Below are 57,671 nucleotides of genomic sequence, written 5' to 3' on the forward strand. Positions count from 1 at the left end.
ACTTACCATTTACAGCTGCGTGAGTTTTTGCTGCTAGAATTAAATTCTGAGAAGCTCTTGGACCAGCACCCCAATCAATATATTCCTTAACAATCGCTGGTGCGGCTTCCGACTTTGGTCTTGTCTTACCTACTAAGGCCACGGCATATTCAATAACATTATCTGCTACAGGTATACGACGTACTAATTGTTGAAAATCTATTATTTCTTGAGCATTGAACAATGCATTAATTTGCGCTTTGTGATTACTAGTAGTTGCCTTCACCACATTTACCTCTTCTTCAAAAGAAGGGTATTCTAAATTAATAGCAAACATAAATCGATCCAGTTGTGCCTCTGGCAATGGATAAGTACCTTCTTGTTCTATAGGGTTTTGTGTTGCTAGCACAAAATAAGGTGCGTCTAATTTATAATTATGACCTGCGACAGTAACCGTTTTTTCTTGCATGGCTTCTAGTAAAGCTGCTTGTGTTTTAGGTGGTGTACGGTTAATCTCATCTGCAAGGATGATATTAGAAAATATAGGACCTTTAATAAATTTAAAGGTTCTACTTTCATCTAGTATTTCACTACCTAGGATGTCACTAGGCATTAAATCTGGTGTAAACTGTATACGCTTAAATTGCAAACCTAGTGCTTGTGAAATGGTGTTTACCATTAAAGTCTTTGCTAGACCTGGAACACCTACTAATAAAGCATGCCCACCGGCAAAAATAGAAATAAGAATTTGGTCTATGACTTCATCTTGTCCTATAATAATTTTTGCAATTTCTTTTTTGAGCTCTTGGTGTTTCTTTACCAAATTATCGATAGCAGTTACATCTGACATGTGATCTGTTTATTATTTATTCCATTCATTTTCAAAATCACAACCTTTAAACTCTGCGCCAATCTTAATATAAGTGTCTTTGAGTTTTTCTGATTGCCATTTCCTAATTGCTTTTACTTGTTTATCTCTTAAAGCAATATCTTTAATTTTAAGATAATCTAAAGCATAGTCTGCTTTGTGATCTTTTATCTTATTGATGACATAAATAATTTTAAATGTCTCACGACCTATCTGATCTTTTTCATCTATAATACCACTTATATCTCCTTTTTCAAGAAAAATAATCTGTCTAGTTAAATCTTCAGAAAGTCTGGTAAGATCTAATCGTGCTTCACCAGTATTGGGATTAATTAATTTCCCACCATTCTTTGCGGTTTCTTTTTCATCACTAATTTCTCGTGCGGCTTGATCAAAAGTAATTTCTTTTAAAATTATTCTATCTCTCATCTCATCGAGTTTCTGTTTTGCCTCATTAACCTGAGCAACAGAAATATATGGATATAATAGTATATGACGTACATCTCTTACTTGTCCCTTTACCTTCTCTACTTTTAAAATATGCCAACCAAAAACAGTTTCAAATGGTTCACTGACTTCTCCTTCCGTTAATGAAAAGGCTGCTTCTTTAAACTCTTTTACAAATTGATCTCCTCTTTTCAAAGAAATAATCCCACCTTGACGCTCTGTTGCTACGTCTTCAGAGAACAATGCAGCTTTTGCTGCAAAACTAGCTCCGTTTTCAAGCACATCAGTACGGTAATCGTTTAGTTTATCTACCACATCTTTAACAGCATCATCACTAGGTTTAGGTTTTACTACTATTTGAGCAATTTCAACTTCAGTATTAAATAATGGACGTTCTTCTTCTGGTAGATTAAAGAAAAATGCTCTTACCTCTTCTGGCGTAATTTCCACCTCTTCAGTAATACGCTGTTGCATACGTTGCGCTAGTTTCATATCTCTAGTGATACGATTTAATGCAGACCTTAATTCTGGCATGCTACTTTTTTGATATTTCTTCAACACGGCATCTTCACTTCCTAGAATACCTTTAAAATATGCAATACGTTGATCAGTCTCTGCCTCTACTTCTTGATCACTGACCGTGATACTATCTTGTACTGCATGATGAGCAAACATTTTTTCACGCAATATACTCTCAATCAATTGACAGTCTGACAATTCACCTAAGTCTTGATCTCCTTGAATTTCTAGAAGTTGTTTTTTAATATCTGAATTAAGGATAACATAATCACCTACAACACCAGACACTCCATCAATAAGCTCTCTTACTTGTACCACAGGTACTGGTTTTACCGAGTCTATTTTTCTCATAGCCAACAGCACTTCTTCTTTTACCTGCTCATCAGACATTTGAATTGTATCTGTTTGTGCTATAGAAGCTTTCGCGAAAGCGAGACCTAAAATAACCAGAAGGTATTTATGACTTAATTTGAAATTTCTTACTCTTGATAGCATCATCTAATAAATCTTTTTCTAATTTTTTAATGTAATTAAGTTTGCGCCTATTGAGCAACACTTGTTTTATTGTAGGTTTTACGTAAGATAATGGTGCATTATCACCGCGACGCAGTACATTATTGAATCGCACCAAATATACGCCAACGCTATCTTCTAATTTCCAATATTTGTTATCTTTTATGTAACGCTCTTCATTTGAAGGCGTGATTGTAGTGACTCTATTAAAAACAATATTTTTCTGAACCCAGATACTATCATTTAAAAAATGACTTTTGAATCCCAAGGATAGACTATCTAACTTTTTAAACGCATCAATCGAGCCTTTATTGAATAATTTATCGACCATATCAACATCTGTGTACAATGGATCTAATTGTATATAACGGAATTGCACTAAATCCTCGTTAAGTTTAAAATCCTTTTGATGTTGTTTAAAATAATTTTCTATGGCTGCAAGTTTAATAACCGTATCTAAATTTTGCTTGGTGAGCTCTTGCTTATAAGCTTGTGAATAAAGTTCAAAGCGATATTTTTCAATAAGCTTATCTAGTTGTTCTTGCTGCGATAGGGAAATGTTTTTGCGAGCATTTTGCATTAACAATCGCTCAGTTGCCCAGTTATTGATATAACTAGAGACTATGATGGTACTATCTTCTTTGGTATATTGTTCTGGTAATAGATTTTCAATATCTTCTTGAGAGAGATAAGCATCACCGGCTATAACTACAGCATCAACAGGTTGTGCTTGCTGAAAATACTCACAAGAGCTAAGTAGCAATAAAAAAGCTATGTAATACAATAGTTTATGCATCTTTTGCAATCGCTTTTTTGACTTTTTTAAAGGTCTTTTTATTGACCTTAATAGTTCTACCATTTCTAAGGGATGACATCCAATCTTTTTCTAATTGTTGCTGGTAATCATTAATTACTGCACCACGAGCCTCATCAAGTGTTTTTTGAGAAGGTTCTAAAACCTCCTTTACAAGAATTACTTTATAGAATCCTGTTTTCTCATCATAATAAATGGATGAAACACCTTCTTTAACTTCAAAATTGTCTGGAATACGATTATAAGTTTCTTCAACAATCCCATTAGACATCATTACCTTAGTACGTCCATCGATATTGAATTGTTTTTTAATCTCTTCTCTAGAGGTACCGTTTTTTAATAATCGCTGCACTTCTTGAGCTACTTCTTCTGTAGTATTTTGTGTTAAAACAATATCTAACCTACGTTTCCATTGATACTTACTTTTATGTAAGTCATAATAAGCCTGTTGACCTGTAGAATCTTCTTTTGCCTTATTCCAAATTTTAGTTTCTAGTAAATCAAAAAGTAATAGACCTTCTTTATACTCATCATAAATAAAGGCAAAGTCTTTATTTTCATTTTCTAAATTTTTATCATAATAAGCTGCAATAGATTTATCGATAAAATCATAATAGAACTTTTGAACCTTTTCTTCTTTACTACTATAATTTGTAAAATCCTTTTTCTGACGGCTCATAACGTCTTTGTAGAAATCTGCATAGGTGATTTCTTCATCTTTAATAGTAAATATTTTCAAATCTGCCATCTTGAGAGCAGGATCATATTGCCAGCTATTACTTAAAATAGAATCTGAAATAACTTCATTTAATTTTTCAAGAACCTTCTCTGATCTTTCTACATGATACTTTTCTCTAAGACTTTTATTGAATGAGTCTGTAATCTTGCGAGCTCTAGGTGATTTTCTAATTTTCTCTTTTAGTGATGGTGCAAGATCCTCATAACTACCTACTGGATGTTTTTCTATAAGCTTAACAATATGCCATCCAAATTTTGATTTAAAAGGTGCAGAGTATTCACCTTTTTCTTTTAAACCAAAGGCGATATCCTCAAAAGTAGTGGCATTTAATCCTCCTGTTCCAAAACGATCTAATTTACCACCACGCGATGCAGAGTTCATGTCGTCTGAAAACTCTCTTGCAAGTTCTTCAAATCTACCCGTTTCTTGCAACTGTTTATAAACATCATTGATACGTTTTTCGGCGGTTTTTTCTTCAGCATCTCTAGCGTCAAAAGTCATGATGTGTGCAACGGTAACCTCACCTCTTGCTGGTCTATCTTCAAAAACCTTAACTATATGATATCCAAAGTCTGTTCTGAAAATTTCAGAATGCTTCCCTACCTCAGTGTCAAAAGCAGCATTTTCAAAAGGATAAACCATTCTAAAAACACTAAACCAGCCTAATTTCCCTTCATTACCAGCGCTCGGACCTTCGCTTTTAGTACGTGCCAGTTTAGAAAAATCTGCTCCATTATCTAATTCATTTTTAATTGCGTTTATTTTATTCCACGCTTTTAATGTATCCTGTGGCGCATCGCCTGGCCCAACTTTAACTAATATGTGACTGGCCTTTACTTCTCTTTTTTTACGATCATAAGCTTCTCTTATCAAGGATTCTGTTACATCTGTGTCAGTTAAGTAGGCTTGTGCAAGACTTTGTCTATAATTATTAAGCTCTTTTTTATAAGACTCTTTAAGATCCAGATTCATTTCATAAGCCTGCAATAACTTTAACCTGTAGTCTATATAAAGGTCTAAGTAATTATCGATATCTTTTTGAGAATCATCTTGTACAATGTCTAGATTTTTGAGATAAACTCTCATAAAAGTCCCAGCATCATAGGAATTACCGTCTATAGTAAGTAATGTTTTATCTTCAAGTTCTTGAGCGACCGCTATCGAACTTATAAAAAGTAATAGTATCGTAAAAAAACGTTTTGTAGAAATCATATTTATTCTCTTTCAAGGCTAGCAAAAATAACCATATTTTAACCCTATACAAAACGCTTCTCTTTTCAACCTAGTATATTGATTTCACTTCTATTTTAACTAGGTATTTTAAAGCAGTTATCTAGTTAGTTTTTCAATACTGCCTCGACATAATTCTTATGATTGAATGCACCCATCAAGTGACGATACCACAACCAATAGAAAAGGTTATGGAGCTTTTTAAAAATCAAGATTATTTTAAAGAGTGGCAAAAAGGATTAATAAGTTTTAAAAACCTTACACCTGACATAGGTCAATCAGGCAGTAAGCGCAGTATGAAAATTAAAGCTGCTGGTACTACTATAACAATGATTGAGGAAATAACAGCAATCGACTTACCGCATTTATGGGAAGCTACTTATAGGACTAACGGTGTCCTCAATAAGCAAAGTAATCGTTTTCAAGAAAAGTTGATTAAAAAAGGTGATCAAACACAAAAGGTAACGGTTTGGGACAGTACTGCTACATTTACTTTTACAGGCATGATGCGTATTATTGCAAAAGGGCGACCTCAAATTTTTACTAGTCAAACACACCAGCACATGGAAGATTTTAAGACCTTTGCAAGCACAATGTAAATCCATGGGAAGACAACTTAAACTGATTTGGGACTTTAAAGGTCCAGACGCACAGCGCACCGCACAACATCACGTTATTCATCTAGATGAGTTTATCGTGAGAGATAAAATTGCTTCTTTAGGCACTGGAGTAGAAAAAATCAATGAAAATCACTTTATAGCTTTTATGGGTATTGAAGAAGCTGCGATGCCACCAGTACGTGATGCGCTTAAACCACATCGTGGGCAGTTGTGGATGAGTTAATTACGCTTTCGCGAAAGCGTATTCAGTAAGACAATCAATACTTAATAATTAATCTAGCTGCTATTCTACTTTACATATGACTATTTATTGCTTAATTTTAAGTACTAAATTACAGCCATGGAATCGAATCATTTAAACTGGAATAAAAACGAGTTTCAGACGTATTTACTACTTTACTGTGCAAGTGCAGATCTTTCTCAAGGTGCAGAAGAATTACATTTCATAAAAGAGCACGTAGAGAAATCAGATTTTAGAACAATTCATAAAGTATTCAACAACGATACTGATTACCAAAGTCTTAAAAGGGTACAAGAGTATGTAAATCATCACAACTTATCTAGTAAAGAACTTACTGACACTTTTAAAGAAGTGAAAACTCTTTTTAAAATTGATGGTGAATATGACTCCATGGAAAAGCATTTATTAAATATGCTTAAATCTTTACTAGAATAATGAGCTTTAGTCTTTTTGAAAAAATTCTAGATCCATCACAAATTGTAAGTGGTCAGGAGCTAGAATCTCGCTATCATCATATATGGCACATGGATGAACCATTGAAAGCTATCTGCCTTTTAATGCCTGCTAGTACTGATGAAGTAAGTAGTATTATGAAGATTTGTTATGAGCACAATTTACCTGTTGTCGTACACGGTGGATTAACTAATCTTGTAGGTAGTACAGAAACGTATGGGAACGAGGTTGTCATTTCAACAGAGCGCTTAAATTCTATTGAAGAGATTGATGGCTCAAGCAGGACAATGACCGTACAGTCTGGAGTTATTTTAGAACATATTCATGAAGCTGCTGCAAATACTGACTTATTATTCCCTCTTAACTTTGGCGCTCGTGGTAGCGCGCAAATAGGCGGCATTATATCTACAAATGCAGGTGGACTGAGAGTTCTTAAATATGGTATGGCCAGACAACTGATTCTAGGCCTAGAGGCCGTGATGGCAGATGGGACCATCATATCATCAATGAAAAAGATCATTAAAGACAACAGCGCCTATGATGTGAAGCAACTTTTTATAGGTTCTGAAGGTACTTTAGGGATTGTGACAAAAGCTATTTTAAAATTAGAAGAAGCGCCTAAAAGTAGAAATGCTGCTTATATTGGGTTTAACAACTATGAAAATGTAGTCGCATTTCTAAAATACATGGACAGTAATCTCGCTGGAAAACTGAGTGGTTTTGAACTTATATGGCGCAATAGTTATGAACAGATGACTAGCGTTAGTCATGCTGTTAGACCACCATTACCTTATGATTACAATTATTACGTACTTATTGAAGCTCTAGGTAGTCATCCACAAAATGATCATGCAGAATTTCAAACATTGCTTGAAAATGCTATTGAGCAAGAACGAATATTAGATGCTGTAATGGCTCAATCACCTAGCGATATTGAGTGGTTTTTTAGAATTAGAGAGGACGTAAATAATCTCGTGGACTTTATGAAACACGATCAGCACTTTGACATTAGCTTGCCTATACCGTTCATAGGTGATTATATCGCTGATCGTTATCAATCACTTGCTCAAATAGATGGTGTGGAGCAGATATATGCATTTGGCCACGTTGCCGATGGCAATATTCATTTCATGATAGGCAAGAGTAATCTAAATGACGATTTAAAAAAGAAAATTGACCATTGTATTTATGACGGATTAAAAGCGATAGGAGGATCTGTAAGCGCAGAACATGGTATCGGCACTCATAAAAAAGACTATCTCAATCTATGCCGTACACCAGAAGAAATAGTTTTAATGAAGGCTTTGAAGTTAACTATGGATCCTAAAGGATTATTAAATCCTGGTAAAATTTTCTAATCGAGGTAGTTTTGTGTAACGCTTTCATTATTTTCTATATAACAGAATCGCGCTAATATATAGAGTCCAAATAAATAGCTACCTCGCTCTATAAAATAGAATCGTATTGGAAATAATTCATAATAGTAAGCTACCATCGCGGCAAAATCTGCAAATACAAAAGCAAAAGTAGCATACATCAAATAAGCAGAATTAAAGGTACTTCTCGTAGCATTTGAAAAACCTACTAATAAACAAGTAGTCATACCAGCGATTCCTGTAAGTAATAATAGAAGATACTCAACATCTGTACTTATCATTTCTTCAAAATTATTTACGTTATAAAAATGAAAAGCGATGTGCGTAAAAAATATGAATAGGAAAGAAGCATATTCATAACGTTTTATTTGATCCCATTGAATACTTTTCAATACCCATGAAACTATAATACCATAGACTAAGATACTAGCCGCTAGAAATAGGTATTTTCCAAAATCAAAATCATAATAATAAAATCCTATACTAGATAATACCTGTAAGATGTATATGATGTATAACCATTTACTATAATGACCTATCGCTACAATAAAATATAGGAAAACCGCAAGTGTAGACAGTATTCTAGCCAGCCTAATATATTCAATATCACCTACAGCAATAACCACGATGTTAAAAACTATAAATAAAGAACTCAAAACTAACATTTGAGTTCTAATCGTTAAACTTTTAAACCATTTAAACAGGAACATACACTTACAATTTAGCGATTAACAACTTAATGAAGGTATTCTGTGCTAAACAACACAGTACTAGTAACTATAAATATCGGAAATATTTTAGTATTCCTAATTTGGTCGTCATAAAGCGCGATTAATTAATGATTATTATAAATACTATCTAATTAAAGAGAAATGCCCTTTATACATTTTACCATTTTCCCGTTTCACAATAAACCAATAATCACTTGATGGCAATGGGACGCCATTATAGGTTCCATCCCAACCTATCCCATCAGCACTAATTTGCTTGAGAAGCTTACCATATCTATCATAGATATAGATTTCATTATTAGGTTCAAAACGACTATTTATTATCTGCCAGTAGTCGTGAAACCCATCACCATTAGGTGTAAAATACCTAGGATGATATAACATAACTACATTTTGACTAACCGTAGAACAACCAGTAACATCACGCGTATATATTGTATATTCATCAATGGCTAATTGACTAAATACATTTGAGTTTTGATAATTAACGCCATCAATAGAGTACTCAAAACTGCCGACACCACTTACTTCAACGATAATAGAATTATCATTTAACGTCCAATCTTCAACAATAACATCCGTAATCTGTACATCAGTGGCAATAACGTCAAAGGCATAATTAGTATCACATCTAGTTACACCTTGAATACTAGAAACCGTCACACTATAAGAACCTGGTGTATCTATAACAATTCCTGACGAAGTTGCTCCGGTGGACCATAGATAATTATCGAATCCGCTACCAGCATCAACAGTTAGTTGTTGGTCATCACAAAGAAAATATTCTGGCTGTAACAATAACTGAGGACTTTCTAATAATTGAAGATGGAATGTAGTGGTATCAAAACAATCTTCACTACCTACAACACTCACACGCGCAATTACAAGTTGATTTAATGAAGTATTGGTATAATTTATAGGATTAGTAATGGGCACATCTGCAATTAAATCTGCTGTGGATTCAAAATAATCCACTCTTAACCCGTTAGGTCCTTGACCATTTAGTATACTAGCATTTTGACTAGTAAGATCAAAAGTCTCAACTCCATTTGCATCCGTATCGCATTGTATTAAGTCGTTTACTGAATTTGCTATAGGTGTATTATAAATTGTAATCACCCGATTTTCTATAAATAGCTGACCTGTTACAGCCTCTACAACACTTAAACTGACATTGTAATCACCTGCAATAGCATAACTATGGATAGGATTCTCTATGGCAGAAGTAGAACCATCACCAAAATCCCAAGAAATTGAAGAGTATGCTTGAGACAAATTAGCTGTAAACTGTGATGCGTCACCCACACAAACATTTTCTACAATAAAGCCAATGTCAAAATAGGACTGTACAAATGGCGGCAATCCTAATCGGGATATTTTATTATTTAAGGTTACTCCATTTGAAGAATAATTTGCAAGAGAACCTAATTCGTCTGGATTATTAATCACACCTAGTCTATCATATCCGTCTTGTGCGACATATATTTTACCGTCCTGCGCTAGTTGAAGGGAATTATTAGATCCTGTAACGGTATTTGAGGATTGAGAACCCAAAAACACTTTTGAATTATCAACATCTACAGCATTATAATTAATCAAATCAAATTGATAAACACCTTCAAAAGTTTCTGTGATATATAAGAATCTACTACGTGGACTGAACTCTACACCATAAATTTTAGAAGAATTTGTTCCCATATTGGTACCAAATGAGTTGATTTGAAAAGCATTGCTAAGCATTCCTGTTGTAGCGTCAAAATCTAAAAGTTCTAAAATCTCTGATTCATTATAAACAACAGCTACCTTGGTCCCATCAGGCGATGCCTTCATTTGACCTATGGTGTCAGCAAGAACAGTTACATTATTACCTACCGCACTAATAATAGGGTTAATATTAATACCATTGATATCAACTAGATAAGAAGTAAACTCATTAGAACCATATTTATGAGCAATTACCCACACATCTGTACCGTTTGAATGACTTACCGCTGTAATTTTTTCAGTTGTAGGATCATGTAACAAAATATTCTTATCGGTAGTAATTTCTCCTAATCCATTATCTAGTGACATATCTACAACACTGTATCTGAGGCCACCTGACGCAGCAAGTGATTGAAGAGTGAAAATATAATATAGATTTTGATTCCCAGGATGCGGCACAATTAGACCAGATTGAGTGCTCGATGAATTACCTTGTAATTGGGAACCATTAGGCATTACTAGATGATCCCTATTATAAACACTTCTTCCATCGGTATAGAATCTAAGATTACCTTGAGAATCGGAGATAGCAGCGCAACCTTCGGCAGTATTTAAATTGCCGTTAACTAGAGCTACAGGCATGCCGCTATTAAAAGTTAATCCAGCGCTTTCTCCAAAATACCAATTACTAGCTTCACCTTGACCATTTAAAAAATTAAAGGTTAAAAATAGTACGATTAAATAAATGTAAGGTAATCTCAAGTTTAAGATGCTTTAGACATGCAATTTAATTGGTAAATCGCTTTCGCGAAAGCGAAACATCAAAAACCTAAACATAAAAAAGGTTACTCCTAGAAGTAACCTTTTTGAAAAGAATAATTGGCTATAGTATTACTCTTTAGACAATTTAATATTTTGCACGCCATCTCCAGAAGAGATTTTTGCAATATACATTCCTTGTGAAAGGCTAGTTGCATCAAGATTTATAGATGTTGCACTACCTTCTTTTTGAGTTAATACTAATTTACCGGTAAGATCATAAATATTTACCGTATCGATAATTGTATTTGCTGACTGTATAGTCCAACTACTTTGAGCAGGATTAGGGTAAGCATTGAATACATTAAGTTTAAAAGAGTCAGAGCTAAGTGTTTGTTGAGAGAAATAGATATTATCAACATAAATAAAATCAGACTGTAAATTACTTGACGCATCTATCTTCCATTGAAAGAAGTTTGCTTTTGAGAAACCTCCAGTACCACCAGTGCTTCTAGGAGCTGTGTTTTCAAAGAAAGAAAGTGGGATTTCAACATGAGTCCAAGCTTCTGACACAATAGCTTCTTGTGGTGCAGCTCCACCGATTTCATACCAATACTCAACGACAGCACCGTTATTATCAATCATATAAAATCTAATCTCTGTTGACATGTTGTCTGCCCAATAATCAAATTGTAAGAAGTTGTAGGCGCTTATATCAACAACACTATTTTTACCTTCTCCATAACCAGCAGCGGCTAGATTAAATTTAAAAGTATTATTAACACCAGAAGTTCCTAAATCTACAATATTAGATTGACCAAAATTATAATCGCGTGTCCAAAAGTTAGTATATCCACCTGTATCTGTAAAAACAGATAGAACCTCAGCTGCTGGAGCTGTAGGGTCTGGAGCTGCTGTTGCAGGTATAGGATCAACTGGAATCATAGCTCCATTAGGTCCTGTTATATCATCAATATAATATGTACCGGTAGCTGTATTACCAGGAGTTGAGTCTGTAAAGATTACAATAGTAGGATACTCATTACCTAAACCAGCTCCAAAATCAATACTTACAGTTTGCCAACCCATCATATTAGTTGTAAACGTTAACTCAGTTGCTCCCGAAGTTCCACCTTCAAATTTCAAAAGGTGCGTTCTTAAGGTTGCATCTGGCGCCCATATTCTCATGGTAATAATGTTTGTTGCATCATTAGAAAGATCTACATAGGTATCTAAACCCATAGCTGCACCATCAAAATCTACACCTGCACCAATCATTTCAAGCACTTGATTAGTTGCATCTGTAGGATCTACAATTACGCTTGCTGCGGTTCCATTAAAAGCTCCAAAGTTATCATCCTCTGGTACTTCAAAGTCTAATGGTAATGACTGTGAAAATCCTGCTATTGAAAACAAGAAAAGCAATAAAGTAATTTTTTTCATTTGATTGTTATTTAAAGTTTAATTTGAGTAATTAAATCTATAACAATAACGATATAGTTAATCATATTACACCCATACAATAAATCATCACTACGTAATCTACGTTCAAAACAAATTATAAAAACATAATTAAATCGTTTACAGCTATTTACATAAGCAATAACGATTTCGAAAATCCATTATTTACTCTTCAAAACACAAAATGTTGTGGTAATGTTGAGTAAAACGGGACATAAATAAACTCTTAAAAACTCACTATTATTAATAATTAATTGAATATCCTCGTACTAGTACAATCATTAACTTTTACCTAAAATAAATAATACTAATATTGAAAGCCCTAACAATATGGTTCTTATCGTAGGTTTTAAGAATATCACTAATATTTGTTCATCAAACATTTAGTATATATGTTCTATTAAAAAAAAATGGCTCCCTAGGGGAACCATTTAACAACATAAATAATTATCTAACTACTGATAAACTCTTATGTAATCTACTTCCATAGTACTTTCGACGAACGAAGGGTCTATTACACCACCAAAATCACCGCCCATGGCTATATTCATAATAAAGAAAAAATCTTTATTAAAGGGCAAAGTTGCATCGTTTGCAACTTGATGGAATTGTTGATCATCAACAAAAAACTTTATGTCTGTAGCGGTCCATTCAAGCTTGTACACATGAAAATCTGTTGAAACTCCAGACACCATCAAGTTACCACCATCTGCATTACCTGCAAAGGCACCAGGATGATGAACAGTACCATAAATGACATCTTGATTATTCCCTACGTGTTCCATAATATCCATTTCACCGGCGGCTGGCCAAGTATTGGTTTGATAATCTGAACCTAGAGTCCATATTGCTGGCCAAGTACCACCTCCAGTAGGTAATTTTGCCCTAACCTCTACCGTACCATAGGTAAAGTCATATAGCCCTTCAGACTTTATTCTCGCAGATGTAAAATTAGAACCATTAAAATTTTCTGCTTTTGCTGTAATTTTTAAAACACCATTTTCAACTTTTACGTTATCTACTCTATCTGTATAAGTTTGCGACTCGTTATTTCCCCATCCATTGGTTCCAGTACCAAAATCATAAGTCCAGTTTGCTGGATCTGGAGCACCATCAACGTCAAATTCATCTGACCAAACTAAAGAACCTGTAGTTCCACCACTAGCTGCATTAGGATCATCTGTCGAGAAGATATGGTACCAGGCGAGGTCACCATTCATAATGGAACGCACAACTAATCGATTCTCAGAAATTTCAAGAATATCATATAAAGAAGAGTTTATATAATAACTCATAAATCCATCACCGCTAAATTGCATTGCAGTGCCACGCTTTTCATCGTCTGGCACAATTGAATCAGACGGTAGAAAAGTAACATTTTTAATACCTGAGGTATCGTAAGCATAACAGTAATCGAATCCATTAGAACCTCCGGCTACACCTTCAAACGAACCATTAAAATAAGTATCTCCACCGTTCAATAATTCATAAGTGACGTTATCTCCATTTTGAGTAAAGATTAACTGATCCATATAAAGACACATACTTTCTGGAGCGCCATTCTTCTCAAATGGCGTAGCACTATAAAATGCTGGGAAATTATTTTCTCCAGGATTTGCTGCATTTGGATCATTAGGACCTACTCCTAAATGCCCAGGTTCTGCAGCTGCCCAATACCATGTTTTAGATAAACCATCACCACCAGTTAAGAAGGTTTTAGCTTCTGCATCGTTAAAAGCACTAAACACATCTACTAAGACAACTTTGGAAGTTGAAACTCCGCCTGTGCCTGTTGCTATTACAGTAACACTATAAGTATTTACTCCAGGTTCTACAAACTGATGTGTAATTGTACCATCATAGGCAGATCCTGTACGCATATCTCCAAAATCATAAGTAAAGTTAATAGCATTATCTGCTGTTGCTGTAAAGTCTACTTTACCACTACCGTCACCATCAGGATTCATCGCATCCTGACCTTGTACGATAAAACTAACTTCAAGATTAGTGGGTGCTGTAATATCTCCAAATTGTAAATCATCTTCCTGACATGATAAAACTAACAGACTTAGAAAGGCTAAAAAATATATTTTATTAATAAGTTTCATAATGCTTTTATTAATTTGTTAATTCAATTTCGTCAAAATAGTAATCCGTTCCAGTTCCAGCGGTTCCAAAATCGAAGAAGACTACTATTTTTTGATAATCATTTGAGCTGTTTATTCCAGTGAAATCAAAAGTCAATTCCTCCCAGCCATTTGCTACCGTATTAGTAACGTCAACCTCTACATTGATATTAGAATCTGCAGAATTCTCTAATTTCATTTTCACAACAATACCTGATTGAGGAGACCAAGTCTTTAATTTGATTTTTTGTAAACTAGTAAAATCAATAGGAGCATCTAATTCAATAAACGAACCTGCCCAGACCTGTGAGCCTGAAGATTTATTAAGGTTTGCTACCATAGCTGTTGTGTTTGCTCCAGTTGCATCTGGATTTGCTATTACTGACGTGGCTGCTCCACCAAAGTCAGTGAAACTGTAATTAAGTGTAGCGTCTTCAAAAGTTACTGGTAATTCTAAAGCTGCCATTCCATCAGTCAAAGCTATATCATCAAAATAGTAATCAGTCCCAGCACCAGCGTTACCAAAATCAAAAAACACAACTACGCGTTGATAATTATTTGCATTATTAACTCCTGTAAAATCGAATGTAAGCTCTTCCCATGCATTTGCAACCGTATTGACCACATCTACTTCTACGTTAATATTAGGATCTGCTAAATTTTCCAATTTCATTTTTACAGTGATACCTGATTGTGGCGACCATGTTTTTATACTGATCATTTGCATCAATGAAAAATCAATAGGGTTATCCAATTCAATAAATGATCCTGCCCACACTTGTGATCCATTTGATTTATTTAGGTTCCCTACCGTAGCAGAAGTGTTTAATCCTGAAATATCCGGATTAGACACTAATAAAGTATTTGCTCCACCAAAATTATCAAAGTTGTAAGTTAGAAGCGTAGACTCAAAATCTAATGGTAGCTCTAAAGCTATAGGACTTTGATCTGTTAATTCAATGTTATCAAAATAGAATGTATCTGAGTTACCGGCATTACCGAAATCATAAAATACAATGACTTTTTGGTACTGTTGAGTAAGGTCAGCAGCAGAGAAATCAAAAATCAAAGTCTCCCATGAACTAGTGGCAGCAGTAGGCACATCTAATTCTGTACTAATATTAGAATCTAAAGCATTTTCTAACTTCATTTTCACAATAGCTCCTGCAGGTAGTGGAGACCAAGAATCTAATTTTATTTTTTGAAAAGTAGTAAAATCTATGGCTTCATCTAATTCAATAACAGTTCCAGCAAAAACTTGTGCTCCGGCTGTCTTTGTAGTTTCGGCAACAAAAGCGCTATTATTACCTGCGAGGTCTGGATTAGCAACTTTCGCGGAAGCAGCACCTCCAAAATCAATAAAATTATATGCAAGTGTCGCAGATTCAAAATCGATAGGTAGTAAAAATGGATCAATTATAGAAACAGCTTCAGTCCCCATAGTTGTAGCAGCACCACCACTAAATGCAGTAACCGTTACCACATAATCACCTATTGAATTGTATACATATCCTGTCTCACCGTCTGTAGCAAGGTTTTGTGCAGGTAATGTTGCATCTTCGCCAAAAGTCACTTCAAACATGGTTGCAAAATCTGCTGTTGCCGAAACTACTATTCCGAAACTAGAATTAGGGTCATCAACTATGCTAATAACAAGATTTTCTGGCGCTCTAAAAGAAACCAATAAATCTTTCGTAATTTCAGATATTTTACCATTTATTGAAGTAGCTACCAGTCGAATTGGATAATTACCTTCTGAATAAATGCGCTCTGCACTTTCACCTGGAAGTAATTCTATAGACTCTTCAGTATCATCGCCATAATACAATTCGAAAGAAGCAGCACCTGAAGCAGATGGTGTTAGCGTCACCATCCCACTATTATCTTGTAGAATATTAAACGTTATGTCCAGTTCTTGAGGTGCAGCTAAGTTTTGAACTTGTTCTGTAAGGTCGTCTTCTGTACAGCTAACTATTGCCATGATAGCTAATAGTAAAACACTTAAAAAATAGAATGTCTTTTTCATGTTGATATGATTAATAATTAGGGTTTTGGTCCCATCGATTACCTGATAGTATGATTTCATCTATAGGAATAGGAAATACTTCATTCTTGCCAGTTGTAAAGCCATTAATTTCAGTTGCTGCTCTACCAGTACGTACTAAATCAAAAAAATGATGACCTTCACCAACTAGCTCTACTCTACGCTCATGGTAAATAGCATCCGTCAATGCTGCACCAGTTGCTGTAACTAAAGGCATCATAGCACGCATTCTAACTTCATTTAGGTAATCTCTGGCAATATCATCACCTAGATTACCACGATTATATGCCTCGGCAGCCATAAGATACACATCTGCAAACCTAATAGCTCTATAATTGTTAGGGTTAGTAAGGTTTTGATCTCCTGTATTTAAATCACCTTGCCTTGCTATATATTTTCTGTTATAATATCCTGTATGTTCAAATCCAGTATTAAAAGTAGCACCGTTTGCAGCAGACCAAACATTAATATCTAGTAAAGCGACTGGTAGTCTAAGATCATTAGGCTCAAACTCATCATAAACATCTTGAGTAGGTAAGTTAAAGCTAAAACCTGAGTCAAATACAGGACCTGTGTAATTACGTATACCGTTAAAACCAACAGCAACATTACCTTCACTACACTGTAGACAACCAAATCCTGCTCCTTCTACATCTGTATATTGCACTTCAAAAACAGATTCAATGTTGTTCTCATTATCGTTTTCAAAAATCGTGTCGTAGTCATCTACAAGATCATATGGCCCCATAGTGATTACATCGTCTAGGACGCTAGCGGCATCTCCAAATTTATTTTGATACAAATAAACCTTACCTAGTAATGCTTGAGCAGCACCTTTAGTCACTCTACCAGTTTCAGTTGTGGTATAATTTAGGTTATCTGCTGCAAAAATAAGATCCAATTCTATTTGAGTGTATACGTCTGCTTTGGGAGTTCTATTAATTTCAAATTGATCTCCAAATAATATTCTTTTATCTACAACTAACGGTACATCACCAAAGAACTTCACTAATTCAAAATAATAATATGCTCTAAGGAATCTGGTTTCAGCTAACACTTGCTGCTTTTCTGGAAAGTCAATTTTATCTTGAAATTCCATTATATAATTAGCTCGATTAACACCAGAGTACATCCATCCCCAAATATCTTTAAGTTGATCATTTACAGGTGTGTGCGTCATATCATCGATTTGCTGTATTCCAATAACGTCTGTCGCGCTTTCTCCACCAGCGACGGTATTATTAGAAGCTATCTCGCCCAGCATCACATTCATGTAGGTACTTTGTAATAAATCATAAGCACCTATTAAAGCACTTTGATAATCTTCTGGAGTATTGAAAAAGTCTTCAGAGTTTGCATCTCTACTAGCTACATCTACATAGTCATCTGTACAGCTGTTGACTACAACGGCAACACTCAAAATAAGAAATAGGTTTATTATTTTTTTCATAATGATGAGATTAAAATTTAAGATTAACACCTGCTAAAAAAGTACGTGGCACTGGATAGAAGCCATAATCGATTCCTCCACCTATAGGAGCTCCATCTGATGCAGATGGATCAAATCCTCGATATTTAGTAAGCGTGAATAGATTATTAACGGAGACATAAAATCTCATGTCTTTAATTCTAAGTGTATCAAGTGTAGCGTCTGTAATAGTATAGCCAACTTGCATATTTTGAGCTCTTAAAAAAGAACCATCTTCTACATAAAAATCAGAAAAAACTTGATTTGAAGTAGCTCCAGTTGTAACTCTAGGTGTAGAGTTACTAGTACCAGGACCCGTCCAACGATCTAGATAGTTTGTTGTAAGATTTGTCAAGTTTTGATTACGTTCATAATTACGTACTACATCATTACCTATAGAAGCATATAGATAAGTTTGCACATCCCAATTCTTATAATTTACAGATAAATTTAAACCCATAGTAACGTCTGGTATAGGATTTCCTAAATCTGTTCTATCCTCTAAATTAATAACACCGTCTTCGTTAATATCTACATACCTAATGTCTCCAGGTTGAGCAATTGCTCCTAACGCTAGTTGAGAAGGATGTGATGCTACTTCATTAGCGTCTTGAAAAATACCATCAGTACGATAACCATAGAAATATCCAATAGGCTTACCAACTTCCATTCTAGATGGCGCTGGTTGCCCTACTCCGAAAGAACCACCTTCTAAAAACCCTACAGAATTATTAACTTTAAGAACTTCGTTTTTCAATGTTGCAAAATTGTAACTTGCAGTGAATGAAAGATTATCATTAATTTTATCTTTATAACTAATCGCAAACTCTAATCCTTTATTTTCAATATCTCCACCATTAATAACAGGTGCGCTTGACCCAGGAGCTGTAACGCCTAAGGTACCAGAAACTACTGGAACCAATAGTAAATCCTCAGTTCGTCTTGTGTAGTAATCAATTGTTACATTTAATTTATAATCTAAAAACTCAGCTTCTAGACCAATATCTGCAGTATACTGCTCTTCCCATTTAATTTCAGGATTAGATATTGCTCCAATTGCAGTTCCAAAAATCAAGTTATCTCCTATAATATAAGCTCCTTCACCATTAAGTAAAGAGATAAATCTATAATCAGGTATTCTATCATTACCTATAATACCATACGATCCTCTTAATTTCAAGAAATTTATAGCTTTAGACTCCTCAAGAAAACTTTCCTTACTAAGGACCCAACCAGCAGATGCTGATGGAAAAATTCCGAACTTATTTTCAGGACCAAATTTTGTAGATCCATCGCGTCTTATAACACCAGAGAACAAGTACTTCCCATCATAATCATATTGCAATCTAGCAAAATGTGATAGTAGTCTTGCATCATATTCATCACCTCCATTTTGGAAATTATCGACTATATCAGATGCATTCTGTCTATTTGCATTTGAAAAATTATTATCTGGAATATCAAAACCTGTTAAACCATTAAACTTTCCAGTAGTTCTAAAGGCAGACATTCCTACAGTAGCATTTAAGTTATGCGCTTGCGCGAAAGTGTGCTTATAATTAATAAACGCATCATAAGTGTAATCCCTAAAGTAATTACTGTATTCTCCATAAACATTACGTGTTAAGTTAAATACTTTACCTGAACCATAGTTTGCCTCAGGTGCAAAATTATCACCATAAGCTTCGGCATAATTAAATTGGATTCGGGTTTCAACGGTGAAGTCATCCCAAAACTTATAATTCAGTCCAAAATTTCCACTAATTTTATCTACTTTATTAGAATTAAATGTGTTCTCCAGTTGATGTACAGGATTAATAACCTCATTCCCTAAGCCTTCTGCTAAGGTAAAATCTCCATTTGCATCCCTTACTGAAAAGGTAGGAGCATTATTGACCGCATTAAATAAAACACTACCTAGACCAGTTTCAGATATTGTACTTCGAGAGGTACCTGTGTAAAACAATCCAGTTTTCACCTTTAAATTGCTTAAAAGATCATAATCAAAATTGAATCTTAAAGTAGAACGGGTAAAATTACTTTTTCCGGCTCCTACAATACCATCCTGTGTAAGTAGAGCGGCACCAAAGGCATATGCTGCCTTTTCCGTCCCACCTCTTAATCCTATGTTATTATTAAATATTGGTGCATTACTAAAAACTTCTCCCTGCCAATCTGTATCATTCAAACCTACTATAGTAGAAAATGGTGGTGTTTCACCATTATTTGCGAATGCTTCATTGACTAAAAGAGAATATTGCTTTGAATTTAAAGTAGGTAATTTTCTAGTAGTTTGTTGAAAACCTACAAAAGCATCATACTCGTATTGTAATTTTTGATTCTTACGACCTCCTTTAGTGGTTATTAAAATAACACCATTTGCCGCACGCACACCATATATACCAGCTGTCGCATCTTTTAAAACGGTATAACTTTCAATATCACCTGGATTTATAACACTTAAATCTTCAACAACATTACCATCTACCAATATTAAAGGTCTATTATCTCCATTAGTAGAAATACCACGAATTCTGATATTTGAAGCAGCTCCAGGAGAACCAGATGTAGATGTTACATTAACACCTGCTACCTGACCTTGAAGAGCCTGTTCTATACGTGTGGGCTTCAAACTTTCAATTGTCTCTGCCTTAACCACAGTTACCGCTCCGGTAATTTCTCTTTTTGCTTGTGTACCATATCCAACAACAACTATTTGATCTAAAGAAGCTACATCCTCTTCTAAGGTCACTATTAAGTCAGAACTTACTGGAATTTCTTTAGTTAGATAACCTAGATAAGATATAATTAATATATCTGATGAGTTAGCAGTAATGTTGTATTTCCCATCGAGATCTGAGGTGGTTCCAACATTTGTTCCTTTTACTATAATTGAAGCACCTAATAAAGGTTCTTGATTTGAGCCATCTATTACCGTTCCAGAATATTGTGTTTGCTGTGCAAATCCAATTAACGAAAACGTTGTAATAAGAAGAAAGAAAAAGTGTTTGTTCATCCTTTTAAAATTTGATTGGTTAAAATTAATGTGAAGTTTATGTTAATTAAAATAATTAGCGCTACATCATCTCAACATGAACATAATTATAAATAATAACTTATAATTATCATATAAGTTTCACAAAATCAGTCAATAAGAATTCAATCTATTCAATTATCGAAATAATTGAAAACTAAAATATAAATCAATGTTGTGGTAATGTTGTAGTGAAATTACAGAAGTGTAGTAATCGAAAACGTTGTAGAAATCTTGACTAAATGCTTAACATTCATTTTCATATCAGAATTTCATTGATTCATTCTTATCCCAGATCCCCCAAAAAGCTCCTACCTCACCTTCGTCATCTTTTTTCCAGGACTCATCAAAAGATGAAAAATAAAATAATTCAATACCATTAGCTTTAGACCATCTTTGTGTATCAATAAAGTATTTCATTGCATTTACCTCAGAGGCATCTGCAATCTTCAAACTTTCTCCACGACTAGGCCATCCAGTTTCTGTGATAATAACTTTCTTGCCATGTCTAGCTGCAGCAACTAAAGTCTGATCAAACATAGCTTTCATATGACTGTTTGCATACCCAATTGATGTACCTTCCCAATATGGATAGCAATTAGAAAGTATCACATCAGAATTTTCAATTAGCTCTGGATGAACGGAAAACTCATAATAGGCATCTACATAACCGACAATAGTATGAGGAGCAGCTGCTTTTACCCTTTGCATATAAGCTATAAGCTGTTCAAGAGTCAAGTCATTACGATAAAGCACCTCATTACCAACCGCAGCGATATCTACAAGTCCTTCTTTTGTTAACTTAATTAGAGCCTTAATTTCTTCCTCATTTTTATCTAAATCATCACTTAGCCATGCTCCAACCATCGTCTTCAAACCATGTTTATGTGCCATTTCAGGGACAAATTCGTTTCCTTCAATACATGAAAATGATCTCACCCATTTGGTATAAGGTTTAATAATTTCGATCCTTCTTTCTACTTGTTCTTTGGTTATTTTATCTCCTGGTTCTTGCCCATCCTCATACATACTGAAACATAAACCGTGTATTCCTTCATGAAGCGTATCACGCCATAACTTTCTCAACTCGGAGTCAGAATAATTAGAAAGTTCAATACCACTAACATGAATATTACTGACTCCATTTTCTTTAAAAAATTGATCTTTTCTAAATGACATTGTTTAATATTTAAAGTTTTCGTCCTTATCCCATATTCCCCATCTTGCTCCTACATCACCTTCCTGATGAACTTTCCATGATTCATCAAACGATGAGAAGTAAAACATTTCTACTCCTTTATCTTTAGACCAGTTAGTAATATTTACAAAATACTTCATTGCATTAATCATAGATGGAACTGCTTCTAGATTTTCTGATCCTTCATTAGGCCAACCTGTTTCTGTAATAATAATTGGTTTTTCTCCGGCCACTTGTTTCACCATTTCATACATCTCATTAAGATAAGCAGTAGATTTCCCTATTGCACAACCTTCCCAGAATGGATAACAATTGATCAATAAGACATCGCATATCTCTATAAGTTCTGGGTGATCCACAAATTGATAATAAGCATCAACATACCCTACAGGAGTATTAGGAAGAGCTTTTTTAACTCGTTTAAGATAATCAATTATGACTTCCATGGGTAATTCATCTCTCAGAAGTACCTCATTACCTACCACCGCAATGTCAACTTGACCTTTTTTAGCTAGGTCTATTAAACTCTCGATTTCTAAATTATTTTGAGCCTCGTTGCCACTAACCCATGCTCCTATCATTGATTTAAGACCTTTTGAACGAGCAGAAAGAGGAATTAACTCATTTCCATTTCTACTAGAAAATGAACGTATCCAAGAAGTGTATGGAGCTATAACTTCCATTCGCTCATCGATTTGAGTGCCACTTAACCGCTGGTTTACATTTTGTCCTTCTCTATAAGGACTAAAACATATACCATGAAGCTTTGAGCTTAGAGATTTTTGGAAAGCTGATTTCAATTCGTCTAGAGAAATATCATCTTTAACATCAGTTAAATAAGAGCTTTTACCTTTTAAAGACATTAAAGATTCTAACTTATTTAAACCATAAAAAGAAGTATTTACCCCATTATTAAGACTCTTACGTTTATCTAATTGTGATCTAATTTCACTAGCTCTTTTTTCAGTCACATCATAATTGCGCATTATAAACATGGCAGCCAAGGTTCCTAGCATAGGGAAAAAACAGAAAAATGCATGTAATCCATCAACTGCACCTTGCTGTTCTATGGTTGCCAGATCAGAATCAAAGCCTACTAACCAAATAATTCCGCCACTTAATGCTCCAGCTATTGCATACCCAACTTTTACCATCCACCAGTAAATTGCTCCAAAGGTTCCTTCTCTTCTTTTTCCCGTATTAAGTTCATCTATATCTATCACGTCGGCGGTCATAGACATCATAATGGTAAATAAACTACCTATACCAAATGAGAAAAACGGTAATGCTAATATATACAACCACGGTTTACCAGGAATAAACAAGAAGTAAAGCATTAGGTACCCTAAAATCGATATGCTCTGACAAATCATAAAAGCTTTCTTCTTACCTAATTTTTTAGAAAGCGCTGTTACAATAGGAATCACAATAAAAGTAGTACCTAAAGCACCTAAGCAGCCAAATAATGAAACCCAAACACCTGATGCTCCTGCGTCACCATTGAACAGTTTGTAAACAATAACAAAAAACGTAAGTGACGCAACCGTATTGAAAGCATTAAATATAAAAAACGTCGATAAACATAACTTTCTAAATTCTTTAATCTTGAAGGCTTCTTTAAAACTGTCTCTTATTTTTGTTAAGCTACCACCGATATTTGATAAATTTAACGGCTCATAATCTTCATTGAGTGTCGATTCACTTTTAATAAAAAGAGCAGGAATCATTGCACAAATAGCACAAGGAATAGCCACCCAAATTGCCAGTTCACGTGCTGCAACGTCGGCAGATGGGAACCATTCAGGATCGTACATTATTAACCAAAACAATGGAGCAATAACCCAAGCCCATTGCCCTATCCATTGGGCAACAGCCATGATGTTAGTACGTTCATGAAAATCATCACTCATTTCGTAACCCATTGCTACATATGGCACACTAAAAAAAGTAAGACCTAAGTAGAATATAATTGACCAGAAAAAGAAATACCAAAAGTTATATTCTAAAGAATTTTCTTTAAATAGTTGCCACATAAAAATATAAGCAACACCCATTATAATTGACCCAATTAAAACATAGACACGTCGTCTTCCCCATCTAGATTTTGTATTATCAGATATAAAACCCATTATAGGATCGGTAATAGCATCTAAAAGTCGTGGAAATAAATATATCATTCCCCACATCAATCCAGTAAATTTTAAGTCTTCAACCAGTACCACCATAAAAATCCCCAAAATTGCCGGAAACATTTGATTAGCAAACATCCCTACTCCAAAGGCTAATTTTTGACCAAATGGAACTTTATTTATAGTAGTAGACATATGAATTAGTTTTTAGTTGGTATAATGACAGTTTGTAAGCTTTGTGGACCTAAGTTGATATTAACCACGCTTTCGCGGAAGCGTAATTCATAGTTTTTATTTTTCATTCCCTCATTAAAAATCACAAAAGCAATCGTACCATCTGGATTTTTTGCAGCGGTAACCATAAGGTCTTTATCTGTATTTTGAACATCAATTACTACAGCTCCTGGACGTATGTACTTACTAAAATGTGCCATTGTGTAATAAAGAGGTGTAAAATAAACCTCATCATTTTCTGGATCTACAATTACAGGTGCTACACACCAGTTTTTGAACCAGTTAGGTCCACCTTGACGATCTAAAACCATATTCCAATCTACCCAACCGTCTACCCAATTATTCAAACAACCTATGATATCACGGGCATAACGATTTACTGGAGCATATTTAGGATGTAAATGTTTATCTTCTTCTCTTGCCCAATCCCAGCCCCAATCCGTAGATTCTTTAGACCAATACCACTGATCATTTCTCCATTCTGGAACTTGTGAATCCACGCAACCTTCAGTCTCAATCAGATATTTATTTGGCGCTTTGTTATGTGCATATTGCAAATCTTCTGGAAAATAATCATAGGTACTTTCATACCAATGAATGGCTGTACCATCATAATATTTTGATGAAGCCTCATCCTTATACATAACGTCTACCCATTCCTTTATTCCAGCTCTATTCTGGTCATATCCTAAAATAATTTTATCACCATAGCCATCTTTTTCAAGTTTAGGACCTAAATGATGCTGGACAAAGTCAGTCATTTCTTGTGGTGTGTAATGCATACTTTCCCAATTATTGCCATTCCCATGTGGTTCATTTTCTACTGTAAAGCCCCATATCGGAATACCTTCAGCCTCGTAAGCATCAATATATTTTGAAAAGAATAAAGCCCATGTATCATAATACTTAGGCAATAATTTACCACCAACCCAATGGTTGTTATCTTTCATCCACGGCGCTGCAGTCCATGGTGATGCAAATATTTTAAATCCATCATCAGAAGCTGCCATGGCATCCTTAATCATTGGAATTAAGTCATCGCGATCTTCTTGTATAGTGAAGTGCTCTAACTCCATATCATCGACAACAGGCGAATAAGAATATTGTGATAATGAGAAATCACAACTATTCATATGCGTGCGTGTTAGTGAGTAATTTGCACCTCTATTTGAAAAATAGGCGTCAATTATAGAGTCTTTATTTTTTTTACTTAATCGATTTAGTAAATAGGCAGAACTTTCTGTAAATGCACCACCAAAACCAGTAATCTTCTGGTAAGTAATATTTTCATTTATAGTTATAACAGTGGTACTGTCCTTTATTTCAAAAGGTGTAACACGAGTTAAATTATTACCTGTTGCAGATGTCTCATAGACCTCAACATTAAGTGTACCTTGTTCTTCTTTACAGCTCATAGTCGTACAGATTATAGCAGCTACTAATAAAGAGGATGCTATGTTTTTACATCTATTCATATCCTTTAAAATTTGATTTTACTGGAGGTAATTGGACAGCTTTCATAAGTTGTGATTTATTACCATCATAAGTTTTAGAAATGGAGTAACCATTTCTAGTCAGACCTTCAAATACATTTTCATCCACTAGATCCCAAAGACCATATTTAACTTTTCCATTAATAGTAAATAGTCCAAAATGATTCTCTGAGCCTTGAGGATTTGCAGCATCCTTCCATTGCTCATCAAAAGCCTCAAAGTAAAAGCAGGCGATTTTATTCTTTCTGGTCCATTCTCGGATTGATTGATAGTACAGTCCAGACTTGTACTCATCAGTGGCTTTTGATCCATTGTTACCATATAATCCACTAGAATATGTTGCCCATCCGGTTTCACCTATGTGAATTGGCTTATCAACACCTATAGACTTCATATATTCATATACACGATCATATTGATCAATCGCATAAGCTAATGACCTCTCTATCGACTTCTCTACTTTTTGTCCTTTAGAAAGTGTATTTTCTTCAGGAGAGTTGCCCCAAAAAACTGGATTATAATGAGTGTCATGCATAGGGTAAGTATGCATCGAGATATAATCTACGGCTTTAATTAATTGATTTAATTCTGCCGTATGATATACGTCCTCTCCACCACCCCATGAAGCAAAGTTGTCAGAGCTAGTAATCCATAAATCCTTAGAAAGTTCTCCTTTTTTCTTAAGGTTTTGAAGATGATTTACCCATTTAAGAATCACGGCAGGTTGCACATAATAACTTGTCGCCCATTTTACCATTGCCTCATTTCCTACTGCTATAATTTTAATTATATCTGGATACTGTTGCGCTAATTGTACTGCACGATCAATCTCTGCAGCATTATTTTCACTTTCTATATTGTGATCTGGCTCTGTTGCCGTCCAAGCATTTTTACAATCTATCCATGCACCCAGCATGACATACATTTCAAAATCTGGTTGCTCTCTTTTTAACTCGTCAATCGCTTTAACCACGTTTGTAGCCATAGGTAATTGCATGTTATAAGTACGCAGGATTTTTACATTCATAGCTGCAAGAATCTTCATATCATTCTTGATTTGCATCATTGATGGCTGTACATCTCTAGAAGTACTGCGGTAACCACCGTATGAGATCGCTAGATAATCTGGATTAGATAAGATAGCACTTGCTGTCATTGTATTTGCTTCTGTTACTAGAGGTTTATTTTCATTAACATCTTTGCATGCTGTCATAAAAACCAACAACATGATAAATAAAGATGTGATATGAAACTTCATAACTAGTTTTAATTATTAAGATGATTAGTTATCGCTTTCGCGAAAGCGATAACTAATCATCCATCTTATTTTTTACTTATTCAGATTTACTTTTATAACCTTAATTTTATGTGCGCGTTGAAATAACATTTCACTTGTTTTTCTATCTAGGCTCAGTCCATCAAAAGTTATTTGATCACCATCAGTGAACATAACTAGGATATTTTCAGCAATGCTTTGGGTATAGATAACTGGCACCTGACAATATGTAAATGCCAGTGATCCTGTATTGACTTTTATAGATTGCTTCTTTTGATTTACATCTACATAATTAAAGTCTTGATTAGTTTTTAAAAACTCCAGTTTGCGCAACATGCTAGGTTTAAAAGAAAGCATACCTTTAGTAACCACGAGACCTAGCTCGCCAAAACGGCTCAAGATATCTTCCTTAACCTGCCCAGTCATTCCTGGTTGTTGAGCACCTTTTGTACCTGGCGTATGTGAATATGGATCTGTAGGTACCGCACCATACAATTCTGGTGATTTATGAGCTCCGATTCCTGCTTGAATCTCAAAATAGTGATCAAACATTTTCCCGATGATCTTATCGTTAGCACCTTCATTAACTGCTTTTAAACAGCACTCTTGTACTGCAAGCAATAGTTTAGAAACCATATGCCAGTATATAGAACCTAATCCTTCATAGCCGAAGAATGTACCCGACCTACCGGTAAAGGCTTTATGATTAAAAACCGCTTCAAAAGTTTTCTCTAGTTGTCTTTGTTCGGTTTGAACTAAGTCTTTATAATCGCCATTAGATAAATTCTTCAGTGCTTTTTTAAGACTGTTTACGTTATTAAAGTTAGCATTGAAGTGATAGTCTCCAGTATTATCTTGAACTACTATTTGTTGATTACCGTTTTTAAGAAGCTGCTGCAGTAATTGTGACTTTGCAACCAGTTCTTGAGGTATTATATTCTTCTCCTCAAATCCAGGTAAATCTTTATTAGGGTACAGGATATAGCTGTACTGGTCTTCTCTAAATAGTGCGCTGGATTTTAATCCATCCATTACCTCAAGTGCCTGTTTAGAGTTTAAGTAACCAGAACTTAATACTGCTACCTGACCTTCTAACATTTCAGATAAGTAAGAAACACTTACGTCTCCATTATCTTCTATGGTCATCAGATTATAGGCATGGTACATGCCATCTGCACGTTTATTTGCGTCTATACTGTGGTCTAAGTATTTTAAAGTAGTTTCTATAAATTCTAGTACGCTACTTTTTGAAATTTCTTTTTTATCACCTGAGAAGTTGTTGTTGTAAATTCCAGTTCTATAGTTACTTGCTGGTTGGGAAACACCATCTAGAACAGCTCTACGTTGTGTATCATTCATAGCGCCATCAAGTAATCCATGATGATCCTTTAAGGTCTTGCTTACACCTGCAAAAAATACTTCTAGCTCCTGAGAAACTGCAGTAGTTTCAAAATCAGCATTTTTAATGAAGTCATTAAAGTAGTTTAAGAAACGTCTTAGGTAATATAATGTTACCATGGAAACTCCGTTTCCTACCAGCGCATTATTTGCATCGTTCCATTCTGGACGTTGAGTGTTTAACCATATACCAGCTTCAGGGATAAGATTAGAAACTTTAGCAAGAACCGTTGCTAGTAATTTTTCAACTAGATTTACTCTATAAACATGACCTGATGTGTCTCTTAATAACGCACCATCTGCTCCTACTTCTTCTCTTCTTTCTTCTATGACTTCTTGTAAACGATAATCGAAGTCTATGGTGTCTTTAGGGTTCTTTAAGATATCTGCATACTCCTTAATTTTATAAGGAACGTTTGCATATACAAATAGATCTTCATTTAAGAAGCTATCCAACTTACCAGGATAGTAATCTTTAATAAACTCTAAGAACTTAAGTAAATAAATGATCTGGTGATCACCCCAATATCCTATATAAGACCATGGATCATCTTCTTCTATAACTTCCCAATCAAATCCTCCTTTAGTAACTCTATATGGGTTATAACCATCAAACGTGGTTGCATTTAAGAACTTATGAATCATTCCATCTATAAACTCTGGATAGGAATGTGCCAATGCTTCCCAGTTCTGGAAAATATCACGCCAGTTACCTTCATAGTCCAAGATTTTTGACCCATCTACTTCACTACGAGTATTGATTGAAAACTTATTCCATGGGCGACTAGGATCACCATGTCTCCTACTAAATTTAAGTGGCAGATATTCTATAACTAACCTTTTAAAATCTGCATGATTACTTGAATAAGCAATCTTTGTTATAAGATCGTGATTAAATGTATCTGGTAGCTCTTTAAGCAAGTCTATACAGTCATTATAAACCTTTCTATTTGCTGCTTTTAAATATTCTTCAAAATCATCTTTTTCAATAGCGTAGTTGTTATCAAAAATCCCACCTCGCATGATATTAAACATCGTGTTTGCAAAGTGTCGGTTATTAGTCAATGGATCTGCAGTTAATTGCAATCCGTCTGACGCTGCTATAAGATTGATAAGTTTTTGCGAACCTAATTCTATGTTTTCTTTAATCTTGTTGATGAGATTTGCATCTGTCTCAATCAGTTTTGAAATATCATTAATAGAGACAATATTCTTATTAACGTCTGCCATGTAATACCATTCCTTACTATTGTTTCCAGAAATTTCCATTTCTGAAATTGTGAAATAAGCACCTTTCTCTGCCTTTATATCAGTCTCTCCAAGAACATTGAAACCTTTTCTAAAACTATCTAGTTGAAGACTGGATAATAAATAAGTAGGATTATCTACATTTAAAGACCACACAATATTTGCCTTAAGTGCCTCACTAGGTTCTGCTTTATCTACAATCACAGCGCTAAGTGCAATAATACCAACTCCTGTTTCTTCTTTAAGTTCAGAACGTTTATAAGCATCAACTAAATTACTAGATGCTTTTTGTAAATCCTCTCCTACTGTTGCAGGAAGTAAGTTTTGCAAACCATCTAGAACAGTCATTTTCACTTTATCTGAACTACCATTAATGATCTCAGACTTTTTCACAAAACCATAGATATCACTGGAGTTCCATGAGTATCGATAGGTTATGTTCAAATCATGGTTGATTTCTTCAAAAACCAACTTATTACCATATACATTTTTATATAAATTACGCGAGGTTTTATAAATCCCAGTATATCTATTTGAGAAAGGTTCCCATAGTAAATCCCGATCTTCTTTATGAAGTCTAATAATCGTTTTACTTCCTGTTATATCATTAGACTCTGTAATTTTATCATCGGTATAGTATGGGAATAATGCAGCGTCACTGTTTTTACGACCTGCGGTAAGACCACCATTACTAGAGATAAACATCCAGTGATTTGAATCGCTTACAATGCTCATAAAAAATGGTCGCATCGCATCATGATTACTTATTTTATAATATTTCTCATTTTGAAAATCGACTAGCTCACCTTTTACTTCATTATTTTGAGAAGTGGCTTTTAGATTTCCTAGATATATTTCTTTATTGGTCATTATTTTAAATTATAGTAAAACTGCTATTAGAATTTGAAATTGATTAAAATAAAAGATGCTATTGATGATTCCGCTTTCGCGAAAGCGTCATGCAAAATCTTAAATCAATATGTTATTATTTACTCGTAGATGCGTATATAATCCACATACATAGTTTGAGGAAAAACCGTTTGTTGAGTTGGAGCTCCTACAAAAGAACCACCTACTGCAAGATTCATAATAATGTAGAAGTCGTTATCATTAAAAACCCATTCTCCATTCACATCATCTGGCGTAATCTGATTGTACAGCACATCATCGACATAATAATTAATGTAATCTGGTCCCCATTCTATACCAAAAATGTGAAAGTCTGTATCAAATCGATCATTTACGAGATCATAGGATTTAGTAACAGCATTACCACCAGAATAGCCTGGTCCATGTACACTACCCAAAACAATTGTAGGATCCTGACCACGGTATTCCATGATATCAATTTCCCCTATTTGAGGCCATATTTGCGTCCCGTTTGCATCATCTCCTAACATCCAAAAGGCAGGCCAGATACCTTGTCCCCATGGTAGTTTAATCCTAGCTTCAAAACGACCAAATTTTCTTTGATACTTTCCTTTGGTTAGCATTCTAGCAGATGTAAATCCAGCACCTTGAAAATTCTCTTGAAGAGCTGTTATTTTTAGCATACCATTTTCAACGTTTACATTTTCTGTACGATCGGTATAATATTGTAATTCGTTATTTCCCCATCCTGGTATACCTTGGTCTGCACCATTACCGATATCAAATCCCCATAAAGTTGGGTCTGGAGCTCCATCTACATCAAACTCATCTGAAAGGACTAAGTTTTTTAACGTAGTCACTGTTTGCTTTTCATCTGTTGAACAGCTATTGCCTAATAGTACAAAACTTACAGCTATGGATAGAACAGATAGTTTATACATGGTGTGATTTTTTTTTAATTTCATAATTCTTGTCTTTCTCCTATTAATTACGGAAGTATAAATTATCGATATAAACATCTGCACTTTCAAAAGGCTGAGCTACAATTATATACTGACCTATATTTGAAGTGTTTAATAATCCGGTAAAGTCTGTCAGTGGTATATCATGGCTCACCCATTGTCCTGTTGCTGGATTAGAAATGGTAATCTCATGTTCAGAATCATCTGGTGTACCTATCGTATTATCTGCTCCTAAGTCAACCAATTTGATAGCAAAAGATGAATAGTTTGCAGACCAAGTGTCTATTCTTAAATGTGTCATGGCACTGGCGTCTACAGTACTTGAAATAGTTTCAATACCAGCAAATCCTAATGAAGTATATTTCTTTATATTATCACCTGCAACTACTTCATCAGTGAGTACCGTAGGTGTTGATGACCATGGCGTTCTAAACGTATCCACCGCTACATCTGTATAAGCATCACTGTAGAGTGAAATCACATTAGATGCGGCATCTGATGGAATTGCCGCCGCCGTGGTAGGTGATGTAGGTTCTCCATAGAAATAGATATTGTCTAAATAAAAGTTAGGTAGTACAGAAAAATTAACGGTCTCGTATATAATAAGTCCGATGTTATTTCTTTGAGTAAGAGTAATTGGAATTTCAAGTGTTGCCCAAGTATCTGCAGTAAAATCAGAGCTATTAAAAAATATTTGTTGGCGTGTATCGTCTCCACCACCATCAACCTGATCAGGACCAAAATCAACTATAGATATTAAGAAATCTAGACCTGCTGGAACACTACCAGGTATGTACATATTTAAATGTAAGTTGGACTTTTCAGTAGCATCAACTGTTGGGTTTGCAAATTGATTCCCCACAAAATTGAAGTTTGTGTAGTTTAAAATATTATCACCATTAACTACAAAATCAGCCGATAAGGTAGTTTGAAATGGTTCCCAAAAGCCATTATAAAAATCTACAGGCACATTAGTATAAGTATCGCTAAAAATTGAAATCACATTAGCAGGACTTCTTGTAGGTGTAGGTGCTAGAATAAAATTACCTAAGGAATTAATTGTTATGGAACCAGAAGCATCATTTTCACCTAGAGTAGCCGTAATCTCACTAGTACCGGATGTTATTACACTTATAATACCAGAAGCGTCAACCGTTGCAACATTAGTATCTGAAGAGTTGAACTCAAAATAAGCAGGTGCTGTCACTACTGACACATCACCAGCAGAAGCTATATTAAAGGTTTGCATTAAATCAGTTACTGGAGTTGTTACACCTGTAAATGAACTTGCAGTAACGTCTTGTCCGTTTACGATGGAAGGCCTAGGTTGAGCTATAGTACCTAACTTTTCAAATTTCAGTTCATCAATCCATAAAGTATATCCAGATCCACCAGTTCCTTGAGTTCCTGCAGCATATCTTAACATACCACGTTCTTGAGTTAATTTTGAAGGATCTGGAATAGGTACAATATATTTACTCCAATTAGTACCGATACTAATATCGGTTCTAGTTGCAACAAATCGGTTCTCTAAAAAATCCTCTCCAAAACCTAATTCGCCAATCGTTACGCCTTGCGATGCTTTCGCCCAAAAAGTTAGAGCATCGTATTCCGTCAAATCTCTTCCCGCGCCATCAATTCTAAAAATTCCACCGGCATAAGCTCCTTCTGGATCATTATCGTTAGGCACATCAATTCTTATAGACGCTGCACTTTGATAACCTTCATTGTTATCAACAGAAAAGGCAGTAAATTTTGAATCTGAGTATGGGAAATAAAAATCACTACCCAATCCGATAGGTGTATCAGTAAAAATTTCTCCTGTCTTAGAAAAAGTAGCAGCAGCTACATCGTCTGATAAATCTCTTTCACAACTAATGGTTAATGAGAATACCGCTAGTAATAAAGAAACTTTTAAAAAATTAATTTTTGAATTTTTCATTTCTATTATCTTTTTATTTACCTATGTTAATATGAACATAAGTTCTTATTTCCCATTCAGATCCATTAGGGAATCCAATTGGACTTATTATTGGTTGGTCAGCAAAAGGTTCTGCTTGATTAGGACTATATCTAGGAGAGAATTCATTTAAAGATCTCCAAGTACCCATGATACCAATTCTGGTATCTGGTAAGATGAACCAATCTGGTTTACCGAGAGATGTAGAGATATCTAAGGACATTTGCAGTGGATAGGTAAGGTTGAAATCTCTATGATAATCAAAAGGACCCCAATCATTAACTTTTACTGCTCCTGTAACTTTCACTTTTTTATAAATGAACCTTACATCACCACCACCTCGTTTAATTAATCTTTCATCACTACCATTTGCTTGCGCGGTACCGTAATACATATTTGCAATTAATCCTAATTCTGGTGTTAGCTTAGAGACAACTCTTGAATGTGCTTCCCATAAATCTTCTGCAGGTGCAGAGTTAGGAAAGATTAAAAAATCTCGTGTATCTGAGAACCCAATTGCTGCATCTTGCGCTGTTGGGTGCTTGCGATAGACAAAACCAATGTTCATTGCAAATTTTGCGTCTTCAGACCTATCGTTGTCCCATTCATACATCCATGTTGCTGGTGTTGGGTCATAACTCAATAAGATTTCACCTGCAGTAGTTTCTCTGTTGCTTCTTACTGAAAAAGGATCTTGAATTATATTTCTAAGTCTTCCAGGAGCTCCCACATCGTTAGGCATAGGACCTACTATTGGTTTTTGCCATAAAAAGTTAGGTGCTATTTGAAAGTCACCAACAGAGTAAGTGAAACCAGCTAAAACGTTAGTCTGATTTCCTCCTCCAGACTCTTTTAATCTCCATCCAGTAAACGTTTGTGTATAATCACCTCCATTACTAGCAACTAAGCCAAATGCTCCAGCTTGTGCATATGCATTAACTCTACCATTTTGGTAAGTCATTTTAATCTTACCACCAAAATTATCAGAAGCTTGAATCTTGTCTGTTAATACCGTATAATTTCCAGATGTCCCTTCAGCCACTTGAAACTCTCGTCCATTAAGCGGTGATCCACCCCAAATACCTCCTACTTCTAGACCAATATCTCCAAATTTACGAGCGGCATGAAACGTAACTCTTCTCGTCTTAGGCTGTGGAATAGCTATAGAACTTACTGCTCCACCTAAATTATCAAGATCCTCGTGGTAGATTCCTGTTAGATTATATTTACCAACTTGACGACTATATTTTAAAAGTATTGCAGGATTTGCACCCCACCAAAGTTGAGGACCAAAAGCTGCTTTGAAACCTTTAAGTGCTCTTTTTCCATCCACTTCCATCCCAAGAGTCTCTCCATTGTAAATATCTAAATTAGGTCCATAATTTGCCTCTGGATAAAGTCCGAAAAAATCTCCTTCATAACCCCAATGATAATGTCCTGTTCTATAAAAACCTCTTGCGTCAAAATCTTTTGCATTCCATTCATAGCTTGCATTATAAATTTGGACTCTATTTTGATCAATCAGGTCAATTGCTCCATCCTGTGAGTCAACGGTTATTTGTCTACCTCTATTTTCATAAAAGATCTCATTAATCGGATTCTCAGCAACATTACCTAATATATTGACATTAACCTCTGCTCTCATATTTGCAGCAGGATTTCCTTCAATTCCTATAAAATAGGACTGCATGTGATCAAAACCTTGTTCATCAGGAACAGCATCAGAATTCGGGTCGGCAACTTCTGGAGTTGTAATCAAAGAACCACCTGTGCTAAACGTTGTAAATTTTGCGCTTAGATTACTGATACGTATTTTTTCACTGTTTCCACCACCACTCATTGCCGCTTTATCACCGCGCGCTCGTAGTACGGCATCCATTAGATTAATATTCTTAAAATAGTTATCTACAAAATTCAAATCAATATTGGAGCCGTATGGATCTAACTTATGCACCTCTTTAAGCGTGTAGTAAGCTGCTCGAGGATATAATGTGTAAAGCCCACGAGGATTTGTAGGTCCCTTAGCGCAAATACCGAACCATTCCTCATTCATATTATTCTCTCCAGGTACTAAATCAAGATCATATCCTCCGTTTGACCACGATGCATTATTGTCGTGTACGTCTAGGTTTTTAGTCTGACCAAACTTCCACCAGCCATCACTAAATTGAAATGTAAAACCACCTATTGAATTACCTGACATACCCATACCAGCGACATTCTTATAAATATCCTTCCAATTATTAAGCATGTAATAGGCCTGAGATTTTTGATCTTCTTGATTTTCTATCGCATTAAAGGCGTCAGCTCCAAACTCAGTAAACATTAAAGGCTTATTAAGTTTCTCTTTCACCGTCTGAAACGCATCTGTAAAAGTCTTACCACGGTACATGTTAGTACCTAATATATCAATGTCCTTGCACTCTTCAGCAATAATATCTATAAATAACAAATCACCATTACAAATTGCCATAGGATGATTACTGTCAATAGCTTTCATTTGAACTACAGCTTCATTGAATATTTTATACAACGACCTTGCACGTTGAGTAGATTTTCTATCCTCTAACGGAATATCTTCTGTTTCTGCACCATCCCAAAAGAGACCATAATTATTTTCATTACCTAATAGGAACATCAAAATACCTCTAGTATCCTTATAAGAGCGAACCATATCTGTAGCTTCTAAAAGCAATAACTTCCTTGTTGCTTCATCACTATACTCTGTATTTGCAACCCAAGATCCATTTACATTTAAACCATATCTACCGAAAGAATGATTAAGCATAGTGTAAATTCCGTAATTGTCATATATATAAGTAATCCATTTAGATGGAACTCCTGTATATTGTCTAATAGTGTTAACTCCCATATTTTGAAGCAGTCCCATTTCTGCGTCCAAAGCTGCTTTAATAACATCATCAGATTGCTTCCATAAGCTGTAATTAAAATTGGTGCCAATAGGAAAATAATCCCAATTCATCCCATTGATAATAAAGGGTTCATTCTCTACTAAAAGTACATGACCATTTTCATTAGATTTTAATGAAATTTCAGGATTTTGTGCGAACGCCAAAAATCCAAAAAGCAACCATGCGATGCTTAAATAGATATTTTTCATATTAAATAATTTGGAGGCTTTCAGAAATCGATTTCGTAATTCAACAAAAACGTGAAAACTTAAAATTTATACATGCTAAAAATATCTTTGTTATTTCAGATAAAAAAAATATTAACTACAACAAAAAGCATACATTTTGTAAAAAAACATATCATTACATAACATTTAACAGAAACACCCTTAAAAGACTGATAAAGATTGACTTACACAATATTTAGTCAGTATAAATATTTATAATTTCAAATATGTTGTACTAATGTTGAGTTATTAAGTATTTGAATCTTTAAATCTTATATCTCAACAATGTAACTCGTAAGACTATCCTCTCGAGACAGATCTAATTTTTTACGCAAACGATATCGTTTTATCTCAACACTCCTAGGAGAAATATTTAATAATGGAGCAATTTCTTTCGATGAGAGATTTAACCTAAGATAGACACATAATCTAAGATCACCAGATGTAAGTGATGGATGCAATTCTTTAATTTTTTTGAAAAAATCTTTGTCGGCATTATTAAAAGCTTCCTCAAAAGTTAACCAGTCTTGTTTACTATTCAGGTTTTTATCTAGCATCTTTTTTAAGGACTTTGACTCTACAGTTTTAGGAAGATTATTTAGCTCTTCTTTTAATTCATTCAGAGTTTCATTTTTCTTTATCATTGCCATAGTAGAAATAGCAAGTTCTTTATTTCGATGCTCAATATCTCCTCTTAATTTGGCATTACGTAGTTCAATTAAATTCTTCTCATTAGTAAGGTTCCTAAGCTCTAATTCTTTTTGCTGTTTCAAAAGAGCTCTCTCTTTTTGTCTTTTAAAATACCAAATATAAAATCCGTTTAATAATATTATTAAAACAATCAAAAGAAGAATATAAATCGCAATTGCGGTATTAGTCAAATAATAAGGTCTAGCAATAGTAAAACTATAGGTTTCTGTATTAGTGGATAAAGTTTCGTTAATTCTAGATCTCACCTCAAAATTATAATCCCCATATGAAAGGTTTTTTAATTCGATTGAAGTATTTTCAACCCATTCACTCCATGATTCATTAAGTTCTAATACTCTATATTGATATAATACAGTATTTAACGAGTTGTATGAAGGCGAGCTGTAATGAATTTGCAGAAAGTTATCCTTATACGGTATAGTAGGTATGTCTGTTAACCCAAACAATATAAACTCTCCATCCTTAAAAGATTTAACCTCATTAATGTATAATTCATTTGTTGTAACTGTTTTTTTATTCTGATTTAAGGTGGTATATCCATAAGATGACCCAATCAAATATTCATTAGACCCTAAGACCGTTAAGTTTTCATACCCTACTTTCTCGTTTCTCAATTCTTTACTTAAAAATACTTTTTCTACAGAATAGGTACCATCAATATCCTCAATACTAATTTTTGAAAGGTGATCTTTATTGAACAGCCATAGATAGCCATTACTTATGACTAAAGTACCTGAGGTATAAACATCTTTTCTTACCAGTTGACTTAACTCCTCATTTAGGGTGAAAGTCTTTTCATTATAAGATTTTGTATAAACAGAGTCTCGTCTTGCATAGATGATATTATCCTTAAACATTATCATATCAGAACCAATACCTTTACCCAAAACCTCTACTGTATCAATTCTTTGAACGGAAGTTAAGGAATCATTTAGGGACAATTTAAAAACACCTTTGTATTCATGATTTACATAAATATTCTTGACCTTATCAACTACCACATCCTTTGAACTGATATTAAATCCTTTTATCTTATTTCTTACTTCCCAATTATCACCTTTTTTGGTTAAAAAGTATAAGCCATTATAAGTTCCTGCAAGAAGCAAGTTAGAGTCGTCACTGATTCTATGGGTCTGCCATGTACCAATAGTACCTGGTATGCGTTCTGCCCTATCATTTTCAACAATAAATATTCCCGAATGATGATTACAATATAATTGCCCATTAATACTCGCAATAGACCACACCTGCCCCTGCGTGCCATCAATAAAGGTAAAATCTAAAGAATCATCATTTTTATAAAACAAGCCTTGATTAGTACCTACATAAAGAATATTACCCGATTTGTAGGAAGTGTAAACCGTACCTAATTTTCCATCTCTATCATGATAAATACTATAAGCTGAATCTACGTTTACAGAACTAATTCCATTATCTAGACCTAACCAAACATTTTTTTTAGAATCTTCAAAAATGGTAAGACATGTATTATTAATTAAACCATCACTTTGATTGATAACATAATTGGTGCTACCATCAAGATTCATGGAAACAACTCCATTAGAAATAGTGCCTAACATCAGACTACCGTCACTTAAAAAAAGCGCGTTATACACGGTAAGGTCAAAATTTAAATCAGATTGAGCAACCAACACTGGTTCTTTATTTTCTAATCTATATAAGTCTGCATTTTCAGTTAAAAAATGAACTTTAGATTCATGTTCAAATAATAGAATTACGGTCTCTTCTTTAAAAAAATCACTTTGGCTTATAGGTAAAGGTCTCTGATTAGAAATAGTGAATAATCCTTCTCCCAAAGAATGGTAATAATAAGTCCCATTTACTTTAAAAAATTTATTGATATTATCATTAGATACTAAAAGAGAGACTTTACCACTACTTATATCGTACGAATAGATATGAGATAAGGATTGAAATAAAACATAATCTTCATTTACGATAATATTCCAGAACTGCTCATCTTCTTCAACATCGATGACGGAAGATTCAATAATAGATGTGTACTTTAAAACACCACGATCATCTTTTTGCCAGTAGCCAAAATCCATGTAGCATCCAGTATAAATGCGATCGCCTGCTACCTTTACAGATCTCATAATACTCTCATTAGGCGTTTTGTAGAGACGCCATTGAGCACCATTATATTCTAATAATCCTTTGTTGTTAGCAATATAAATATAATTATTTTCTGACTCCGACAACATCCAATTTTGGTTACCTGCGCCATATTGTGAAGGCTCATAATTATTTAAAGGAGGCAACTCTTGAGCCGCACCATTTATATAAAATAGGGATAATAATAGTAAGAAGTATATTGTTTTCAACAGTTACAGTTTTCTCAAATGTAACTAAAATAACTCAACACACAAGCTACAGTGCTAGACACTATAAAACGTAAGGCTCTTTAAACCAATAAGTAAAGATTTAAAAAATAAAAAAACAACCTATACAATACTACTTATTAAATCCTCTCAACTTTATAGCAGTAAGAACTTTTTTTGTGTATAAAGGAAAGTCTGCGTTCTGAATCCAGCTGTAATAACCGGGTTCTTTCTCTAACACATCGACAATTCTCTTCCCTTTGTGTTTCCCAAAATTGAAACACTCTTCTCCTTTATCATTAAAAGCAAGCATTCCTGCAAAATCAACTGGCTTACGACGCGTAGAAAAATCAGCAAGAGAATTCATGTCGTTTTCAAGGTCTGGATAACGATCTAATTGACCTTTGAGCACTTCATATGTAGCGATAGTATCAGCCTCTGCACTATGCGCATTTGTAAGATCCTTATCACAATAAAATTTATAAGCAGCGACAAGTGTGCGTTGCTCCATTTTATGAAAAATATTTTGTACATCAATAGCATTACGATTACCCATGTCAAAATCTACATCAGCACGCAGCATCTCTTCTGCCAGTAAGGGAATATCAAATCGGTTTGAATTAAAACCAGCTAAGTCAGAATCTTTAATAATATTGTGAATTTCATGAGCTAACTCCTTAAAAGTACGTTCATCTTTTACCATCTCGTCAGTAATTCCGTGTACAGCTGTGGTCGCTGCAGGGATAGGAACCGTCGGGTTCACTCTATAAGAATATGTTTTCTCAGTGCCATCAGGCAATACTTTATGTATAGCAATCTCAACAATTCGATCTTTTGAAATATTAACTCCTGTGGTTTCTAAATCAAAAAAACAAATAGGTCTACGTAAATTGAGTTGCATGTGATATATTTTAGAAGATCAATGTTGTGAGTTACACGCTTTCGCGAAAGCGGAATCCAAACATTTATTGATATGTTTAAACTTTATTATTTTTACAAAGATAGCAGCTACCTATGTCAAGGCATGGAATTTGTAAAAGAATTTAATAAAAACAATTTGTAGCAAATATCAAGTTGCAATAAAACAAGAACATGAACGGACTTAAATTACTTACTGCGTTATTTCTATTGATAATAGCGATCCCTTTACAGCAGCAACCAGAAGGTATAAACATCACCATAGAAAAAGGTCATAAAAAGATTACCTATTATGCTGAAAATGTAACCGACAATGATCTTGATTTATTTTTTAAAGTCAATAGCACAGGTTTCCGTCGTAGTGCAGATCGACCTATGATCGAGACAATTCCTGCAAAAACTAAAAAAGCACTTATAACATTAATTCCTTTAAAGGGTATGGATACCACACATACTTATATTGCTGTAGTGACAAAAAAGGAAAATAATATTGAATTGCGCAAAACAGATACTATTGTTAAGGATGTAATGCGCATTGATCCTAAGAAGCAGAATTAAACAATTCTTTTTTTAATAGTATCACGATTACTATAAAGTAAACGATATAATTTGCAACATGTGCCATGACTATTCCTTCTATACTATATAGTGGTAATAAAATCATGCTGAAAATATAAAAGCTTAAAACGCTTACTATTTCTGCCACTAGATATCTTTTTATATCGTTGCGCGCAATAAATTGAAAAGCTAGTACTGTGGTGACTATTTTAATAAAATCGCCTATTAATTGCCATTTAAACAGTGGCTCCATTCCTTCAAAATCAGCATTAAATAAATAGAGGATGATATAGTCCCTAGAAATATATACTGCTATTAAACCTAATAGCAGAAAAGGCAAAATAGTTTTATAAAAATGTGATATCGTTGTTCTAAAATGGGATGAACTTTTATTTTTACTTAGTTTAGGTAGTACATACATACTTATTAAACTAGTCGCAAAAAGTATGTAGTAATTAGATACTCTAATCATTCCTTCCCACCATCCAGCCGCTGCATCACCTACTTGCGTGCGCACTTCATTACGTACTAGTATGGCAACCAAAGGCAATAAAAAGGCACTAACTAAAGCCATGGCACTGTATGAAAAGAGCTTTTTAGCAGTTTCTTGACTCCATTGAATACCTATCAATTCAAATAAAGGAACTTGATGTTGAATAGTACTTTTAAGAAAAAAAAAAGCAACTACACATTGTATAAAAGGGACTATCACAATACTATACAAAGCACCAGTCAGATTAAAAGTATAAATCAAATAAGCTGATATTATAAAAATCACTAGACTTATAACTATCTGTAAAGTGATATACCTTTTAAAAAATTCAAATCCTTGTAATAGTGAAGTAATAAAAATAAAAACGACATAAAACGGCAACGAAACAGCAAATAATCTAAAAACGGTTGTAAAGGATATATCAGTAGCGATTAGATAATCATCTAACCATGGTGCCGCGATAAAAATTAATATCGCTAGTATTAAACTAGATATGATTGATAAAGACCATGCAGTTTTGTAATGTTTTTTTAATTCAGTGAAGTCTTTACGATAAGCCGCTGCATATGATACTAATCCATGTTCAAACCCCAAAACGGCAAAAGTCTGTATACCTTGAGTAAAATTGCGAAGATTACCCATAATCGCCATTCCAGCAGCACCAGCATAGTCTGCAATGATACGAGACATTATTGCTCCTATACCTATTCTAATAAGAATGAATACACCATTAAAACTTGCAACTTTAAGCAGTACATTTTTAGTGAAAAAACTTAAGAGAGATCTCATTAATAGTTATTTACAACTTGAACTACTTTTTTAATTTCTGATGGAGATAGTAATGGATGACAAGGTATGCTTACCTCTGTCAGGTGTAAATTTTCTGTTTGCGGAAAACTTAAATCATTCAACTCTTTAAAGGCCTCTTGTTGATGTGGTGGTAAAGGATAATGTACATTAGTCTCAATACCGTTTTCCATCATATAATCTTGAAAGTGATCTCGATCTGTCACAAAAACAGGAAAAACATGCCAAGAGTTATGCTTTAAAAAGTTAACGTTAGCAGTCACTACGTGATCATTTGTAAAATGATCAAAATAATATTGAGCGACTTTTGATCGTTGCAAATTATCTTGATCAAGCAATGTTAATCTATTACTTAAAAAGGCAGCTTGCAATGGATCTAACCTACTATTAATTCCCTTTACAGAATTCTGAAATCGGTTATCACGACCATAGTTAGCTAGTTTACGAGCCATAGCTGCTAGTACATGATCATCTGTAGTGATAGCACCACCATCACCTAATGCACCTAAATTTTTTGTGGGATAGAAAGAGAAGGCACTTGCCCTAGCTAGACTTCCTGATCGCTTACCATCGCTATTAATGGCACCATGCGATTGTGCGCTATCACAATAGACTGGCTTTTGTTGCGCTGCCGCAAAAGCGTATACTTCATCGCTAACCAACTTACCATATAAGTCAACGGTAATAATCGCATCCACTTTATCAATTTGTGATTTTAAATCGTCGACAGTTAATAATATATCAGAAACATCTACAGGAACAGGCTGCATTCCAGCATGGATGATACTTAAAAAAGTTGCAATGTAAGTATGAGCTGGAAGAAGAATTTTAGCATTTTCTGTAAGGTTCCCTAATTCTTTTTCGGCCAATAATATTAAGGTTAATGCATCTAGACCGTTTCCTGTGCTTACAACCTTATCCACACCGCAATAAACCGCAAATTGCCTTTCAAATTGTTCTACGTAAGGACCACCTATATATCTACCTGATTCATAAACAGACGCAAATGATTGCTGATCTTTATGATGAAAACGGGCATTAAGCTCTCGTAATGGCAAGTAAGATATTTTCAAATTTTCTATGACTGGTGTTTTTTTAAACGTTTTTAAAAATAATAAAGTATTTGATAATGAAATCCTTAATGCGAATTAGTAAAATAGTTGAATATAAAAAAAAACGCTAAGCCAATAAACAGAAACACATTAATCCAAAAAGACAACTTTTGCATTTTTGTTTTCTCCTCTCTTAAACTCAAAATGGCACATGTAAAACCTATTAGGATACTGATATATTGAAAGGTTATTAAGTAAGCAATCACCATATCAAACTGTGTACTGGCGTTACGATCTAATTGAGATAAGATTAAAAAAATAGTTAATAGAACAATTGAAATCCATGCAAAATGCAAGGAACGTTTACTGTATTTCATACTTAAATTTTACTCCATCTTGACCTAAACACAGGTTGATTAATGGCTCCTAGTTCCTCTTTAAATCGTTGTAAACCTCTATTTACAGATCCATCACTTTCATTCACATGTCCATAATCTATGTAGTTATAGTTTAGGTCTTTGAAATTTTTACTAGCTTCAATATATAAAAAGTCCAATGCGCTTTTTTTCATGCCGTCTAAAGTAGCGGCTGCATATTGTGATTTTACGATAGTTCCTTTTATAAAAAAAGTTACACCTGCTAATAAATTATCACTTTCATAGACCAAAAACTGTTTAATCTGATCAGGAAATCTGGAAGCTAATAATTCTATCTCAGCTAGGCTATGAACTGGACTAGCTTGATGTCTAGCTTTTAATTGAGGCTCCAGTATATCATCCCAGAATATTTTGAAATCATTATTAATTACTAATCTCAATTCATCAAATTTTCCATTACGATATCCACTTGTTTTTTTTGAAGAAATATTAAATTCATTCCTCAAGTTTACATGCAAGTTATGCAAAGCCTGGTATGTATTAAAATCTAGAAATTCAAACTGTTTTATAGTATGCAAATGATGCCTGTTATAGATAGCTGGTTGCCACCTTATTTCAACGGATAAGTAATGAGTTTTGAGATAAAAAATAATCTCAGTTAAAATAGCAATCATTAACTCATTAGAGGTTTCTAACTTCATAAAAACACCTCCATAAGTTAAACCTTGATGGCTATAAAATTGGTCTCCGACACTATTCCCTGGTACACAAGCCACCAGTTTATCATTATAGTATACCATCAGGCTTGCATCTTCAAAACGATCCTGATGATAATCCAAGAAATTCCTATCTAATAAAAAAGTGCCATTACAAGACTGCTTTATGAAAGCATTCCATGTAATGGCGTTTTTTGGATAGTATTTTTGAATGGTAATATTCAATGGAAAATATTCAGTGCGCTAAGATAGCAGAATAATCATTCCATTTTAAGCAATATGAAAGGTAGTATCATATTAAAAAAGTTAATTAAGCAACTCAATAATTTCAGTCGCTTTACCAGCATTGTATAAATGTTCCTTTCTTATTTTGTTAAATATCATGAGAGCTTTCTTTTCGTCGCCTTTTTTAAGATATAGGAGCCCTTTATACCAATATCCCTTCTCCGCATCAAGGAAATCACTAGATATCAATTGATCATATGCGATGATGGCATCGTCATAAGACCCCATTTCCATCAAAGATATTCCCTTTAAAAGATAGAAGGCTGGTAAGTTTTCTTGTGAGGTAATAATTGAATTCTCAATGATAGGCATAGCCTCGTTATACTTTTCATCTATAAATAATGCAGTAGCCTCATCAAGCGCACTTTGACTATCACCATCTCTTACTATGGAATATGTAAGCTGGTTTTTATCCAGATAGGTAGCATAAACATGGTCTGGAGTCGAATTAGTCCCATTGAATTGAGATACACTTATAATGATAACAACCGATGCAGCAGCAGCATATATAAGATGTTTCCATCTGAAATCATACCTTGCCTTTATAGGTTCACTAGAATGATCGATATTCTTTAATGTAGCTTTAAGGTTAATAATGTCTTCATCATTAAATAATTCTTGATATTCTGTTATGACAGCTTTATCTACATTATTAGCAAAGCTCCAACCTGCCTTATGGAATGTATCATGCAATTGTTGTTCAATTATTAATTGTTCCACAAATTTTGAATCTTTCTTTCTTATTTCAAATTGAGCATGTTCCTCATGAGTTAAGGAATTTTTAAAGTACTTTTCAAGTAAAAGGTCGTCTGGCGTAATCATAATTCTCTTAAGGCATTAAATCTAGGGCTGTCTTTGATAAGCTCTATCAGTTTCTTTTTGCATTTAAAGACACGTTGTCTTGCGACTGTTTCAGAACTATATGCCAAATCTTTCACCATATCAGCATAGGACACATCATTAAAAAACATTTCAAGAATAGACTTGCAGTTATCTGAACTCAAACCCAAGGCTGCTTGAAATAATTCTAATCGTTCTTGTTCTAATAAAACATGTGCATCTTCATTTTTCATATAGAACTGTTCCTCCTCTATATCTTTTGTTACCCAATGTGAAGATTTATTTAGTTCTCTTCTCCACAAATTCTTACATGCAGTAAATAAAAAAGCCTTGAAACTAGATTTAATTGAAAATGGATTCTTTTTATATCTAACGGCTATTTGAACTAATGCCTTTTGGAAAACATCCTCGCCATCTTCAACAGAACCTTTATTTTGAACCACAAATTTTTTCACCTTAGGCAAGGTGTCCTTATAGAGTTCTGAAATCACAGCAGAGTCACTCGTTAATAAGGCTCTTAAGTATTTTAAATCATCTGCCATTTGAACAAATATATAAGTAAATCACATAGAGTTTATTTTTAAGGGTAACAAAAACCGACTTTTGGTAACAGTAGGGTACTAACCTAAACTATAAAACCCTACTTTTATGAAAAATTTATTTTTAAAACTATTCTTTTGTTCGATTATCTCAATAACCATCTCTTCATGCACTATTAATTCTCTTGAAGAAGATGATTTAACAACTAATAATAAAAGTTTAACCATATTAAGTGATTTAATTAAAATAGACCTTTATATAAGTTGGGAACCTGGGACTACAGAAGATCAAAAAAATCACGTCAGAGAGCAATTAACGCACTCAAACTCATTGACCACTTTACATTCTTTCTATATCGATGAAACCATTCATAATGGAGAAATATGGCAATTATCTAGCAAACTACTTCAATCCGACACAACAGATCCAATTCTGTGGATAGAAGATGAAGATTTAATTAAACATGCTAGCTTTGAACCATTTTAATAAATAATTTGTAATTTAGATTTTATATTCCGATTTTCTTGAAATCTAGTTTTAACCGCATCATATTTTGGCTACTTGTACTTTGCTTAAGCAATACTGCAAGTAGCCAAACTTTTTACGATCTATTTGATTCGTTTGAAAAAAGCAAAGGTATTGAAGCTTTACAGCCTCAATTAGACAGTCTGTTGAAATCAACTCCAGATTATCTTAAATACACTGAGATGTCACATGACTTTTCCGTTAAATACTTCAGATTGAGAGACTATAATGCAGCGATAAAATATGCTCAGTTAGAAGTCAATTCATTTGAAAAACATGAAGTGGTGGATGAAAAATATAGTAGAGCACTATATCAGCTAGGTTATTTTCAAGATCTTACTGCTCAACCTGACATAGCTTTACAAAATTTCAGTAAAGTAATATCTATTGACCCTAATTCTTATATATCAATTCAAGCTTACGGTAAATTAGGAAGCTGTTACTATAAATTAGGTGATTACTATCAGGCAGAGATTTATTATCTTAAGGCTATTTCCGATTTAGAAAATTATAATGATTCTGGTTTTTTAGCTTCACAGTACTTAAGCTTATCAAAAGTTTACCACACCTTAGACACTGAGGATTCGAGGACAAAAGAACTAAACATATTAAAAAAGGTATTAGAACTTAACAAGAAAGTAAAACTCAACGACCGTAGATTATCAATTCTCTATAATAATTTAGCTAATTATTATAATAATGAAAAATCATATGATTTTTATAAAGCCAAATTATATTATCAAAAATTACTTAAACATTCTATTGAAAAAGCAGACTCAACTTCTATAGGAATAGGTTACGGAAATCTAGGAAATCTATATATAAAACAAGGAATAGACAGCGCAAAATATTTTTTAAATAGAAGTTTGGAGTACTCTTTATCAATAGAATCTAAAGACCGAGTGTTTAAAAACATTGCGAATTTTGAATTGAATAACGGCAATAATGAAAGTGCTTTGACCTTTCTTGATAAAGCAATTCAAGTTAATTTCACTAATGAACAAGTTGACACTAACACTCCTTCTCTTGTTCATTTTAAAAACGCTATAAACCCAATAGGAGTTATCAATTCATTATCTAAAAAAGCAGAAATTCTTTTACATCAGTATGATAATTCAAAAAAGAACTCTTATATAATCAATGCTTTTAAAAATTTACAAACTGCAGATTCACTAATTGATTATATCCAAAACGCAAATAATGAAGAGAGCTCAAAAATGTACTGGCGTAAAGAAGCATCTAAGGTTTATCACTATGCTGTGTATTGTTCATACATATTAGATGATGCAAAGCTAGCTTTTATATATAGCGAGAAAAATAAAGCCGTATTACTTACAGAAAATATTATCCAAAACTCTTTTGACGTTCCAGAATCTATTAAAAACAGAAGAAGGTTTTTAAGTAATAAATTAATAGAGTACGAAAGAAAACTTGAAGAAAAAAAAGACTCAAATTCTATAAAGTTTTTCAACAAAGCCATTCTTAATCAAAGACTTGAAATTAAAAAATACGACGACTCTATTGCTACTAACTATACAGATGGCCTAACCAAAACGCACACTAATCAGCTAACGAGCCTATCAGAAGTACAAAAAAAATTAACCCCAAACGAAATGGTTATTTCTTATGTATGGAATGAAGAAGTAATATGCAAAAATCATCTTATGTGTGTAGTGATAACACCTACAGATGCACAAGTATTTGAATTAGAAGATGCTGATGATTTAAAGCTTGAAATCTCTCAATACCTGCAACTTTTGTCTAAGCCTTTTAACACAGAAGATGATATTAAAGAATATTCAATAAAAGCAAATTCTATATATAACAGACTTTTTCCGGAAGAAATTCAGAAACAAATAAAGGCAAAGAAAACAACAATTATTGCAGACGGTCAATTACAGAATATACCCTTCGACGCATTAATCACAGATATTAAAAAGCATACGTATCTAATTAATGAAAGTCAAATTAACTATGCGTATTCGCTATCCTTTTCTAAAAGTAATGCCGCTATTAATAGAACGGCCAAAAAAAATCTAATAAGCTTCTCTCCTACCACATTTGACCTTATAGGTTTACCTAAATTATATAATACAAATGAAGAGATAACTTCTATAAATAAATACATTGAAGGTGATAATTATATAAATAATAACGCTACTAAAAGTAATTTTAAAGAGTACATCAATGACTATAAAATTATACATCTTGCCACACACGCAAGTTCTGGAGAGAATCCTTTTATAGCCTTTCATGACAGCAAATTGAGTATCAAAGAACTTTATTCCCTAGAGAACAATGCTCAACTTGTTTTCTTAAGTGCTTGCGATACTTCAATTGGAGAAATTATCCAAGGTGAAGGCACTTTGACACTGGCAAGAGGTTTTTTCTATACAGGATCTCAAGCTGTAGTAGCCTCTTTATGGAAGACCAGTGATAAGTCAACCTCCTATATTGTGGAGGATTTTTACAAAAATATTGAAGAAAATGAAGGAGTCTCTACTGCCCTACACAATGCAAAACTTAAATACCTCAGAGAGAATAGCCTCTCAGACGCTTCTCCATATTATTGGGCTTCATTAAAAGCCATGGGAGATAATCAACCTATTTCTTTAGATAACTATAATATATACTATTGGATTGTAGCAATTTTGATTCTTATTCTACTTATTTTCTTCTTTTTAAAGTCCCGTAAAGGATAATTAATATTAATTATGTTATTTCCTACACATTACGCTTTCGCGAAAGCGTAATGACAACTTCATTTCTCTATTTCAGGACCTGTACGATAATAAATTTACTCAAAATAACTATTCTTCTGGGTAACAAAAGGGTCTTTAACAGAACAACATTTTGAATGCATTCTGGGAGACTTTCTGAAAACCCATTTAACAGAGTAGGAACTAACCAAATCAATTATCATGAAAAAACTATATTCAATAGTGCTCATATTAATTATGAGTAGTTGTATGTTTCTAAATGCGCAAATATTAAATGAGAAAGACCGCTATCAAGAGCAGCTAAAAGTTGAAAAAAAGATAGCTTCATTCATTCAAGAAAACATCGATAATGTCATACCAGAAAAGCATCTGTATAATTACATAGAAAAGCTTAGAACCGCAGATGAGCATACCATTCAAGAGCTAACAGCTATTCCTTTTGAAGAGTTACTGACGATTTATAAAAAGGATTATTTACGCAGTCTTTATTTTACAAATAATCCCGAAGCTACCACTATTTTTAAAGCTATTGCCGCTCCTATTTGCACAAACGGCGATTTTGAATCTGGAGCTTTTGACACCTCACTTGCTGGTGAAACCGGTATATATAACTTGGGAGAATGTGATGCCATACCTTTAGTAGGAGCTTCAAATATAATTTTTAATCCAGAGGCCTTTGGAAATGCTAATCATTTTGACATTACTAATATAGGTCTAGACCCTATCGTTGCATACGGTGGTGGTTCTTTACAGATGGTTAACAATGGAAATCATGCTGTACGTATCAATGCTCCATTGATTTGTAATACCGGTACAGAAAACCCTAATGGTGGTATTAATAAATTAATCAAGTCCATTACTTTGCAAGATGATGGTATTCAAGAAGTAAATTTTAGTTATGCATTAGTGGCAGATTATCCTAATCATTCAAATGAAAATCCATTTTTTATGGCTAGAGCACTAGATGCTAGTAGTAACACTTTAGATCGTTTTTGTATCGTTTCTAATCCAGATCCTACGGTTAATCCATTTATAAACAGTTTTGCAGATTACCCAGGTTGTCTTACTAATCAGGTAGTATGGCAGGACTGGACTTGTGGCTCTTTAACTGTGAATGGTAAGGCTGGAGATGTCATCACCCTAGAGTTTATTGTTTCAGACTGTGGTCAAACCGCTCATTTTGGATATGCATACGTTGATGATATATGTGCTATAAGTTGTACAGGGAGCGGTCAAGGATCTATTCAATTAACACCTATGGACCCATGTCAGGACACGCCATTACAGGTTTGTGGAACTTACACGTTACCCAATCTTAACGGCACCAACGGATCAGTCAATTCTATTGAATTAGACATTCTACAAAATGGGAATGTGGTTAATACCTTATCAACTTCCATAAATGGAGCAGGAAACTTTTGTTTTACTGTAAATAGCTCTGAAATGACTGGTCAATCTGGCGGTTATGATTTCCAAGCCAATATTGTTTTCAATATCGGTTCAGGCACACAACCAGCAACGGATTCACAAACCAATCCAGGTCAAAATAATGATTATATTTTTGACAATCCAGACTGTTGCCCTACAGATGCATCGTTTAACGCATTTATAGATACAGGTGGCTTACTAGCAATATCAAGTTTTACAGACTACAGCGCTTTTAACCCAACCCATGAATGGTATGTATTATCGAGCCCTAATAGTTCAGGCGGACCTTACACACCAGTTTATAGTGTTTTAGATAATGGGCCAGCCACAATCAATTTAATCCCTAACGCACAACCAGGATTATACTACACAGTAATTCATATTATGAAGTCTAACGACTGTGCAGATATATGTGAAAGTAAAGTTCTTTATTATAATAATGGAAGCAAACGTGGTGAAGAATTAGATTATCGTTCTAATCAAGATTGTTGTCTTGCTTTGCAGTTTTGGGCAAACGGTCCAGGTCAAACCAGTAGTCTCTCAGGTGATTTTCAAGTAGGTGTTGACTTTAATGGTACTGTAACGACTAACGTTGTTAATCCATACAATAACCATCCAGGAATAACACATAGTTGGGAACTATATTCAAGCCCTAATTCAACAGGTGGACCATATACATTAGTCGATTCTCAAACCGGTCTTAATTATAGTTATAGCTCTATATCTGATGGTATTTATTACTTTGTCCTTCATAAAGTAGAAACAGATTGCGGTCAAGTATGTTTTGTTCAAGATATTTGCAGAAATTGTGCAAGTCGAGGCAGCTCTAGTATTGCAGGTGAAATAGATTGTGACTTTTTTAATAATACCACAGTCAACTGCACTGCTACAGAGAAACATGAATACAGTTGTAAGACAAACATGCTAGAATGGGCCGCTGTACCTGGAGCATTAGGTTATGTTATAGAAGTTAATTATAATGATCCTGACTGCTGCCCTAGATCCACTACCCTACCTACTAGTCAGCGCTTTGAGGTAGGACCTGGAACTACAACATTGTCAATTCCTATCAATCGATCTGGCTGTTTCAGCTATTCAATCGGCACTTTATGTGCAGATTCTAGATTACCTAAATGGACAGTTAAAGAATGTGTATCCTGTAATTCTATTATTATACCGTTGTGTGCCGCTCCAACTAGTACTGATTTTAATTGTGATAGAGGTATTATATCATGGACAGGATCACCATCGTCCAATGATTATGTGGTAGAATACACTTATAATGATCCAGATTGCTGCCTTAGTAATCAACGTCCAATCACTAATAGTATAAACGTTACGGGAACTAGTTTACAAATATTAATACCGACAACAGCATATTGCATAAGTTATCGTGTGGGAACTATATGTCCTGATTTTAGAGAACCGATCTGGACTGCCAAAGTATGTCAAACTTGTAGAGGAATAGGTATAGTCCCTAAAAATGAAAATATAGGAAATACCAAAATCTCACCTAATCCTAGTAATGGTGTAACCACATTCACATTTGAATCTAGTGATATCAGACTTCAAAAGATTATTATTTATAACCTAAACGGTGTTGAAGTAGAGACAATTGATATCCCTGATTATAAAGAATCGATTTATAAAAAAACCTGGGATGGTAAAGACATTTTAAAAAAAGGAGTATACTTTGTGAGTTTTCAGACTTCAGAAGGCAAAAAAGTCGAGAAGTTAATTATTAAGTAAAAAGAATTTTACTCTATCTAATATCAACTCAACAACAGAAAGCAGAGATCAATTCTCTGCTTTTTTTTTAAATAAACAGTTATAATGAATTAAATAAAAAAGTAAAAAAAAATGAATTTATCGGGTAACAAAATCTACTCATTAGGAACACTATTATGAAAAGACAGTTAAACTGTTGTTTTAAAACATTAGTAAAAAGAGTCAGAATAATAAACCAGTCAATTTCTTTATAAAATTTAATTTTTATTAAAGACACTGTCTATCCCTATAAACAGGACTGGTTATTAGAATTTTAAATAATAGTTGGAATAGTTAAGTATACTATTTCATTAATAAATAAAAAATTAGAAAGTGGTGATTATTAGGTTCTACTATTAATTGGGGAGACCATTTTTTAAAAGAAGGCAGGAAATTTTCCTGCCTTTTTTAATGCGTTAAATTTAGAAATTATCATGACAAGGCACAAAAAAAGCAGATTCTTAAGAATCTGCCTTTAAATATTACTCTTAATCAGTATTGATTATGAAAGTTGTTTTCCTGCGCGTTTACGCTCACCTTCATCAAGAAGAATTTTACGTATTCTCAAGAAATTAGGAGTTACTTCAACATATTCATCTTTCTGGATGTATTCAAGCGCTTCCTCTAGTGTAAACTTCACTGGTGGAGCAATCTTTACTTTATCATCATTACCGGCACTACGCACGTTAGAAAGCTTCTTAGTTTTAGTAAGGTTGATCGCAAGATCATCTGGTCTAGAGTTCTCTCCTACTACCTGACCACCATATATTTCTTCACCTGGTGCGATAAAGAATTTGCCACGATCCTGTAATTTATCCATTGAATAAGGAATAGAAGTTCCTTTTTCCATAGAGATCATAGAACCGTTGATACGACCCGCAATTTCACCTTTATAAGGTTCAAAACCTACAAAACGGTGATTCATAATAGCCTCACCAGCAGTAGCAGTGATCAATTGGTTTCTTAGACCTATGATACCACGAGAAGGAATTTTAAATTCACAAACCATACGCTCACCCTTTGGGGCCATACTAGTCATTTCCCCTTTTCTTAAAGTAACCATCTCAACAGCTTTACCACTTACCGCTTCTGGTAAATCAATAGTTAGCTCTTCAATAGGCTCACATTTAACACCGTCTATTTCTTTAATGATAACTTGTGGTTGACCTATTTGTAATTCATAACCTTCACGACGCATCGTTTCAATTAATACAGAAAGGTGTAATACACCACGACCGAAAACCATAAACTTATCTGCACTACCCGTATCATGAACCTGTAAAGCTAGATTTTTTTCTAGTTCCTTAGTTAAACGATCATTAATATGACGAGATGTTACAAACTTTCCGTCTTTACCAAAGAAAGGAGAATCGTTGATAGTAAATAACATACTCATTGTCGGTTCATCAATTGCAATAGTTTCCATTGCTTCTGGATTTTCAAAATCGGCAACACTATCACCTATTTCAAAACCTTCTAAACCTACAATTGCACAAATATCACCAGCCATTACTTCTTGAGCTTTGGCTTTACCCATACCATCAAAGACATAAACCTCTTTAACCTTAGTCTTAGTCATAGAACCGTCACGCTTACATAGCGTCACGTTTTGACCTTCTTTAATAGAACCTCTTTTAATACGACCTATTGCAATACGACCTGTATAATTAGAGAAATCTAATGAAGTAATTAATAGTTGAGTCGTTCCTTCTTCAACCTTTGGAGCAGGAACATGCTCGATAACCATATCTAATAATGGTTCAATATTAGTTGTTTCATTTTGCCAGTCCTCAGACATCCAGTTATTTTTTGCACTACCATAAACGGTAGGAAAATCTAACTGCCATTCTTCTGCACCTAGTTCAAACATTAAATCAAATACAGATTCATGTACTTCATCTGGTGTACAGTTCTCTTTATCAACTTTATTTACAACTACACAAGGCTTAAGACCTAGGTCTATTGCTTTTTGTAATACAAAACGAGTTTGTGGCATTGGTCCTTCAAATGCATCTACCAAAAGTAGAACACCATCTGCCATATTCAATACACGTTCTACCTCACCACCAAAATCGGCGTGACCAGGTGTATCAATGATATTAATCTTAGTCCCTTTATACATAACAGAAACGTTCTTTGCTAGGATTGTAATCCCACGCTCACGTTCAATGTCATTGTTATCAAGGATTAACTCTCCTGTTGTCTCGTTCTCACGGAAAATTTCACAATGGTGTAAAATCTTGTCTACTAACGTAGTCTTACCGTGGTCTACGTGAGCAATAATCGCAATGTTTCTAATGTCTTTCATAAAAATAACGCTTGTTAGCGGCTGCAAAAATAGGCTTATTTATTGGTTTTTAGCGGTTTATTGAAATATTTGCACAGCTTCTTTCAAATACTTGATTTTCAATAGCCTTAAATCTAATTGATATTTCGCTTTCGCGAAAGCGAATCATAAAACCATAACCATTTATTAATTCATCCATCCTATAAATATATTTTACTCCTAATCGTTAAGTCTTTCTTAATCATTAGGAATAAAGTGACGTTTCATTTTGTTAGGTATTTGTAAATCATACCTTTGCCGCTGATAGAAAAATATCAATTTTTATGAGTCAAGTTAAAGCAAATGACACTGTAAAGGTGCATTACACAGGTAAATTAAAAGCAACAGGACAGGTCTTTGATACATCTTCAGACAGAGAGCCATTAGAAGCTCAACTAGGTCAAGGAATGTTGATCCCAGGTTTTGAAAACGGCCTTATAGACATGAAGGTAAATGAAAAGAAAACTATTGAAATCCCTAAGGAAGAAGCTTATGGTGAGGTAATGGAAGAACTTTTTCATAAAGTAGATAGAACACAATTACCACAAGAAGTACAACCTGAAGTAGGAATGGGATTGATTTCTCAAAACCCTGATGGGACAGAAAGACAATTGCGCGTTGCAGAGGTACAGGAAGATCACATAGTAGTTGATGCTAACCATCCACTAGCTGGTCAGGACCTTGTATTTGAATTAGAATTAGTAGGAATCAACTAAGGTTCTCTACAACATTTAAAAAAGCCTGTCGATAAATATCGACAGGCTTTTTTTATCATTCTATTTAAAGAAATACTTAATCTACCACAACTGCGCGGGATATAGGAGTATCACTTTTCACAACAACAAATGATGACACCGGATAAAAAGAATTATCTGTAGTCGTATTAGTCCAGTTTTCAAAACCATATTCAAAGGTAAAAGTTGTACCTGCCATACTGGATGTAAATGAGTCTATTCTCGTAGGCACTTCCATTCCCGGACACCATCCAGCTCGATCTGGAGTCCAGTTTCCAGGTGCTTGATTGCTAACTGGATTAGAAGCACATCCCAGAGGACCCAAATTATGCTGAAACATATTTGCGCCGTTGATACTCACACTATGCGTTCTATAGCACCATTCAGCACAAGTACGACCATCTGGATCACCAGATGCTGCTTGTCCCCATCCAGATATTATAGTACGCAAATGTGTGCTTTGGGCATTTGAAGGAATATTAATCGAACGTGTAAGATCAAAGGCATGTGCGACACCGTATGGTACACCTGCTTGTGAGCCATTATCATAATTAAGAACTCTAGTGATCCCATAATATTGATAATCTGGTGTTCCTTCTATATAATCAAAGTCTACACTAACCTCATAACCTTTTGCATTCCAGCACTCAGTTCTTATTCTTAGCTCAACGTTACCGGTTAGCATTGATTTAAAATCAGTGACATCAAATTCAAATCCTCTAGGCAACTGACTGTTATCATTCCAGTATGGTGTTATAAATCTAGCCATTTCATAACGCTCTCCAGACATCGGATCTGTTACTTTTACATTTGCAAAAACATCCCACTCATCACATCCTCCTGATGGACAGGTAAGTTTTACATACATTTTTATTGTCTCTATATTACTTAGGTCATTATGGAGATTAAATGTCTGAACAGATGTTTGATTAAATCCACCACCAAAGGCGACTCTAGTTCTATTAAAGGTTAGATAGTTATGTATCACTGGTGTACCTGACCCATTAAGTGCTATTACGATATCGTCTGCTATGTCGGTAGTTTGAATAACGATATTTTCTTGAAACGTATTTATGGCATCTGGAATGAATCTAACAAAAATCAAACTTGAAGTAGTAAGGACAGGTAAGCTTAGTTGAGTAGAAAATGTAGAACCATCCACTGACAATTCATATGGGCTTGTTGTTGCTACATTAATATCACTGGTTAAGTTTGAATAACTCAAAGTAAAAGATTTTAATTGCGAGTTCTCACCTACTTGAGTATCCTCAAATAAAATTTGGCTCACCGAAGCTGATAAAGCTGCCGTATCCCCAGAACCATTTGAACCTGAATCATCATTTTCTTCAGAACTACATTGAATAAAAAATAAAGCAAATAAAAAAACAGTGAGGTATTTAATCGATTTTAAAATTGTATTCATGTCGTCAAGTTTATGTTTAGTGCAATTTAAAACAAATTTCTAGGAGTACTCAAGGTTAGTTTTCATACTTTATTAA

37 protein-coding genes (1 of these 37 only partly in view) are annotated in these 57,671 nt (G+C 34.2%); 9 read left to right on the forward strand and 28 right to left on the reverse strand.

The window, feature by feature from the left end; all coding sequences use genetic code 11:
* The 4 genes in view from R1T42_RS07625 to R1T42_RS07640 are tightly spaced (at most 12 nt apart) and all read right to left on the reverse strand, a layout consistent with a single transcriptional unit that may run on beyond the window.
* A protein-coding gene (locus tag R1T42_RS07625; RefSeq protein ID WP_036579568.1) for an AAA family ATPase crosses the window boundary here: on the reverse strand, window positions 1–829 show its 5' portion. It extends 125 nt beyond the left edge of the window; 829 of the gene's 954 nt are visible here — the first part of the coding sequence; it begins with the start codon at window positions 827–829; its stop codon lies beyond the left edge, outside the window.
* Window positions 830–841: 12 nt separating this feature from the next.
* Window positions 842–2,311 (reverse strand): peptidylprolyl isomerase, encoded by a 1,470-nt coding sequence (locus tag R1T42_RS07630; RefSeq protein ID WP_036579566.1) that lies wholly within the window; start codon window positions 2,309–2,311, stop codon window positions 842–844.
* Entirely contained in the window at window positions 2,271–3,122 is an 852-nt protein-coding gene (locus R1T42_RS07635) for a hypothetical protein (RefSeq protein WP_042249604.1), read from the reverse strand. Before R1T42_RS07635 ends, R1T42_RS07630 begins: the two co-directional genes overlap by 41 nt.
* A complete protein-coding gene (locus tag R1T42_RS07640; protein WP_317289905.1) occupies window positions 3,115–5,091 on the reverse strand; it encodes a peptidylprolyl isomerase in 1,977 nt (658 codons plus the stop codon). Before R1T42_RS07640 ends, R1T42_RS07635 begins: the two co-directional genes overlap by 8 nt.
* 158 nt (window positions 5,092–5,249) lie before the next feature.
* On the opposite strand from R1T42_RS07640, the gene R1T42_RS07645 reads away from it, so the two are divergent.
* From R1T42_RS07645 to R1T42_RS07660, 4 genes are all read left to right on the forward strand, one after another.
* On the forward strand, window positions 5,250–5,708 hold the full coding sequence (locus tag R1T42_RS07645; protein WP_317289906.1) for an SRPBCC family protein: 459 nt from the start codon (window positions 5,250–5,252) through the stop codon (window positions 5,706–5,708).
* 4 nt (window positions 5,709–5,712) lie between these two features.
* Complete coding sequence (locus R1T42_RS07650; protein WP_036579558.1) at window positions 5,713–5,952, forward strand: hypothetical protein; 240 nt, start codon at window positions 5,713–5,715, stop codon at window positions 5,950–5,952.
* 117 nt (window positions 5,953–6,069) lie between these two features.
* A complete protein-coding gene (locus R1T42_RS07655; protein WP_317289907.1) occupies window positions 6,070–6,405 on the forward strand; it encodes a hypothetical protein in 336 nt (111 codons plus the stop codon).
* The gene (locus R1T42_RS07660; RefSeq protein ID WP_317289908.1) at window positions 6,405–7,781 is read left to right on the forward strand and encodes an FAD-binding oxidoreductase; all 1,377 of its coding nucleotides are present in this window, start codon (window positions 6,405–6,407) and stop codon (window positions 7,779–7,781) included. Before R1T42_RS07655 ends, R1T42_RS07660 begins: the two co-directional genes overlap by 1 nt.
* Here R1T42_RS07660 and R1T42_RS07665 read toward each other — a convergent pair.
* The 17 genes from R1T42_RS07665 to R1T42_RS07745 all read right to left on the reverse strand — a co-directional run bounded on the left by R1T42_RS07665 (window position 7,778) and on the right by R1T42_RS07745 (window position 40,987).
* A complete protein-coding gene (locus R1T42_RS07665) occupies window positions 7,778–8,509 on the reverse strand; it encodes a hypothetical protein (RefSeq protein WP_317289909.1) in 732 nt (243 codons plus the stop codon). The genes R1T42_RS07660 and R1T42_RS07665 overlap by 4 nt on opposite strands.
* Before the next feature lie 144 nt (window positions 8,510–8,653).
* Window positions 8,654–10,996, reverse strand: coding sequence for a T9SS type B sorting domain-containing protein (locus R1T42_RS07670; RefSeq protein WP_317289910.1), 2,343 nt, complete (start codon window positions 10,994–10,996; stop codon window positions 8,654–8,656).
* Window positions 10,997–11,125: 129 nt separating this feature from the next.
* A complete protein-coding gene (locus R1T42_RS07675) occupies window positions 11,126–12,436 on the reverse strand; it encodes a T9SS type A sorting domain-containing protein (RefSeq protein ID WP_317289911.1) in 1,311 nt (436 codons plus the stop codon).
* A 473-nt stretch (window positions 12,437–12,909) separates the two neighbouring features.
* Entirely contained in the window at window positions 12,910–14,562 is a 1,653-nt protein-coding gene (locus R1T42_RS07680; RefSeq protein ID WP_317289912.1) for a family 16 glycosylhydrolase, read from the reverse strand.
* Between the two features lie 10 nt (window positions 14,563–14,572).
* Window positions 14,573–16,606 carry a hypothetical protein gene (locus tag R1T42_RS07685; RefSeq protein ID WP_317289913.1) on the reverse strand — a complete coding sequence of 678 codons (2,034 nt, stop codon included), beginning with the start codon at window positions 16,604–16,606 and terminating at the stop codon, window positions 14,573–14,575.
* Window positions 16,607–16,616: 10 nt separating this feature from the next.
* The gene (locus tag R1T42_RS07690) at window positions 16,617–18,074 is read right to left on the reverse strand and encodes a RagB/SusD family nutrient uptake outer membrane protein (protein ID WP_317289914.1); all 1,458 of its coding nucleotides are present in this window, start codon (window positions 18,072–18,074) and stop codon (window positions 16,617–16,619) included.
* Window positions 18,075–18,084: 10 nt separating this feature from the next.
* Window positions 18,085–21,108 carry a SusC/RagA family TonB-linked outer membrane protein gene (locus R1T42_RS07695; protein WP_317289915.1) on the reverse strand — a complete coding sequence of 1,008 codons (3,024 nt, stop codon included), beginning with the start codon at window positions 21,106–21,108 and terminating at the stop codon, window positions 18,085–18,087.
* Between the two features lie 282 nt (window positions 21,109–21,390).
* Window positions 21,391–22,305, reverse strand: coding sequence for a glycoside hydrolase family 17 protein (locus R1T42_RS07700; RefSeq protein WP_317289916.1), 915 nt, complete (start codon window positions 22,303–22,305; stop codon window positions 21,391–21,393).
* A 3-nt stretch (window positions 22,306–22,308) separates the two neighbouring features.
* Entirely contained in the window at window positions 22,309–24,648 is a 2,340-nt protein-coding gene (locus tag R1T42_RS07705) for an MFS transporter (RefSeq protein WP_317289917.1), read from the reverse strand.
* A 5-nt stretch (window positions 24,649–24,653) separates the two neighbouring features.
* Window positions 24,654–26,102, reverse strand: coding sequence for a glycoside hydrolase family 30 protein (locus tag R1T42_RS07710; protein WP_317289918.1), 1,449 nt, complete (start codon window positions 26,100–26,102; stop codon window positions 24,654–24,656).
* 52 nt (window positions 26,103–26,154) lie between these two features.
* Complete coding sequence (locus R1T42_RS07715; RefSeq protein ID WP_317289919.1) at window positions 26,155–27,438, reverse strand: glycosyl hydrolase family 17 protein; 1,284 nt, start codon at window positions 27,436–27,438, stop codon at window positions 26,155–26,157.
* A 72-nt stretch (window positions 27,439–27,510) separates the two neighbouring features.
* Window positions 27,511–30,972 carry a hypothetical protein gene (locus tag R1T42_RS07720; protein WP_317289920.1) on the reverse strand — a complete coding sequence of 1,154 codons (3,462 nt, stop codon included), beginning with the start codon at window positions 30,970–30,972 and terminating at the stop codon, window positions 27,511–27,513.
* 119 nt (window positions 30,973–31,091) lie between these two features.
* Window positions 31,092–31,937, reverse strand: coding sequence for a glycoside hydrolase family 16 protein (locus tag R1T42_RS07725; RefSeq protein WP_317289921.1), 846 nt, complete (start codon window positions 31,935–31,937; stop codon window positions 31,092–31,094).
* A gap of 19 nt (window positions 31,938–31,956) precedes the next feature.
* On the reverse strand, window positions 31,957–33,876 hold the full coding sequence (locus R1T42_RS07730) for a glycosyl hydrolase family 16 (protein WP_317289922.1): 1,920 nt from the start codon (window positions 33,874–33,876) through the stop codon (window positions 31,957–31,959).
* Between the two features lie 13 nt (window positions 33,877–33,889).
* Window positions 33,890–37,015 carry a glycoside hydrolase family 2 TIM barrel-domain containing protein gene (locus tag R1T42_RS07735; RefSeq protein WP_317289923.1) on the reverse strand — a complete coding sequence of 1,042 codons (3,126 nt, stop codon included), beginning with the start codon at window positions 37,013–37,015 and terminating at the stop codon, window positions 33,890–33,892.
* Between the two features lie 290 nt (window positions 37,016–37,305).
* Complete coding sequence (locus tag R1T42_RS07740; protein WP_317289924.1) at window positions 37,306–40,089, reverse strand: helix-turn-helix and ligand-binding sensor domain-containing protein; 2,784 nt, start codon at window positions 40,087–40,089, stop codon at window positions 37,306–37,308.
* Window positions 40,090–40,219: 130 nt separating this feature from the next.
* Complete coding sequence (locus R1T42_RS07745) at window positions 40,220–40,987, reverse strand: 3'-5' exonuclease (RefSeq protein WP_042249463.1); 768 nt, start codon at window positions 40,985–40,987, stop codon at window positions 40,220–40,222.
* Window positions 40,988–41,178: 191 nt separating this feature from the next.
* On the opposite strand from R1T42_RS07745, the gene R1T42_RS07750 reads away from it, so the two are divergent.
* Window positions 41,179–41,562 carry a hypothetical protein gene (locus R1T42_RS07750; protein WP_317289925.1) on the forward strand — a complete coding sequence of 128 codons (384 nt, stop codon included), beginning with the start codon at window positions 41,179–41,181 and terminating at the stop codon, window positions 41,560–41,562.
* On the opposite strand, the gene R1T42_RS07755 is transcribed toward R1T42_RS07750, so the two are convergent.
* From R1T42_RS07755 to R1T42_RS07775, 5 genes are all read right to left on the reverse strand, one after another.
* Window positions 41,546–42,844, reverse strand: coding sequence for an O-antigen translocase (locus tag R1T42_RS07755; RefSeq protein ID WP_317289926.1), 1,299 nt, complete (start codon window positions 42,842–42,844; stop codon window positions 41,546–41,548). The two genes, R1T42_RS07750 and R1T42_RS07755, sit on opposite strands and share 17 nt — an antisense overlap.
* Complete coding sequence (locus tag R1T42_RS07760; RefSeq protein ID WP_317289927.1) at window positions 42,844–43,935, reverse strand: DegT/DnrJ/EryC1/StrS family aminotransferase; 1,092 nt, start codon at window positions 43,933–43,935, stop codon at window positions 42,844–42,846. The genes R1T42_RS07755 and R1T42_RS07760 overlap by 1 nt, the downstream gene beginning before the upstream one ends.
* Window positions 43,936–44,293: 358 nt before the next feature.
* Window positions 44,294–45,232: a hypothetical protein gene (locus R1T42_RS07765; protein ID WP_317289928.1), complete on the reverse strand. Its 939-nt coding sequence runs from the start codon at window positions 45,230–45,232 to the stop codon at window positions 44,294–44,296.
* Window positions 45,233–45,313: 81 nt separating this feature from the next.
* Window positions 45,314–46,114 (reverse strand): tetratricopeptide repeat protein, encoded by an 801-nt coding sequence (locus R1T42_RS07770; RefSeq protein ID WP_317289929.1) that lies wholly within the window; start codon window positions 46,112–46,114, stop codon window positions 45,314–45,316.
* Window positions 46,111–46,674, reverse strand: a complete 564-nt coding sequence (locus tag R1T42_RS07775) for an RNA polymerase sigma factor (RefSeq protein ID WP_317289930.1) — start codon at window positions 46,672–46,674, stop codon at window positions 46,111–46,113. Before R1T42_RS07775 ends, R1T42_RS07770 begins: the two co-directional genes overlap by 4 nt.
* A 106-nt stretch (window positions 46,675–46,780) precedes the next feature.
* Between R1T42_RS07775 and R1T42_RS07780 the strand changes: the two genes are divergently transcribed.
* The 3 genes from R1T42_RS07780 to R1T42_RS07790 all read left to right on the forward strand — a co-directional run bounded on the left by R1T42_RS07780 (window position 46,781) and on the right by R1T42_RS07790 (window position 53,094).
* The gene (locus R1T42_RS07780) at window positions 46,781–47,158 is read left to right on the forward strand and encodes a hypothetical protein (protein ID WP_317289931.1); all 378 of its coding nucleotides are present in this window, start codon (window positions 46,781–46,783) and stop codon (window positions 47,156–47,158) included.
* Window positions 47,159–47,196: 38 nt separating this feature from the next.
* Window positions 47,197–49,899, forward strand: coding sequence for a CHAT domain-containing protein (locus tag R1T42_RS07785; RefSeq protein WP_317289932.1), 2,703 nt, complete (start codon window positions 47,197–47,199; stop codon window positions 49,897–49,899).
* A 219-nt stretch (window positions 49,900–50,118) separates the two neighbouring features.
* The gene (locus R1T42_RS07790; RefSeq protein WP_317289933.1) at window positions 50,119–53,094 is read left to right on the forward strand and encodes a T9SS type A sorting domain-containing protein; all 2,976 of its coding nucleotides are present in this window, start codon (window positions 50,119–50,121) and stop codon (window positions 53,092–53,094) included.
* A gap of 520 nt (window positions 53,095–53,614) precedes the next feature.
* Here the strand turns inward: R1T42_RS07790 and typA are convergent.
* Complete coding sequence (gene typA / locus R1T42_RS07795) at window positions 53,615–55,420, reverse strand: translational GTPase TypA (RefSeq protein ID WP_317289934.1); 1,806 nt, start codon at window positions 55,418–55,420, stop codon at window positions 53,615–53,617.
* A 302-nt stretch (window positions 55,421–55,722) separates the two neighbouring features.
* Between typA and R1T42_RS07800 the strand changes: the two genes are divergently transcribed.
* The gene (locus R1T42_RS07800; RefSeq protein WP_317289935.1) at window positions 55,723–56,154 is read left to right on the forward strand and encodes an FKBP-type peptidyl-prolyl cis-trans isomerase; all 432 of its coding nucleotides are present in this window, start codon (window positions 55,723–55,725) and stop codon (window positions 56,152–56,154) included.
* Between the two features lie 76 nt (window positions 56,155–56,230).
* Here the strand turns inward: R1T42_RS07800 and R1T42_RS07805 are convergent, their stop codons facing one another.
* A complete protein-coding gene (locus R1T42_RS07805) occupies window positions 56,231–57,595 on the reverse strand; it encodes a peptide-N-glycosidase F-related protein (RefSeq protein ID WP_317289936.1) in 1,365 nt (454 codons plus the stop codon).
* Window positions 57,596–57,671: the final 76 nt, after the last annotated feature.

The sequence above is a fragment of the Nonlabens ulvanivorans genome (genome assembly GCF_032922765.1).
Lineage (GTDB): Bacteria > Bacteroidota > Bacteroidia > Flavobacteriales > Flavobacteriaceae > Nonlabens > Nonlabens ulvanivorans.

Coding starts and splice junctions, on each gene's coding strand:
- R1T42_RS07800 (WP_317289935.1), top strand. CDS start 55,723: ATGAGTCAAGTTAAAGCAAATGACACTGTAAAGGTGCATTACACAGGT.
- R1T42_RS07695 (WP_317289915.1), bottom strand. CDS start 21,108: ATGAACAAACACTTTTTCTTTCTTCTTATTACAACGTTTTCGTTAATT.
- R1T42_RS07640 (WP_317289905.1), bottom strand. CDS start 5,091: ATGATTTCTACAAAACGTTTTTTTACGATACTATTACTTTTTATAAGT.
- R1T42_RS07630 (WP_036579566.1), bottom strand. CDS start 2,311: ATGATGCTATCAAGAGTAAGAAATTTCAAATTAAGTCATAAATACCTT.
- R1T42_RS07705 (WP_317289917.1), bottom strand. CDS start 24,648: ATGTCTACTACTATAAATAAAGTTCCATTTGGTCAAAAATTAGCCTTT.
- R1T42_RS07685 (WP_317289913.1), bottom strand. CDS start 16,606: ATGAAAAAGACATTCTATTTTTTAAGTGTTTTACTATTAGCTATCATG.
- R1T42_RS07700 (WP_317289916.1), bottom strand. CDS start 22,305: ATGTCATTTAGAAAAGATCAATTTTTTAAAGAAAATGGAGTCAGTAAT.
- R1T42_RS07710 (WP_317289918.1), bottom strand. CDS start 26,102: ATGAGCTGTAAAGAAGAACAAGGTACACTTAATGTTGAGGTCTATGAG.
- R1T42_RS07735 (WP_317289923.1), bottom strand. CDS start 37,015: ATGAAAAATATCTATTTAAGCATCGCATGGTTGCTTTTTGGATTTTTG.
- R1T42_RS07655 (WP_317289907.1), top strand. CDS start 6,070: ATGGAATCGAATCATTTAAACTGGAATAAAAACGAGTTTCAGACGTAT.
- R1T42_RS07750 (WP_317289925.1), top strand. CDS start 41,179: ATGAACGGACTTAAATTACTTACTGCGTTATTTCTATTGATAATAGCG.
- R1T42_RS07805 (WP_317289936.1), bottom strand. CDS start 57,595: ATGAATACAATTTTAAAATCGATTAAATACCTCACTGTTTTTTTATTT.
- R1T42_RS07720 (WP_317289920.1), bottom strand. CDS start 30,972: ATGACCAATAAAGAAATATATCTAGGAAATCTAAAAGCCACTTCTCAA.
- R1T42_RS07680 (WP_317289912.1), bottom strand. CDS start 14,562: ATGAAACTTATTAATAAAATATATTTTTTAGCCTTTCTAAGTCTGTTA.
- R1T42_RS07665 (WP_317289909.1), bottom strand. CDS start 8,509: ATGTTCCTGTTTAAATGGTTTAAAAGTTTAACGATTAGAACTCAAATG.
- R1T42_RS07755 (WP_317289926.1), bottom strand. CDS start 42,844: ATGAGATCTCTCTTAAGTTTTTTCACTAAAAATGTACTGCTTAAAGTT.
- R1T42_RS07775 (WP_317289930.1), bottom strand. CDS start 46,674: ATGGCAGATGATTTAAAATACTTAAGAGCCTTATTAACGAGTGACTCT.
- R1T42_RS07645 (WP_317289906.1), top strand. CDS start 5,250: ATGATTGAATGCACCCATCAAGTGACGATACCACAACCAATAGAAAAG.
- R1T42_RS07725 (WP_317289921.1), bottom strand. CDS start 31,937: ATGAAATTAAAAAAAAATCACACCATGTATAAACTATCTGTTCTATCC.
- R1T42_RS07650 (WP_036579558.1), top strand. CDS start 5,713: ATGGGAAGACAACTTAAACTGATTTGGGACTTTAAAGGTCCAGACGCA.
- typA (WP_317289934.1), bottom strand. CDS start 55,420: ATGAAAGACATTAGAAACATTGCGATTATTGCTCACGTAGACCACGGT.
- R1T42_RS07780 (WP_317289931.1), top strand. CDS start 46,781: ATGAAAAATTTATTTTTAAAACTATTCTTTTGTTCGATTATCTCAATA.
- R1T42_RS07790 (WP_317289933.1), top strand. CDS start 50,119: ATGAAAAAACTATATTCAATAGTGCTCATATTAATTATGAGTAGTTGT.
- R1T42_RS07730 (WP_317289922.1), bottom strand. CDS start 33,876: ATGAAAAATTCAAAAATTAATTTTTTAAAAGTTTCTTTATTACTAGCG.
- R1T42_RS07745 (WP_042249463.1), bottom strand. CDS start 40,987: ATGCAACTCAATTTACGTAGACCTATTTGTTTTTTTGATTTAGAAACC.
- R1T42_RS07675 (WP_317289911.1), bottom strand. CDS start 12,436: ATGAAAAAAATTACTTTATTGCTTTTCTTGTTTTCAATAGCAGGATTT.
- R1T42_RS07770 (WP_317289929.1), bottom strand. CDS start 46,114: ATGATTACGCCAGACGACCTTTTACTTGAAAAGTACTTTAAAAATTCC.
- R1T42_RS07690 (WP_317289914.1), bottom strand. CDS start 18,074: ATGAAAAAAATAATAAACCTATTTCTTATTTTGAGTGTTGCCGTTGTA.
- R1T42_RS07715 (WP_317289919.1), bottom strand. CDS start 27,438: ATGAAGTTTCATATCACATCTTTATTTATCATGTTGTTGGTTTTTATG.
- R1T42_RS07660 (WP_317289908.1), top strand. CDS start 6,405: ATGAGCTTTAGTCTTTTTGAAAAAATTCTAGATCCATCACAAATTGTA.
- R1T42_RS07635 (WP_042249604.1), bottom strand. CDS start 3,122: ATGCATAAACTATTGTATTACATAGCTTTTTTATTGCTACTTAGCTCT.